Genomic DNA, 57,671 nt, shown 5'->3' with positions numbered 1-57,671 from the left:
TGACGGAGGTTATGGTGTGGACAATTACGTCAACCAGTATGTCGTCGTGGCTATTTTTATTTTGCTGGGCATCTTACTCCCGGCAGTGGCACTGACCGTCGGAAGACTGCTCAGACCGCATAAACCGAATGATCCGAAGCGAACAACCTACGAGAGCGGCAATGAGCCGGTTGGCGAAGGTCAAGTGCGTTTTAACATTCGGTATTACATGTTTGCACTAATGTTTGTCATCTTTGATGTGGAAACCGTTTTCTTATATCCTTGGGCCGTTGCGTATAATAAGCTCGGCCTTTTTGTGCTAGTTGAGATGTTCATTTTTGCGGCAATGCTGTTTATCGGACTCCTATATGCCTGGAAAAAGAAGGTGCTGAAATGGAATTCAGTTTAGAGTCGATATCGTTGGAAGAACGCAAAGAATTAGAACGCAATGTATTTATGGGAACACTGGAGCAATTGAAGGCTTGGGCACGGAGCAATTCCCTTTGGCCGCTGACCTTTGGTCTCGCCTGCTGTGCTATTGAAATGATGGGAACCGGGGCCTCCCATTACGATCTCGACCGGTTTGGAGTCATGTTCCGAACCTCTCCGCGCCAGTCTGATGTTATGATTGTAGCGGGTACGGTCACGAAAAAAATGGGTCCGCTGCTGCGCCGCTTATACGACCAGATGCCGGAGCCCAAATGGGTTATTGCGATGGGTTCCTGCGCGACCGCAGGTGGACCTTACATCAAGTCTTATGCAGTTATGAAAGGCGTCGACCAGATCGTTCCTGTGGATGTGTACATACCAGGCTGTCCGCCTAATCCGGCGGCGCTGATCTACGGCATTAACAAGCTGCAAGAAAAAATCCGTTACGAGGCGAAAACCGGGAAGCGGGTGACGGAGCGATGAGTGAGGAAAAGGACGAAGAGAAACAGGGTGAAGAGGCGAAAGAGGCTTCAAGTTCAAAGGAAACGCCAGTAGAGTCGCCGACTTCAGAAGGGGATACCGTCGTCTCGGCGGGCAGCACAACGCTCGATAGCGAACGATCAATTGTGAGCACGCCGGAAGCAGCGGCAGATCCGGAGCGGGAAGCGAAGCTGAAGGCCGCGGCGGAAGCGCGAGCTGCAAGGGCGGCAGCGAAGGAAGCTGCGAATGTGGAGGGGGCGCCTGAAGCAGCCGCAGATCCGGAGCGGGAAGCGAAGCTGAAGGCCGCAGCGGAAGCGCGAGCGGCAAGAGCGGCAGCGAAGGAAGCCGCTAATGCAGGCGGCGCAGCAGCGGGGGACGCGGCGGTAGATCCTGAAAAGGAAGCGAAGCTGAAAGCCGCGGCGGAAGCGCGAGCGGCTAGAGCGGCGGCGAAGGAAGCCGCTAATGCAGGCGGCGCGCCAGCGGGAGAAGCTGCTGAGCCGCCGCCTCCGCCGCCACCGTCGCCAAAGCAGCCGCAGCTTGATGCGGCAGCACAGCTGATTCGCAGCCTCGTGCATGAAGAAGCACTGGAGGATGCTTACATCAATGAAATGAATGGGCATATGCCAACTTTCATTGTGAAGAATGAGCATTGGTACGCTACGGCTGTACAGCTGAAGCAGCATGAAGAGCTGCATTTTTCTTATCTGCGGAATGTCTCTGGTGTTGATTATGAAACGCATCTGGAGGTTGTTTATCATTTGGTTGATCTGGAAAGCCGGCGAGAGCTGGCTGTGAAAATAAAGGCGGACCGCAGCACTCCTGTTGTCGCTTCCGCGACGCCGGTCTGGGCGACGGCTAATTGGAATGAACGCGAAATTTATGATTTGCTCGGAGTAACTTTCCCGGGCCATCCCGATCTGCGCCGTATTATGATGTCTGACGACTGGGTCGGACACCCGCTGCGCAAAGATTATGAGCCGCTCGATTCGGAGGTGTAGCTGAAGCGTGATTCGTACCGAAGAACTGCTGTTGAATGTCGGTCCTCAACATCCCAGCACGCATGGCGTTTTCCGTATCGTAGTCAAACTGGATGGAGAAGTCATCACGGAAGCAACGCCGGTAATGGGTTATTTGCATCGTGGAACCGAGAAGCTTGCCGAGCAACTGAACTATACGCAGATTATCCCTTATACCGACCGGATGGATTATGTCTCTGCCATGACGAACAATTATGTACTCGTTCATGCAGTAGAGACGATGATGAATCTGGAGATTCCTGAGCGTGCGGAATTTATGCGGCTCATTGTAATGGAGCTGCAGCGAATTGCCAGCCACCTAGTTTGGTGGGGAACCTACCTGCTCGACATTGGAGCGATGAGTCCGTTCCTGTATGCTTTCCGCGATCGTGAAATTATCATTAATCTCTTCAATGAGCTCAGCGGTGCAAGATTAACTTACAACTACATGCGTGTCGGCGGGGTAAAGTGGGATGCACCTCCGGGCTGGCTCGATAAAGTACGGGATTTCATCCCATATATGAAAGGCAAGCTGCGGGAATACGACAAGCTGGTCAGCGGCAACGAGATTTTCCTCGCACGGATCAAAGGAATTGGCCGTTATGATGCGGCAACAGCCATTAATTATGGCCTGTCCGGTGCGAATCTTCGTTGTACCGGTGTAGACTGGGATCTGCGTAAGGCGGAGCCGTACAGCTTATATAACCGTTTCGAATTTGATGTACCGCTTGGAAAGAACGGCGACTGCTATGACCGTTATGTTATTCGGCTGGAAGAGATCAGGCAAAGCCTGCGCATTCTCGAGCAGGCGCTTGAGCAAATGCCTTCAGGCGGAGAAACGATGGGGAAAGTACCACGCGCCATTCGTCCTCCGGCAGGAGAAGTGTATGTTCGGATTGAATCACCACGTGGTGAGATTGGCTGCCATATCGTCTCGAAAGGAAAAGCAGAGCCTTACCGTCTGAAATTCCGCAGGCCGTCATTCGTTAATCTGCAGATTCTGCCTAAGCTCCTGGTTGGTGAGACGATGACAAACCTGATTACGATACTCGGCGGCGTCGACATTGTGGTCGGGGAGGTCGATTGCTGATGGGAGCATGGCTGCATGATTCACTTACCTGGAGCGATGCGATTATTATTTTTCTGTGGGCAGTCGTATTCCTGTTCGTTGTACTTGGCTTCGTGACGTATGCCATTTATTTCGAACGGAAGGTTATCGGCTGGATGCAGCTTAGGATCGGCCCAAACCGGGTTGGTCCTCTGGGCATGCTTCAAACGGTAGCGGATATATTCAAACTGCTAATTAAGGAAGATACGATTCCGCGTAAAGCTGACCGCCTCCTATTCGTCCTAGCCCCTATTCTATGTTATGTTCCTGCATTTACGGTATTGGCGGTTATTCCTTATACAGAAAAGCTGTATTTTGCAGATCTGAATGTCGGCCTGCTGTATTATGCGGCACTATCTGGCATCTCGACGCTTGCCATCGTTCTTGGCGGCTGGGCATCCAACAATAAGTATGCACTTCTTGGGGGCATGCGCTCTGCTGCACAGATGATCAGTTATGAAGTTCCGCTTGTGATCTCGGTAGTTGGCGTTATACTGCTTAGTGGAAGCCTTAATTTAAGGGATATCGTTGATGCGCAGGCTGGAGGCTGGTTCTGGGACTGGAACTTCCTGCCGCAAATTATTGGCTTTGTTGTCTTTCTCATTGCGGCTGTATCTGAGCTAAATCGTACACCGTTTGACCTGCCAGAGGCGGAGTCGGAGCTGGTTGCCGGTTATCATGTCGAGTACAGCGGCTTCCGATTTGCTTTCTTCATGCTGTCGGAGTATGTATACGTGTACGCCATCGCTGCGTTAACGACAGTATTGTTCCTTGGAGGCTGGCATGCGCCGGCGCCGTTTCTTGATTTTGTACCAGGCATTATCTGGTTCTTGCTCAAATTCGCCTTTATCGTCTTTTTCTTATTTTGGATCAGAGCGACCTTCCCGCGTATTCGCGTCGATCAGCTGATGGGGCTGGGGTGGAAGGTACTGCTGCCTGTGTCTTTATTAAACGTGTTTCTTACGGCGGGGTATCTGGAGCTGTTCGTAAAGTAATTCTTTTGTTCCGCAATTCTTTAAGCTTATGCTTACGAAGCAAGAATTGCTTCGCAATTCTTTTTAGGAGGACTCGGCCATGAATGGACTTGTGCAAGGGCTTGGCGTGACGCTTAAATCAATGGTATCGAAAAAAGTGACGACTTCTTATCCCGACGAGCCAATTCTCATGCCGGACCGGTTCCGGGGCATTCAACATTTTATTCCGGACCTCTGTATCGTCTGCAACCAGTGCGCAAGAATCTGTCCAACCGACTGTATTACACTGACGGGCAAACCAAATCCCGATCCGACCAAAAAAGTAAAAGTGATCGACACGTTTGATATTAATTTTGAAATTTGCATCTTATGTGATTTATGCACCGAGGTATGTCCGACGGAAGCTATTGTGATGACCAATCATTTCGAGCTGTCAGCCTTCAGCCGGGATGATCTGTTCAAGGATGTGCAGTGGCTGACCGATAATAACACGCTTGTACGTCAGGACAATAATAACATCGGAGCTCCTGCGAAAGGAGGCGCCAAATAATTTGTTCAATATTGATTTTAATGGCGAGTTTGCAGCCTTTTTTATCTTCTCGGCAATTATGATCATTGGAGCGGTTCTTATGGTGAGCCTGCAAAAGGTGGTGCATATGGTCATCTCCATGGCAGGTGTGTTCCTTGGTCTTGCTGGGATGTTCGTCCTCCTGGACGCGGAGTTCGTCGCTTTTGTCCAAGTGCTCATCTACGCGGGAGCGGTGTCCATTCTGATGATATTCGGCATTATGATGACCAATCATCAGGCTGTGAAGGCGGATCCGGTAAAGCCGCTCCATGAGACGCTTGCAGCGATTGCGGCGCTATGTCTGTTCGGAATCCTGTTTTATGCGATCCGGACGACGACTTTCCCAGATGTGCAGCCGCTTCAAGGGGTAGAAGATAATACGTTTAGTATCGGAGAGCTGTTATATACCGGTTATGTCGTACCATTCGAGCTGTTATCGGTATTGCTGACTGTTGCTTTTATCGGCGCTATAGCACTTGCGAAGAAGGGAGCTGATTAACGATGCTTCCATCCTATCTGACGATGGCAGCGATCCTGTTTTGTATCGGGCTTTATGGAGCGCTCGTCAAACGGAATGCCATTATTGTGTTGTTATCGATTGAGCTTATGCTGAACGCAGTTAATCTGAATTTGGTCGCCTTTTCGAAATATGGCGTTGTTCCTTCGCTGACCGGTCAAGTGTTTGCTTTGTTTACGATTACGGTCGCCGCTGCGGAAGCCGCGGTTGGGGTAGCTGTGCTGATCGCCCTATTCCGCGCAAGGGGAACAGTCAATATGGATGAATTTGACGAGATGAGGAGGTAATGCACCTGTGGATCACTTTACACAAACCGCTTGGCTGATTCCACTCTTCCCTCTCGCGGCATTCCTCTTATTGACGGCTCTTGGCCGAAGTTATCGGAAAGCAGGCGTGCTGATCGGATCGATTGGCTCGCTTGCTGCGCTTGTAATGTCGCTTCTCGTGCTTTTCGAGAGGCTGGGATCGGATGCCGTGGATTACAGCAACAGCTTCAAATGGATTGATTTTGGCGACGTGACGTTCCGAATTGGCTTCGAAGTGACCAATCTGAACGCTCTAATGCTCGTCATTGTGACGGTAGTCAGTTTTCTAGTGAATGTGTATTCGGCAGGCTACATGAAAAAAGATGAGCGGATTACCGTCTTTTATGGTTACGTGGCGCTCTTTACCTTTGCTATGCTAGGTCTGGTGCTGTCCGATAATATGCTGATCTTCTATATTTTCTGGGAGCTTGTTGGTGTATGTTCCTTCTTATTAGTTGGCTTCTGGTATGCCAAACCTGCAGCCCGCGCAGCTGCGAAAAAAGCCTTTATCGTAACCAGAATTGGTGACGCCGGACTGCTGCTTGGCATAATCGTGCTGTTCTGGTATATGCCAGGTCATGCGCTGGATTTCAGCAACATACATAACGTGTTTAATGAAGGGCAGTCTGGTGCGATTACGATGAGCATTACTACCTCGATTGCTCTGCTTCTCTTCATGGGTGTGATCGGCAAATCAGGTCAGTTTCCACTTCATGTGTGGCTGCCGGATGCGATGGAAGGGCCAACGCCCATCAGCGCCTTGATCCATGCCGCAACGATGGTAGCAGCTGGCGTGTTCCTGCTTGCTAGAACGTTTGATATTTTCGAGGCTTCTGCGGCAGCGATGCATACGGTAGCTTACTTCGGTGGATTTACAGCGATATTTGCTGCAACGGTCGCTATCGCGCAGAAGGATATAAAGCGAATTCTAGCCTACTCCACAATCAGCCAATTAGGTTACATGGTTATGGCGATGGGACTTGGTTCGATGACAGGAGGCATCTTCCACCTGTTCACGCACGCTTTCTTCAAGGCGCTTCTATTCCTTGCAGCAGGCAGCGTCATCCATGCGGTTCATACGCAGAACATTCATGAGATGGGCGGCCTTAGCTCCAAGATGCGAGTGACTACATGGACGTTTGCGATAGGTACTTTATCCTTATCAGGTATTCCGCCATTCTCTGGCTTTTGGTCGAAGGATACGATTTTGGCGACTGCTTTGGATGAAAATCCATTCTTGTTCGCCGTTGGATTGGCGGCGGCCTTCTGTACGGCTCTTTATATGTCGAGGTTATTCTTTATCGTATTTACAGGCAAATCCCGCTTACCACATTCGGTTGAGGTGAAGGAATCCTCTAAGGTCATGACGATTCCACTTCTTGTGCTAGCTGTAATATCGATTGGTGCCGGGTTTGTTGAGACGCCGTGGAACGGATGGCTTGGCAGATGGCTGACCGGAGGAGCAGAAGAAGCTCATGCCAGCGGGGCAGCGATTGTAGCTTCTATAGCTGTCGGTGTGCTTGGTATTTATATCGGCTGGCTCATGTACGGGAAGAGCAGTATCGAACGCGGCGTGACTTCGGCACGTATGCCTTGGGTGGCTAATGTGCTGGAGAAGCAGTATTACATGAATGAATTTTATGCTGTCGCGATTGTGAAGCCAGTGCGAGGTCTTGGCAAAGGGTTGAATGCCATTGATGAATACGTCATTGGGGTAGCGGTAAGGTTTATTGGCCTTGCGGCAGGAGCGGGCAGTCGGATGCTGAACAGATTGAATAACGGCCAGACGCAAACCTACGGCTTGACGGCCATGATTGGACTTGTCGTCATTATCGTCGCTATAGTTGGAAGGAGGTTTTGGTAAATGACTGACCTGACCGATCTTCCGATTTTATCGATTATATTAGTTACTCCGCTTATTGGTCTTCTAGTCGTCCTCCTGCTGCCAAAACATCGTAACCGATGGCTGCAGACGGCTGCCATTATCGCAACACTTATACCACTTGTGCTGTCGTTATGGCTTTATGCCGATTATGACAAGCACCAGGGCGGAAGTGCTTACGGGGAGCAGAATGCATGGGTGGAGGTTCCGCTTAACAAGGAGACACAAGCCTCTAACGGAGTCACCAGCTATACGTTAACGTTCCAGTATGATGTTGGCATTGATGGTCTATCTCTTCCGCTTATTATATTGACGACGCTGATCACCGCGATGGCTGCGTTTGCCTCCATTTATGTGAAAAAGCGATGGAAGGCGTTTTACGCCTGGTTCCTGCTTCTTGAGACTGGTGTGCTAGGCGTATTTATGGCACGGGATCTGTTCTTATTCTTTATTTTCTTCGAAATCACGCTTATTGCGATGTACTTCTTGATTGGGATATGGGGCTATTTCAACCGGGAGCGAGCTGCGAATCAGTTCGTCATTTATAACGGTCTTGGCTCCGCTATTATGCTCATTGCTTTTATTCTTCTTGTGAATACGGCAGGCTTCCATATTGATCAAGAAACCTCGTCCTTTGTATACAGCGGCAGTTATGCGGATATCTTCCGTAATCTGACGGACCCGTCGGCGTGGGTGAATCTTGCTCCCGATCAGGTTGGAGGAATGAATCCGTTCCATATGTCGGATACGATGCAGACGGTCATTTTTCTGCTGCTTGTTGTGGCGTTTGGGATCAAGCTTCCGATTCTGCCGTTCCACACCTGGATGCTGAAGGTTCATAATGAAGCGCATCCGGCGATTGTAATGATACACTCCGGCATCCTGCTGAAAATGGGGGCATACGGCTTGATCCGCTTCGGGATCGTCTTGTTCCCTGAACAGGCTAAGGATTGGGCCGTTGTACTGGCTTCACTAGGCTTAGCAAATCTGCTGTACGGGGCACTGGTCGCTTTCCGTCAGACGGAGCTTAAGCTAGTACTCGCATACTCGTCGATCAGCCATATGGGGATTGTGCTGCTGGGGCTTGCTGCTTTTAATGAGATTGGCTTACAGGGCGCCATATTCCAGCTAGTATCTCATGGTTTAATCTCGGCACTGCTCTTCTTAATTGTTGGTAGTCTGTATGAGCGAACGAAAACAACGACGTTATCCGAGCTTGGAGGGCTCGCACGTTCGATGCCTTTTATCTCGGGGATCCTGCTTGCAGGAGGTCTTGCTTCCTTAGGATTACCAGGGATGTCGGGCTTTGTAGGAGAATTTCTCTCTCTGCTTGGGTTGTTTGATACTCAGCCTTGGATTGCTGGATTCTCTGTTCTTGGTGTCATCCTGACAGCCGTTTATATGTTGCGGGCAGTCATGAAGACGACTTTTGGCCCTATTGATGAGCGATATCTGGCGGTAAAAGATGCAAGGCTGATTGAAGCTTTACCGATGATTGTGCTGCTGGCGTTTATCCTGCTTCTTGGCTGTTTCCCATCCGTACTAACGGATACGCTGCAATATAGCGTTGAAGGCATTTTCAAACCGTTATTTTCGAGTAGGATGGGGGGATAAGCGATGAACGAATTTATACCGCTGACGTGGCATGATACGCTGTATCTCGCTCCTGAGCTTGTCCTTGCCGCCGTGTTTCTTGTTCTGATTGTTACGGACTTACTTCTGCCGCAGCGGGTGAACCGATCGATTATTGGCTGGTTGTCGCTGGGAGGCCTGCTGTTATCCTTAGGTTTTGTAATCTGGCGGATGATGGATATGAATCCTTCGGGAGTGTCTGCTGAGGAGGCTGCGCAGGCCGGTCAAGTGATCTCCTTGCTTGGTGCCAGCTACCTTGTGGATGATTACGGCAATCTATTAAAAATTATTTTCCTTATTGGTACGTCCTTGATTGTTCTGATGGCGCTTGGCTCGACTCAGAAGGATGAGGCGGTAACAGATAAAGCCGAGTTTTATTATTTGCTGCTGCCGGCAACGGCAGGTGCGATGATTATGGCTTCCTCCGGCAACTTGGTCACGCTGTATATTGGTCTGGAGCTGCTCAGTATTACAAGCTATGTGCTAGTTGGCTTACGGAAGGGATCAACCTTGTCAGCAGAGGCGGCGTTCAAATATGTCGTGACCGGCGGCATTGCTTCGGCCTTTGTCCTGTTCGGGATGTCTTATCTGTATGGTGTTACCGGATCGGTCAGCCTAGCGGATTTCCCTTCGGCACTTCCGCAGGCTTTTACCGATTACAAGGCACTTGTGTATGTCGGCTTCTTCTTCCTGATTGCAGGCTTTGGGATCAAAATCGCCGCTGCACCGTTTCACGCTTGGGCACCAGATGTGTATCAAGGGGCACCAACGCCAATCTCTGCTTTTCTCGCGGTTATCGCGAAGGGGGCAGCGCTGGCAGCGGTATTCCGCTTCTTGTACAGCAGCGCGTTTTTCCTCTCAGGTGGCTCCAAGGATCAGGTGGGCGATGATGTCTTTTTCGCCTTATTGGTGATTGCGGCCGCAGCTATGCTGATCGGTACGGTCTCGGCCTTGCGGCAAAAGCAGTCGAAACGTCTTCTTGCGTTATCAGGTGTAGCAAACGCAGGTTACTTGCTTGTACCGATTGCGATATCGGTCACGATTGTACATAGCAATAACTTCTCGGAGTTTGCTTTCTACCTGGTTGCCTACCTGCTGATGAATGTAGGGGCCTTTGCGGTTGTTACGGTTATTGCCCGCTCATCGGGACATGAAGAGCTGAAAGGCTTCTCCGGCTTATATTACCGGGCGCCATGGACGGCAGCTGCAATGCTGATCTTCATATTGTCTCTGTCGGGACTACCGATTACAGGAGGGTTCTTCGGTAAGCTGTTCATCTTGCTGGGAGCAGCAAGTGTAAAGGCCTACTGGCTTGTCGCTATTATGGCTGTCAGCACCGTAATCTCCTACTACTTCTACTTCGGAATCATCCGCCAGATGTTCATGCGGTCAAATGGTGACGAAGAAGATGTCGTAACCGTGCCCGCCGTCACGGGAGTGGTTATCTGGATATGTGCTGCAGCAACGGTTGCCCTAGGCATCTTGCCGGGACCACTGATGAAATGGATCGATACGGTCTTCTCGATCCAAGCCGATTTGTTCGTACGATAAGAGTTGAGATAGAGGCTCAGCGGCTGGTGGCCGCTGGGCCTTTTTTGTTTGGCTGGAGGGAGTGGGAACGGGAAGTGAGGGGGGGATTGGGGAGGAGTGCGTTGGATAAGACCCTGGAAGGGGCTTATAGGTGGAAAGTTAGTGAGTATGCGGCGTGATAGAGGACTGGTGGGGTCTTAACTGGTGTGAGAAGCGTGGAATGAGGTGGATTCTGGGTAGTATTGCAGAGCATAAGACCCTGGGAGGGTCTTATGAAGGGAAAGTTACTGGTAGTTTGGCGGAATAGAGGACTGGTGGGGTCTTATTGGTGTGAACGTACGTAGAATGTGGGGGATTAGGGAGAGATTCATTTGATTTAAGGTCCCTAAGGGAGCTTAAAAGATAGAGAGTAGCTAGTTTGCGAGTAGTTAAGATCCCTGAGGGATCTTAACTGGAGTGGATGAGGCAGGAAAGAGGCAGGAATGGAGGAGTTTGGTGAAGTTAAGGTCCCTAAGGGAGCTTAAAGGATAGAGAGTAGCTAGTTTGAGAGAAGTTAAGGTCCCTGAGGGAGCTAAGTCGAGTGGATGAGGCAGGAAAGGGGACAGGAACGAGGGGAGTTTGGTGAATTTAAGGTCCCTAAGGGAGCTTAAAGGATAGAGAGTAGCTAGTTTGAGAGAAGTTAAGATCCCTGAGGGAGCTTAAGTCGAGTGGATGAGGCGGGAGTTGGCTTGATGGGGAAGTGGATGCGGTTGGAAAGAGGCTGGAGCGGGGAGTTTGGGAGAGTTTAGTTGGGAGAAAGAGGCTGGTAGGCGGGCAGCAGCAATAATAGGTTTTGGGCAGTCGATAGTCTGAGAGTAGCGTAGTGTGCGAATGAGAGATGACTAGTTTACAAGGCAATTATCTTTTTCTAGAGACAGGAGAAACAGGGCTGGAAATCGAATGGTATAAGTAGATAAAGAGAGGCTAGTAAACGGTCCAATAGAAACGTATGGCAAGAGCATACGTATAATTTGAGGCGGAGACAAATATATCGATAAAGGCAGAAACAGATGAGAAAAGTTCCGCTCAGCAGCAATTTGTTCCCCGCGCTGTTCCTCGCGGGGATTCTCGCCTGCGGGGCGATTGTACCCGCCGCCCCTGCAGGCGCTGCCCCGATGGGGGCTGAAGCGGCGAGCACAGCTGCCGCCACCGCCCCCGCCGGGGCAAACGAGGAGCCGCAAAGCTGGCTCCTCAAATGGCGCGAGCCCGCGCAGGCACATGCCCTGCGTGGAACGCGTGTACTCCGCCGCCAGAGCGAGGCGGCGGAGATCTGGCTCGTCCAGCCCGCTGACCGCGGGGCGGACGTTGCCGCTTGGGCAGCCCGGCTGCAAAGCGAGCCGGGCGTCGAATATGTGCACCCGAATGAGCGGGTGCACATCCTATCATCCGCCGAGCCTTATGCGGCGGATGATCCGGAGCTCCCGAAGCAGCGCTACTTGAAGCAGATTGGCGCGTTGGAAGCATGGAAGACCGTGCGGCAGCAGACCGATCTGACGATTGCCATCGTTGATACTGGCATTGATCTCGACCACCCTGACCTGAAGCGTAATCTCGTTCCCGGAACGAATCTCGTCCAGCCTAACCAGCCGCCTGACGATGATAACGGCCATGGAACAAGTGTGGCTGGTGTTATCGCGGCTTCCGGCAATAATGGGATAGGCGTAAGCGGCATCGTCTGGGAAGCCAAGCTGATGCCAATCAAAGCACTTGATAGCCAAGGTGATGGGACAGAGCGTGATTTGGGCGAGGCGATACTGTATGCCGTCCGTAATGGTGCCCGGATCGTAGTTCTATCGGTGGGACTTAACCGTTATTCCCCTTATATGCTGGACATTGTGGATTACGCCGAAAGCAAAGGTGTTCTGCTAATTGCCGCTGCGGGTAATGATGGACTCACACAAGGGGATAAAGCGGCGGTTAAATATCCGGCGGCTTATCCAACTGTACTTGGAGTTGGCGGTGTGAAGGAAGATAATACACCGGATTCCAGGTCCAATCCTGGTCCGGAGGTTGATCTTGCAGCACCGTGGCATGTGTATACAACCGGTATCGGAGGACGTTACAAGCAGGAAGATGGAACGTCAATGGCAGCGCCACAGGTAGCGGCAGCGGCTGCTTTAATATGGGCGCGCTATCCAGCGCTAGCCCCTTACCAGGTTCGAGAGCTGCTGCGGCAAAGTGCCAAAGACATCGGCCCTGCCGGCTTTGACACACAATCCGGCTATGGCCTTCTGCAGATCAATAAAGCGGTCACCATGACGGCCAAATCAGACCGGTTCGAACCAAACGGCTCCCGCACAAGCGCCAAACCGCTCCCAGCCGGCAAGCAGATTTCAGCCATGCTGGCCGGAGGTAATGATGATGACTGGTACACGTTTGATGCTCCCTACGATGGGACGATAACGATTGATTTTGAGGAGCTATTGCCGGAAGGGGCGTCTGTTCCTCCTATCCGTATATCGCATTATAGCGGCGACAAGCTGCAGGCATCAACGGAGATGAGACTTGGCAGCCGGATGGTTGATTTTACAGTGAAAAAGGGTAGGCAAACCATCCTCGTTCAATATATGAATAAGGAAAATGATCTAAAGCTCCCGTATTTGATGACGACCATGTTCCGAATGAAGCCAGACAGCTACGAGTCGAATGACAAATCTTATGAAGCCTATACCCTTCAGCCTCGCAGCCAGACGATAACAGGCTCTTTTCATCAGTTGGGTGACCGGGACTGGTATGCGGTAACTTTCACACAAGGCGGCACGCTTAGTCTCCGTGTGTCGACCAATACGGTGCGGATTGATCCAGAGCTTGCTATTCAACAGGCAGGTCAGACGTTAATGTCCTATGACGAGGAGCCGGAAGGGGCGTCTGAACAGTCGCCAGTTCTTACGGTATCACCGGGTAAGTATTATATTCGTATCCATAATGCAATATCATCAGAGGCTAGTCCTACCATTGGAACCTACGCGCTTAAGATGGACTACATCCCGAAATACGTAGATCCGAATGAGCCGAATGATAAATATTACGAGGCACTATCGACAAGCTCAGGCACAGAATATGTAGGGGTAATCGGCAGTGCGAATGATGTGGATTGGTTCCAACTGCGACTGAACGCAGCAAGTATCGTGGACATGAATTTGTTTGATGTGCCAACAGGCAAAATGATGAAGCTGGAAGCATACGATAAGAAGCAGAAGTTGCTCTTTACTCAGTCGACCGGAAAGACCGGGGCGCTGCTAGTGAAGAACAAAGTTTTGCAGCCCGGTGTATATTACATAAAGCTGTCGGCTAACAGTGCTTTTGATAAACAGTATTATCGGCTCAAAATCCAAGCTGATCCGCTTATTGCCGGCTTCCGAGATATTAGCAGCCATTGGTCGAAGGATGCCATTGTAGAGATGAGCAGACTCGGAATTGTAAACGGAACAGGGGATTACAAGTTCGAACCGAATCGTCCGATTACCCGTGCGGAAGCGGTGGCTATGGTGATTAAAGCCTACAAGCCGATTGTTTTTGGCATGCCTGTCGACATCCGATTTAAGGATCTGGATTACGATCACTGGGCGTATGGAGCAGTTGCCAAGGCGGTGCAGAAGGGGTGGATCAAAGGATTCCCGGATGGCAAGTTCCGTCCGGAACAGCCAGTGACAAGAGCTGAGATGGCGCTGATCGTTGGCAATGCAGACGGCGTGCAGCCGGTTCGTCCGGTAGTTAGTCCATTTGCAGATGTCGGGCGCACCCATTGGGCGGCTCCGATGCTGATTGCTCTTAAGCAGAAGGGATTAATCAGCGGTACGGGGGACAATGACTTTGAACCAAGCAAAAAAGCGAGCCGTGCTGAGTTTACAACGATTTTATATCGGGTATATAGACAATAGTTACGGTGCGGCCATATTTATGTAGAAGGGAAAGTAAAAGAAAGATGGGTATCGATCAGATGGTGAGTGACGCTCAGAATGCTACCGGCACGTTAGCGTTATTCTCAATTGTAGTCAATTTATTCAGTATTGTGTTCGTCTGGTTTATCCTGCAGGAGATTAAGCTGGATATGTTCTTCAAATTCCCGCGTAGTCCGAAGGCACGGATGTTTCAGGTTGTGCTTGCCGTTGTTATAGGACATGGCTTTGCCGGCTTTATTTTGGATTATTGGAACTGGACGAAGCTCTTGCGGTATTTTGTCGAATAACATAATCCAAAAAAGTCAACAATGGATACTACAGGACGGTATGAAAATGACACGAGACTACGAATAACTATATACAAAGCCCCGAATTTCGGATTGGGAACATTGCCAGATGTATACCTTTTGACAGTGTTCCGGCTCGGGTTTAGAGGTAAAAGTAGTGCTTTATGACGATCTTTCTGGTAATAATTTACCGCTTGTCGATTTGTGTAAATAAATGATAAGATGAAGGTTGGATAAAGCATGGAATTTGTCATTTTCTTATACAAAAATTGGAATTAAAGCTCGGAGAAAATCAGTTCGCGGAGGGAACTATAAGATGACCAAAATTATCGTCCGCGGAGGCCAGCGTCTATCGGGAACGGTCCGTGTCAGCGGTGCAAAAAATGCAGTACTTCCCATTTTGGCAGCCTCGTTATTAGCGGCGGAAGGAGACAGCGTCATCTGTGACGTTCCCCTCCTCGACGATGTAATGACCATTCAGAAAGTATTGGCTTCGTTAGGCGCAAAATTGACTTACAACAATGAAACGATGCAGATTTCTGCGGGGATGATTTCCTCCTTTGAGGCTCCTTATGAATTTGTCCGTAAAATGCGTGCATCTTTCCTAGTGATGGGACCACTTCTTGCAAGACTTGGCAAGGTCCGTATTTCACTGCCAGGCGGGTGTGCAATTGGTACAAGACCAATTGATCAGCATTTGAAGGGCTTTGAGGCGATGGGAGCGGAAATTACGCTTGGACATGGCTTCATTGAGGCAAGTACAAAGACGCGTCTTAAAGGTGCGAAGATATATCTGGATGTTGCAAGCGTCGGGGCAACGGAAAATATTATGATGGCCGCCGCTTTGGCGGAAGGTACAACAACGATCGAGAACGCTGCGAAAGAGCCGGAGATTGTTGATTTGGCCAACTACTTGAACGCTATGGGTGCAAAGGTGCGCGGTGCAGGTACGGGCGAGATCCGTATTGAAGGCGTAGACCGTATGCATGGCGTAACGCATAACGTTATTCCTGACCGTGTGGAAGCAGGCACGTTTATGATTGCTGCGGCGATCACGGGCGGAGACGTATTCGTGGAAAATGCGATTGGGGATCATTTGACACCTGTTATTTCGAAGCTGCAAGAGATGGGCGTAGAAGTAACGGAGTCGGACAACGGCATTCGTGTTCGTGCCCCTAAAGGGCTCAAATCGGTGGATGTGAAAACATTGCCGCATCCAGGCTTCCCAACTGATATGCAATCCCAGATGATGGCACTCTTGCTTGTATCGGAAGGAACCTCGGTTGTGACGGAGACGGTATTTGAGAACCGTTTCATGCATGTTGAAGAATTCCAGAAGATGAACGCTCAGATTAAAGTCGAAGGCCGTTCGGCATTCGTAACAGGCAGCGTACCGCTAGTTGGTGCAAAAGTATGTGCCACTGATCTTCGTGCTGGTGCTGCTCTGATCTGTGCAGCTCTTCGTGCGGATGGCGAGACAGAAGTGTCTGGCATTTACCACGTTGATCGTGGTTATGTAGATATCACGGGCAAGCTTTCTTCTCTTGGTGCGGATATTAGACGTGTTGAGCCTGAAGCTCCGGTTGCAGCTGTAGTGGCTGCGGCGGCGCCTGCTGCAGAGCTTGAACCAGTTGGAAGCTTCAAACGTGAAGCTGCTGTATTGAAAGTTCAACCTACTTGGGCGTAACTTAAATGATTTGATAAAAAGCTGTTTCCTTCATTAGAGGAAACAGCTTTTTTGTGCATGTGTTCACTTTCACTAATGAGGGTGAACTGTATCCTTCCTCTCTCCTAAGCCTTTAGGCTTGTTCATGCTGTGTTCATTTTTGCGTGATATATTCCTCGGTAGATATGACCGATGGAGGGTGGAGTACAGTCTTATGAAGAAGTGGACATTATGGCTTGGAATAATCATTATTCTTGCTGCCGCCGGTGCGGGCGCGTATTATTACTACTTCATGCGCGATGAAAAAGCGACGGTGGAGTCGCCTGTTGCCGTTACGGCCAGAGCGATCAAAGGCGATATTAAGACATCGATAAGCGGTACAGGCTCAGTTGAAGCGAATTCAAGGGAAACTGTAACAGCAGGTAAAAGTGGTACAATTGCAACCTTATCCTTCAAGGAAGGCGATAAGGTGAAGAAGGGGCAGGTACTGGCTACCTTCGAGGATAACGATAATTATGATGATCAGATCGAGTCGATCAACAAAAACATCGAAAAAGTAAAAGAGCAAATTACGGACAAGCAAGAGGAATACAAAGAAGCGATTGGCACGGAAAATGAAGTAGACTCGACCGATAAGATCAAAGATGAAATTGATGATCTGCAATCGAGTATCGATGACTACAATGATCAGCTTCAAGACATCTATGAAGACCAAGCTAAAGAAGTAAAACAAGTGGTTGCTTCTATTGATGGCGAAGTGACGACAAGTGATGTGGCTGTAGGCGACGAGGTACAATCGAATACAACGATTGCAGAGATTGTAGACTACACGCATCTTGAATTTGTTACGAGTATCGACGAGCTCGATATTCCAAATGTGAAGCTGAAGCAAACCGCACAAATTACACTTAGTGCGATTACGGATCGAACCATTGAAGCAACGGTATCCGATATTGCGAAGGAAGGTACTTCTTCCAATGGCTCGGCATCATACAGCGTAAGCTTGCTGCTTAATGATATTGACGGCGTAATGGTCGGAATGTCTGGTCAAGCGGACATTACAACGGAATCCAGTACAGGTGCAGTGCTTGTACCTGTTAATGCGGTAGTTGAGTTTGGCGGTAAATCGTATGTTCGCGTGCCGGGAACAGGCAGCACGACTGGCGCAGCAAGCGGGACAACGGGTCAGCGCAATCAAGGCCAAGGAACTCAAGGAACTAAAGGAACACAAGGGGAAACAGGCAATGAAACGGCTGCAGCTGGCGGCTGGCAAGGCGGAGGAGGAGGTCGTTTCCAAGGCAGTGCTGGTGGAGGAACAACCACTGCTGCAGGCGGTCAAGGCGGCGGACGCAATGTAGCAGCTGCAGACAGTACTAATCAAGGCGGCACAACTCCAGATGGGAAAGCCTCTGGCACCGGAACTACACCAGGAAGCGGAACAACACCAGGCACCGGAACTACACCAGGTGCCGGAGCTGCACCAGGTAGTGGAACAACGCCAGGTGGAACCGGCCAAAATGGTGCTGCTCAAGGGAATAATGGAGCATCCGGCGCTCAAGGCGGCAGAGGTGGAGCAGGTGCTCAAATGAGAGAGAGCATCACGCTTGGCGGCCAGCTTAAGGAAGTTACGGTCGGTATCAGCAATGAGACTTATGTAGAGATCAAATCTGGTCTTGCAGAAGGAGATTCGGTCCTTATTCCAGTAGCTACAGGTGCACAAGGTATGGGCAGTTCTGCAACTGAGCAGCAGCAAACGCAGCAATTCGGCGGCTTTGGCGGCGGTGGCTTCGGAGGTCAATTCCCAGCTGGCGGCGGCTTCGGTGGCGGTGGCGGTAACGTAAGAACAGGAACAACTACACGTGCAACCGGCGGCGGTGGTACACGATGACCGGGCAATCCGCGCTGATTGAAATGAAGGATATCGTTAAGTTTTATAAGATGGCCGGGGAGAAAATGACCGTCTTGCATAATGTTTCGCTGACGGTCAACCATGGTGATTTTCTGGCTATCGTTGGCCCGTCCGGGTCTGGTAAATCAACGCTTATGAATATTATCGGCTGTCTCGACGTGCCGAACGAAGGCAGCTATCTGCTGGACGGCAAGGAGATTCGCGGGCAAAGCGATAATAGATTAACGGAGATGCGCAATAAGAAAATAGGATTTATTTTTCAAGGGTATCATCTGCTTCCGAGGCTGACTGCACTTGAGAATTGTGAGCTTCCGCTCATCTATCGCGGCCTGTCGGCAAAAGAGCGGCGCGCACGTGCGATGGATGCGTTAGAACGTGTTGGACTAGGTGAGAGAGTTAGTCATCGCCAGAATGAGCTGTCTGGCGGTCAGCAGCAGCGTGTAGCGATTGCGCGGGCGCTGGCGACCAACCCGCCGCTGCTGCTTGCTGATGAACCAACAGGTGCGCTTGATTCCAAGACCGGAATGGAAGTGCTCAATATGATGGAGGAGCTGAATCGTGCGGGGCAGACGATTGTCCTGATTACGCATGATATGGAAGTTGCCCAGCGTGCGAGACGTACGGTTATTATTCGAGATGGGGTGTTAACGGAGCAGCAAAGGAGGGACAGCCATGAAGATTACGCAGGGCCTCATAATGGCGGTCAAGAGCGTCTTATCGAACAAGCTTAGAACCATCCTTTCGATGCTCGGCATTCTGATTGGAGTTGCGACCGTTATTGCGCTGGTCTCAATGGGCAAAGCGTCATCGAATGAAGTAGCCAGCCAAGTATCGACGCTTGGCAGTCCGGACTCGTTGTCCGTTACGATAACAGGGCGGGGGACGGTAACCTCTTTGTCAGTTGATGAGGCGCTGAAGCTTGGCGAGCTCAATAATGTGAGCGGAGTTGCTCCGATTACGAGTACAAGCGGCTATGCCAAATATGGCCGTACACAAGTTTCTGTAACCGTTGAGGGGATTACCCCGGAGTATGAAGAAGTTAAGGACTTCAGCGTACAGGATGGACGATATATAGCAGCGCCGGACATTAATAACAAGACCAAGGTGGCGCTCATCGGAACGCAGACCGCACAGGATTTGTTTGAGGATGAGAATGTAGATCCTTCGGATGCTGTAGGCCGCAAAATTACGATAAACGGCTATATTTTCACCATAGTAGGTTTGCTGGAATCCAAAGGCGACTCGTTGACAGGGTCAAATGATGAGAAGATTCTGATCCCAATCTCAACTGCGCAGAAAGTGTTCCAAGTGAGCGGAGTCACGACTATTAATATGAAGGTGACGGATACGAAGCAGATGAGTTCGGTCGTTACCGATGTAGAAGCGAACCTCTATGAGAAGTTCCGCGGTAACGAGAATGCCTATCGGGTATTGAATCAGGAAGAAGCGATGAAGACGCTCAATTCCGTGAATGAAACGATGAACAGGCAATTAATCTATGTAGCGGCTATCTCACTTGTTGTCGGCGGCATAGGGATTATGAACATTATGCTAGTCTCAGTAACGGAGCGTACCCGTGAGATTGGTATACGTAAATCACTAGGAGCGAAGAAGAGAGATATTCTGTTCCAGTTCCTCGTAGAAGCAGTTGTAATCAGTGGTCTCGGCGGTATGCTTGGCATCATAATCGGCAACATAGCCTCCTATATCATAGGTGAGGTAATGAAAACACCGACAGAGGTGCCTATGAATACGATGTTGTTGTCCTTTGGTTTCTCTGCATTCGTAGGTGTCGTATTTGGCTATCTGCCTGCTAATAAAGCGGCAAGCCTGCGGCCAGTTGATGCTCTGCGTCATGACTAAAACAATAGAATACAAGCCGTGCTTTAACTGGGAGACTACGGTTCTATCCTATTAAACGGCCTCATAGAATAATTCCATCAAGGCGAGCTTTAAGAGAGTTCACTCTCTTCTAGCAGCTTATAGATGGAAAGGAGAACTATGAGGTACTTAATAGGCAGACCGAATCGAACAGCCGGAAGGCTAAGGGGTGGATGGTTAGCCATCACTTGCTGGACAGCCTTCGGAATTGGAATCGTAATGAGTATTTCCGTGATGCTGGTCACTTCGACGTATCGGAATGTCGGAAGCCAGGGGAACGAACCCTATCCATTCCAAGAGGAGAGCAGCGGCGTTACGTCTTCTAAAGGGGCGTCTGCCGACGGATTCGGGCAGGCGCCTTTGCCGTCTCCAGCTGAGAAACCGGCAGCAACGGGCAGTAAAGAGTCTAATAGTCCGTATATCAACGTTTATTTAACGAAGGAACAACGTACGGAGCGGGTGAAGCTAGAAACTTATGTCAGGGGCGTAATCGCAGGAGAGATGCCGGCTGATTTCGAGCTTGAGGCGTTAAAAGCGCAAGCGATTGCTGCACGGACTTATATAATAAGGAGACTCGAGCTGGACGACCATAGCGGCATGCCGGCAACGGCAGCAGCGGCTCAGGCTGACGTCACCGATACGATAGATCATCAAATCTACATTCCAATAGATAAACTTAAAGAGCTCTGGCCAAAGGATGAGCGTCAGGAGAAGCTGGCTAAGCTTAATAAAGCAGTAAGCGAGACAAGTGGTGAGATCATCACTTATAGCGGTGAGCCGATTCAGGCGGTATTTTTCTCAACCAGTAACGGTTATACCGAGAACTCAGAGCAATATTTTCAGGAGGAGCTTCCCTATCTGCGCAGCGTAGCAAGTCCATGGGACAAGTTGATCTCCCCACGCTATCAGGAGACGGTGAAGCTGAAACTCTCTGAGTTTTATGCAAAGCTGGGTCTGAGCAGTAAAAAGAAGCCGGTCATCCGAATACTAGACAAGACTGATGGCAATCGGATCGCCGACATTCTGATAGACGGCAAGACGTATACCGGACGCGAAGTAAGAGAGAAGTTAGGGCTGGCCTCCTCTCAATTCTCATGGAAGCTGGATGGTGATTCCATCTCTATTACAACCTTTGGTTATGGGCATGGGGTTGGCATGAGCCAGTGGGGAGCCAACGGGATGGCCGAGGAAGGCAAGAGCGCAGAGCAGATTGTAACCTACTATTATTCAGGAACGAAAGTGGAACAAGCTTCAAAGATTGCATTGAAATAGGTAGCGATAGAGTTTTTCTCAAAAAATAGTAATCCCTCACGTATAAAGCTAGAGGTTCTGGCAACAATGGCTAGTGAGGTGATGTCAAATGAATGAAAATCAAAACAAACCTAAGCAGGATTCTCCTAAAAACGTACTAGGAGAAGTATCTGCCGCCAAGTCTAGCAACGGCTTTAAAAGACTGTTGTCGCGGAAATGGGTAACCCCAGCACTGTTTATGACAGCGGCAGCAATCATCGTAGCCTTAATGTGGATCTATCAGGGTTCGGACGACACCAAAGAAACGACAGCTACGACAACCGAGCAAACAGATTCCGCTGTAGGCAATGAAGCTGTTAAGCCGGATGACCAAGCACTTGAAGAAGTAAGAAAAGGCGAGAAGCTGGAATGGCCTGTAGCTAACAAAGATCTTCTTGATGAAGTGCTTCCTTTCTATGATGCGAATGCAACAAGCGAGCAAAAAGCTCAAGCGGTCATTCAAATCGGCGAGAACACACTTGCACCACATCTTGGTGTAGACTTTGCAGACCCAAGCGATCAGCCATTTGATGTAATGGCTGCCCTTTCCGGTCAAGTAACACGTGTTGAGAAGCATCCAACTAACGGTAACGTTGTTGAGATCAGCCATGGCAACGGTCTTGTGACTGTATACCAAAGCCTTAGCGAGATCCAAGTAGCTGTAGGCGACGAAGTGAAGCAAGGAACCAAAATCGCAGTAGCGGGTCGTAACGACCTCGAGCGTGATCTTGGCGTCCACCTCCACTTTAGTGTAAAAGAAGATGGAACGTCGGTTAACCCGGCTTCAATCGTAGGTCAATCGCTTACTGAAGAAAAATAGGACGAAAGTCGCACAGGCAGGGGGTAAAACCCCTGCCTGTTTCAGTTTTTTATGAAATTTTTAGGCCAAACACGTAAGTGAGGCTTGACCATAAAGAATATATACCCAGCCCCCTCATATACTGTACCAAACTATCTCGAGTAGGGAGGCGGGAACGTGCATGATTACATCAAAGAACGAACCATTAAAATAGGTCGCTGCATCGTGGAGACAAAGCATACGGTGCGTACGATCGCTAAAGAGTTCGGCGTTTCCAAGAGTACGGTTCACAAGGATTTGACCGAACGATTGCCGGAAATTAACCCCGACCTGGCGGACCAGGTGAAGCACATTCTCGAGTACCACAAATCGATCAGACACCTGAGGGGAGGAGAAGCAACCAAGATCAAATATAAGAAGACGAGTACGAAGAAGCGCGAGGTACTCGCAGCAGGCAAATCATAAACATTTTTCGAGGGTTTCTGCACATAATCAAGAGGAATTTTGTGGTTTTTGGCGAATAATGTACATCAGTATGTCCTATGTCATGGGAACTATTTGTGGACGGGATGATTATATTATTCGTTGGAGGACTAAAGCCGTATGTTAAGCAAGGATATCGGTATCGATCTGGGTACAGCCAATGTATCCATTCATGTAAAAGGCAAGGGCGTTGTTCTTGACGAGCCTTCAGTAGTAGCAATTGAAAGCGATTCGAAACGAGTACTCGCTGTAGGCGAAGAAGCGCATCGTATGGTCGGGCGTACGCCTGGCAATATCATAGCTATCCGTCCGCTTCGCGATGGTGTTATTGCTGATTTCGAGATTACGGAAATTATGCTTAAAGCTTTTATTGACCGTGTTGAGGGCCGCAAATGGTTCAGTCGTCCACGCATTCTGATCTGTGCTCCTACTAATATTACGTCGGTAGAGCAGAAGGCGATTCGTGAGGCGGCTGAACGGAGCGGTGCGAAGGAAGTGTTTCTGGAAGATGAACCGAAGGCTGCCGCTATTGGGGCTGGAATGGATATATTCCAGCCTAGCGGTAACATGGTTGTGGATATCGGCGGGGGTACGACAGACGTTGCAGTGCTGTCCATGGGCGATGTCGTGACCTCTTCTTCGATTAAAGTCGCGGGGGACAAGTTCGACGCGGCTATTATGAAATATATCAAAGATAAGTACCGCCTCTTGATTGGCGAGCGGACAAGCGAAGAGATTAAGATCAAGATCGGTACCGTGTATGCGGAAGGACGGCATGAAGAGATTGATATTCGCGGCCGTGATATGGTGTCGGGCCTGCCGCTTACGCTTACAATCCGTTCCGAAGAAGTGCGAGAAGCGCTTTGGGATCAGGTGATGTCCATTGTTGCAGCTGCTAAGATGGTGCTCGAGCGCACACCGCCTGAATTATCATCTGATATTATCGACCGGGGCGTTATTCTGACTGGCGGAGGCGCATTGCTTGATGGACTGGATGCTCTTCTTGCGGACGAGCTGAAAGTACCTGTTCTTATTGCAGAAGATCCGATGCATTGCGTTGTTAAGGGAACAGGCATTTTGCTTGATAACTTGGACAAGCTCGGCAAAAAAAGCCGAGGTTAGCGATAAACCTACCTCTAACCGAGGCCCTTCATCTTCGAAAGGCTTCGATAGGGGTTTTCATGCGGGTAGGGCGCTGTGGGGAGCGCGCCGAGGCATAAATTGGGTCGAAGGTCGCAGGAGGTATCTATAACGGTGGTTGCTGACGTTGCCGATATTATAATAAGAAGAAATTAATGAAACGGCTTCGTAAGCGTACCAGCCGAGGAGGCGCCACATGTTAAGAGGTCTTTATACGGCTGCAGCAGGCATAACAGCACAGCAGCGCAGACATGATACGATAACGAATAATATTACCAATATTAATACACCGGGTTATAAACAGACTTATGCGGTCACTCGTTCATTTCCGGAAATGCTGTTGTCCCTGACTGGCGTAGATGAGAAGCAGCAGAAAGAGATCGGGAAGATCAGTACCGGCGTATTCGCCGAAGAAAGCCTTGCGATCCATCTGCAGGGCGATTTGATGCAGACAGGCAAATCATCGGACTTTGCTCTTGTATCGAATATTGAAGTGCCGGGGATGGCCTTTGATGCCTCCGGCAAATCCGTATCGCCAGATGGTGAAGTGACCTTCCAGCCGCAGGCGTTCTTCACTTTGCAGGATGCAGACGGTGAAGTCCGTTATACACGTGGTGGTTCATTCACATTGACCTCAGACGGTTTCCTGGTATCGGGAGATGGGTCAAATGTGCTTGGTACAGACGGCAATCCGATTCAATTCCCAGCAGGCGTGAGCCTAGATGGCTTAACGCTAACGGCCGATCAACGTTTTGTGGATGCAAACACGGGAGCAGATACAGGCAAACAGCTGATGCTTACTCGAATCGATAATCCAAATGAACTTGCCCGCGAAGGGGACGGCAAATTCCGCCTGATTGGCGACGAAGCTGATGCCCAGCAAGTTGCAGCAGGTGATCGTGTAGAGGTGCGTCAAGGTTATGTCGAGCGTTCGAATGTTGACGCCGCACAATCATCGGTAGATTTGATGGCCGCACTTCGCGCTTATGAAGCGAATCAGAAGGTTATTCAGTTCTACGATGAAAGCTTGGACAAAGCCGTTAACCAAGTAGGCCGTGTATAAAAGCAGGAGGCGCACACTATGAACAGCTCGATGATTAATGCCAGTGTATCGATGAACGCTCTTCAGCAAAAATTGGACATGCTGGCTGATAATATTGCGAATGTGAATACGGTAGGCTATAAACGTAAAGAAGCTACCTTCGAGGATTTGCTCAATAACACGAGAAGGCAGCCGGAAGAGTTTAATCAGCCGGGAAGACTGACATCACTTAACTTTAATCAGGGCTGGGGATCAAGACTGTCGATGATTCAGCCGAATTTGCAGCAAGGTACGATTAAGACAACGGATAAGGATACGGATCTTGCAATTGAAGGAGATGCCCTGTTCGAAGTCATGGTTAACGGTGACGGCGACCGTGCCTATACGCGCAGTGGTTCGCTGCAGTTGACGGTGGATGCAAACGGTGATACGATTTTGGCAACAGCTGAAGGCTATCCTGTTATGGCGAGCACCGCAGCGGGTGAAGGTCCGCTTGTATTGCCGAATGGTTACCAGCTTCGGGTTAATCCTGACGGTACCGCTCAAGGCGTAGCGAAAGACGGCAGCACCATTGAACTTGGCTCGATTAAGCTGGTTCAAGCAACCCGTCCTTCAGCGCTAACGCTTGTAGCGGATAACTTATATGAGATTGCCGATGGTATTAATGTAGCAGATGTTCTGCAGAACGTTACGCCAAGCGGCGACAATGGTATTGCGCTTCGTCAAGGCGCCTTGGAGCAGTCAAATGTAAACCTAGGCGATGAGATGACGGAGCTGATTAATGTGCAGCGTGCTTACCAGCTGGCAGCTAGAGCTTTAACGTCCAGTGATACAATGATGGGGTTAGCCAACAGCCTGCGCAAATAGATAGGGTGAGAGTATGTCGGATGAACGGGCGGTTCTATCGCGGAGCGCGCCGAAAAATCAGGAAAAACCGCTTGCGGAGGAAAAAGTTAAGACCAGCAGCAGCGACAATTCCGAAAAGCAGCAGCGTTCCAAGGGTGCGCGGATCACATTGTGGATCCTGCGCAAGAGTATTGTACCGGTCATTATGGTCATCATGCTCATCACCGGTTTATATGTCGGGTATGTTGTCGTAGGCAAGCAGCCGGGCAGTGAAGTGTTCCAGTGGTCGACCTGGCAGCACATGTACGATCTTGTATTTTCTGATACGTAGAATAAATAATGAAGGGCTGCCCTCCGAAGTCATCACGGTATAGTGACTATTGGGGCAGCCCTTTTGGCACGTAATGGGTGCTGTTTTCATTTTCATATGGTAGTTGTATAATGATTGGGAACCTTGTGTAGAAGAAATGGATAAAGGTAGAGGGGCGTGCGCGTTTGAATCTGCCGAATTTTTTAACCTCGCTGCGTTTTGCGATGATACCTGTCTACGTCGCGATTTTTGCGCAGGGACACATGATTTATGCTTTTCTGGTAGTCGTGGCAGCAGGCCTCACAGATATACTCGACGGGTATATTGCCCGGCGCACCGGGCAAGTGACGACGGTTGGGCAGATGCTTGATCCGCTTGCGGATAAGCTGATGTTCATTACCGTTATATTATCGCTTCTTCTGGCGGGCCATATCTCATGGGTCGCAGCGGCAGCGATCTTTTTGCGCGATTTGGGAATGATAGCCGGAGGCATGATTTTTCACTTTAAAGGAAAAAAGACCGTGCCGGCGAATTGGATGGGCAAGCTGACAACTGTGCTGTTTTACGTAGGTATCATGTTTGTGTTTCTTGAAGCACCGTTTGCTGCGAATTATTTGTGGGCTGTAATTGCCTTTTCGTTCCTGACAGCAATTGTGTACATCATTCTGTTCCAGGCGCTGAACAAGTCGGGCCCAGGGCAGAACAAGACGATCGGACCGGAATAGTAGGCACACAAAGAGGCTTGGCCTGCGGATTTATCGTAATCCGCAGTCAAGCCCCCTTATCTTAACCTTCACAACCTGCAGTTTGCTGAAGGATATTATCAGTTTCAGTAAAATTAAGCTTTTTTATACCTGTTAACATCGAAAGGAGAAAATAAACATGCTAGATATTAATCAAATTCAAGAAATTATCCCACATCGCCCGCCATTTCTGCTCGTTGACCGCATTACGGAGGTTGAGCCAGGTGTCCGCGCAGTGGGCATCAAAAACGTAACGATGAACGAACCCTATTTTGTAGGACATTTTCCAGGGTATCCGGTAATGCCGGGTGTGCTTATTGTTGAGGCGCTCGCGCAAGTAGGCTCCGTTGCTATGCTGATGGTTGAAGCTAACCGCGGCAAGCTTGGATTTTTTGCAGGGATTGATGGATTCCGTTTCCGCGGTCAAGTGAAGCCTGGCGACACGCTCACGCTTGAAGTGGAAATTACACGTCTGAAAGGGCCAATCGGCAAAGGGAAAGCGACAGCTACAGTGGATGGCCAAGTGGTTGCAGAAGGCGAGCTTATGTTTGCGTTGTCCGAGAGATCTTAATACAGCCTTAATTATCTAATGTAAGAATAGAGAAACAAATAAAAGGAGTGAAGCTACTTGAACCAAAATGAAAAGGCAATTGAACGTTACCAAGCATGGCTTAATGATCAACTGATTGATGAGGCTACGAAGGAAGAACTTCGCGGCATTGATGGACAAGAGAAAGAAATTACGGACCGCTTCTATCGCGATCTTGAATTTGGGACTGGCGGTCTCCGCGGTGTTATGGGCGCAGGTACAAACCGTCTTAACGCGTATACAGTTGGTAAAGCAACACAAGGGCTCGCGAACTGGCTGCTCACTCGTACAGAAGGCCAGCCATCGGCTGTTATTGCTCATGACTCGCGTAATAATTCCCCTGAGTTTGCTCTTGATTCCGCACTTGTCCTTGCGGCTAATGGCGTGAAGACTTACTTGTTCTCGTCGCTTAGACCAACACCACAGCTGTCCTATGCGGTACGTTCGCTTGGCTGCGCTACAGGTATCGTTATTACAGCAAGTCATAACCCGCCAGAGTACAACGGCTATAAGGCTTATGGCTCGGATGGCTGTCAGCTGATTCCCGAGGATGCTGAGCAGGTAATTGCTTCGATTGGCGAAGTGACTGGTTTTGATCAAATTAAGAGAATGAGCCGTGAAGATGCAGAAGCGAAAGGCCTTCTTGTATGGCTTGAGGCCGAAGCAGACGAGAAGTACACAGATACGGTAGTTGCACAAAGCTTGAATAAAGAACTGCTGCAAGGTGGTCTTGGAGAAAAGTTTAAAGTTGTTTTTACACCGCTGCATGGCTCCGGTAATTTGCCGGTTCGTGAAGTGCTGCGCAAAGCAGGCTTCAGCAATGTTCATATTGTTGCCGAGCAGGAGGCGCCTGACGGCTATTTCAGCACGGTCAAATCGCCGAACCCGGAAGAACGTGAAGCTTTCACTCTGGCCATTAAGCTTGCGCAAGAGATTGATGCTGACATTATTATGGGTACAGACCCTGATGCAGACCGAATGGGTGCGGTTGTGAAAAACAACAATGGCGAATATGTCGTACTGACAGGCAACCAATCGGGTGCCCTGATGATCGAATATGTGCTTAGTCAATTGAAAGAGCGCGGCCAGCTGCCGGCTAACGGAATCGTGATCAAGACGATCGTTACCAGCGAGATGGGTGCCGATATCGCTCGTTCTTACGGTGTAGCCGTTGAGAATACATTGACGGGCTTCAAATATATTGGTGAGAAAATGACGTCTTACGAGCAAACAGGCGAGCATACCTTCCTGTTTGGCTATGAAGAGAGCTACGGTTACTTGACTGGTGATTACGCACGTGACAAAGATGCGGTAGTCGCATCGTTATTGATTTGTGAAGCAGCGGCATACTATAGCAGTCAAGGAAAAACGTTGTATGATGTACTGCTTGAACTGTATGCGAAGCATGGCTTCTATTTGGAAGGGCTTGAGTCCCGGACGCTGAAAGGCCTTGACGGCGTACAGCAGATTGCTGGCATTATGAACGACTGGCGCGATAACCCGCCTGTACAAATCAACGGCGTGAAGGTAGAGCGTGTTCTTGACTACCTTGGCGGCCTTGATGGTCTTCGTCCTGAAAATGTACTGAAATATATGCTCGCTGATGGATCGTGGTTCTGTCTTCGCCCATCAGGCACAGAACCTAAGATAAAAGTGTATTTTGCCGTTCGTGGACAATCAACAGAAGATGCCGCTGATGCCCTGAACAAACTGCGTGGAGCAGTGATGGAGCGGGTTGATAGCAAGGCATAATTAGAGAGTAAACTCGCAAAAGAGTTGAACGGAGGATTATTGTGCTTCAACGTTGGCAGCAATGGAACCGTAAAGCGAAGCTCTTAGTGTGGATTATTGCCATTATTGGCGTAATTGCCGCACTGCCGCTTGGTATGAATCGAATGGATATGGAAGCATCGTCCAAGTCGGTAGAGTATATTTTTGACTATCGCGATTTGGTTGATATTTCGGAATATCAAGCCCGTCCGGCGCAGTTTATTGACGAGCAACTGGACAAAATGAAAGACGTTGGCATTACGACGATGTCGCTGTATGAGAGCTCGCTCAAAGAGCTCTCCGCGTCGGGTCGTCTGAAATATTACAATTCGAAGGATGTAGCTCTGCTTCAAAGCAAGCTGGAGCCTGTGGGTCAGAACTTTACCTACATTCTCTTCAGCGGTACGCAAGAGGAAGAGCAGATCGGACCAATTGTACGTCAGGCATTGGATCATGCAGGGGTGGTATACCGCCCATGGACATTCGATGGCCGCAATGGCCTGGTAGTTGAAATGCCTCTGCAGGAAGTACTGCTGCAGCCGATGGATTTTGATCCGATGACGCTGCAAGCCTTGCATGACAAAGGATTTCATATTTTAGCGCGCTTCTCTGACCGTGTACTGCCTTATGATGAGGCTGCGGTAGATGCGCAGCTTGCCCGCCTGAAGGAGGTTGGCGTGACCCGCGTATTGTTCGATGGTGGACAAGTGAAGGGGTACAAGGATCAATTTGAGCTCAGAAGCTTAAATTCATTCGCAGAGCTCCTGAACAAATACGGTATGGGCATGGCAACCATTGAGAATTTGAAAAAACCTCAGCTTGGCATAAATAAATTAGCATTTATTACAAACTATAATATCGTACGTCTCTATTCTTTGTCGGCTGATGATGCGATTGCAAAATCGCCTGAGGTGCTGACTGACCGCTTCCTGCTTGCAGCGAAGGACCGCAATATCCGGATGTTCTTCCTGAATGCGAGCGTGCAGACAAGCCAGGAGAAATCGGCTGTTGTCAGCGGACTCGATAACTTGTACCTGACGATGAAGGGGAAAGACGGCGCTGTGCAAAGACTGACCGATGCCGGCTTTGCGCCAAATTTGGCACAGCCATTTGATGTGAAGCATCCTTCTTACGCGAAGCCGCTGAAGATGGTTGTAGCTGCAGGAGCGGTTTCTTTGATCGCTTTGCTTATCAATGTATTTATTCCAGGTACGCTGATCCTGCTGTTTATCCTTGGACTGATCGGCGGCGCGGGGCTGTTCCAGCTGAATGGTGCTCTTGCCGAGCAGGCGCTTGCGCTTGGGGCTGCAATTAGTGCTCCTACACTTGCCCTTGTTTGGGTGATGAACCGCGTGTACTCTCGAACGGATGGCAACCGCCGGACGGTTGGCGGATCCGACTGGAATGGACGAGCTGCAACTCCAGATGAAGGCAAATGGGTATTCGAAGGCATGACTGTTGGACGCCGCTTTGGACTTGCAATCACGTGGTTTATTGTTACAGCGCTTATCTCGCTGATGGCCGTACCTTTTGTATTTGGTCTGCTTAACAATATTACGTACAGCATGGTGCTGCAGCAATTCCGTGGTGTCAGCATGCTGCATTTGGCGCCAATTGGCCTGACCGCTATTTATGTCTTACTGTACACAGGCAGTTCGCCGATTCGCCGTCTGCGTAAAGTGGCTGGTATGCCGATTACGGTGTTTATGGTTGTGGCGTTTGTGGTTATCGCGGTTGTAGGCATGTATTATCTGTCGCGTACTGGCAATGAAGGATCCGCTTCTTCCTTGGAGCTGACGTTCCGTAATTGGCTGGAGCAAACGTTTGGCGTTCGTCCGCGGAGCAAGGAATTTATGCTTTCGCATCCACTGTTATTACTTGGATTATTTCTCGCGCTTCGATATCGTGCAGCGTGGGTACTCATTATAGTTGGGTCAATTGGGCAGCTGTCGATGGTCGATACATTCGCCCACATTCATACGCCGCTCTACATCTCGATTATCCGCGTATTCCTTGGTCTTGGCCTTGGCGCGATTATCGGCATCATCTTGATTGGTGTGTGGCTGGTATTGGAAGGGGTATGGCGTAAATGGTCACCGGGACTGATAAAAAAACTCGCCGAATAGTGATCTCCGGTTATTACGGATTTCGCAACAGCGGCGATGAAGCGGTGCTTCGTTCGATCTTGCTGGCATTAGCCGAGCAAGGCGAGGCTGCTGGTGTTACTATTCAGCCGGTTGTATTGTCGGCTGACCCGGCTTGGACAAGCCAGATGTACGGCGTAGAAGCAGTCCGGAGGATGCACCCGAAGGATCTGTGGAACGCGCTCCGTACAAGCGATGGACTGATCAGCGGCGGCGGGAGCCTGCTGCAGGATGCAACAAGCGCGAAGACGATCCCGTATTACACGGGAGTCATCAAGCTTGCTCAGCTGCTTGGCAAGCCGACGTTTATTTATTCGCAAGGGATCGGGCCGGTAACCCGGCGCTGGATGGATCCGCTCATCCGCGGTGTAATGCGGAAGAGCGCGTATGTGTCGGTGCGGGACGCCGAATCCGCTGAGCTTCTTAAGCGGATTGGGGTACCGCACAGCCGGATCGAGGTAGTACCCGATCCGGTGATGGGGCTGCCGCTGCCGGCTGGCTCGGCAGCAGTGGAGCGGGCGGAAGCCGCCGTCGCTGCGGCGGCAGTGCCCGTGGTAGGCGTGTCCTTGCGGCATTGGCGCAAGGACGGGGCCGATCTTGGCCGCGCGGCAGACGCGCTGGCCGAGCTTGCCAGCCGCCGCCCCGTGCGGCTGCGGTTCCTTCCGTTCCATATGCCAGACGATGCGGAAACATCGAAGCTGGTGATGGAACGGCTCGCAGGCAGGCTGTCCGGCGGAAGCACGGCCGAGCTGGCTGCCCCAGGCGATGACCCCCAGCAAATGCTGCTGGAGGTAAGCCGCTGTGATGCGCTGTTCGGCATGCGCCTGCACGCGCTGATCTATGCGGCGAACCAAATGGTCCCAATGCTTGGCTTATCGTACGATCCGAAGATCGATCAATTTCTTCACCGGCTTGGGCTCGATGCAATTGGCACAACCGAGGAGCTTGATCCGGTTGCATTCGCGGACAGCGCGGAAGTATTGCTTGATAATCCAGAGGCTTGGAAAGAGAAGCATCGTGAAGCGATCGAACGATTAAGACAACAATCGCAGCAGCCAGCGCAACAAATTGCGCAGTTATTGCGTCAAATCATATCGAGGTGATTTTCACTTGTCGAAACAAGTTCCAACGGTGCCGATTTACGGAATTCCATTCTCCAAGATGAGCATGGACGAAACGGTCAGCTACCTAACAGAAGCAATTGAGCATAAGCGCCAGACGCATGTCATTACGGCTAATCCAATTATGATAATGTCGGCGGTAGAGAGCCAAGATTATTACAAGATGATGAGAAAAGCCGAGCTTATCGTACCGGACGGTGCGGGAGTCGTATGGGCGGCCAATTTCGTTGGTACGCCAGTGACAGAACGCGTAACGGGCTTTGACCTGTTGCATCGTCTTATGCAAGAGGGCGAAAAACGGAAATGGACAGCTTATTTGCTGGGTACGTCGCAGGAAGTGATTGAAGCGGCGGCAGAGAAATTACAGCTGCAATATCCGCAGGTTCGCATCGTAGGCTACCGCGATGGATATTTTGGCGCTGATCAAGACGCTGAAGTAATCGAAGAAATTCGGCAAGCAGCACCTGATTTACTGTTCGTGGCAAGAGGCGCGGAAACACAGGAGCCTTGGATTGCCAAATATAAGAAGCAGCTCGGCGTACCCTTTATTATGGGAGTTGGAGGAAGCTTCGATATTGTGGCAGGCAAGCTCAAGAGAGCGCCAATGTTGTTCCAGAAGCTGCGTTTGGAGTGGTTTTACCGGTTATTACAGGAGCCGAAACGGCTGCCAAGAATGTTGGTTTTGCCGAAATTCGTCGTGAAAGTGGTTCGTGATAAAGAAAACGTCAAGAAACCACGCTCTACTACGTAATAACCTCCCAAAACCGTTGAAAATACGTGAAAACGGGATTTGGAGTTTCTTCTACTGTCGGAGTATAATTCACTTCGGTAGATAGAAAAAGGGGAGCTGCACAATATGCCAGCAGGCTTACTTTACACATTAGGATTTATCATATCTCTAATAATAGCTTTAGTTATGACACCGCTTGTTAAAAAATTCGCTTTCAAGGTCGGAGCGATTGATAAACCGAACCATCGCAAAGTGCATACACGGATTATGCCGCGGATGGGCGGTCTCGGAATTTATCTTGCTTTTGCAATTGGATTCCTGATCCTCATGCCATTCATTCCGGATGGATTGCTGAACCATGAGGGAACCAACCTGATCCGTGCTGTACTGGTTGGCGGTACGATTATTATTCTGATCGGCGCTTTCGATGACCGCTTTGAGCTGTCGGCAAAAGTGAAGCTGGTTGCTCAGATCGCAGCAGCTTGCGTTGTCGTATTCGGCTTTGGCGTGAAGATCGATCTTCTGAACGTACCGTTCGGAGCAACGATGCAGCCGATTGAAGCTTGGGTATCCATACCGCTTACGATTTTCTGGATCGTGGGCGTTACGAATGCGATTAACCTGATCGATGGACTAGACGGACTGGCGGGCGGTGTATCCGCTATCGCGATTGGTACCATTCTTGTGATGGCGATCATCATGGGCAATGTACCGATTATCCTGCTCAGCGTTCTGCTGCTTGGTGGTATTGTTGGATTCTTGTACTTCAACTTCCATCCAGCCAAAATCTTTATGGGTGATTCAGGCTCCTTGTTCCTAGGCTTCTGCCTAGCGATGCTCTCGATGACGAGCTTTAAGCAGATTACGATCGTATCGTTCGTAACACCGCTACTTATCATTGGTGTACCACTGTCCGATACATTCTTCGCAATTATCCGCCGTTTGGTGAACAAGCGTCCGATCTTTGCACCGGACAAAGGACATCTGCATCATTGCTTGCAAGAGCTTGGCTTCAGCCACCGTCGTACGGTTCTGATTATCTGGGGAGTGGCAGCAGTGTTCGGCGGCTTTGCAATCCTGCAATCCACGGTCGTTCAATCAACCGCTGCAAACTGGATTACGTTCATCGTCATCTGCCTGGTGATCTTCAGCCTGCAGATCGGTGCGGAACTCATCGGTATCGTAGACAAGTCGCGCCGCCCGGTTATTAACTTATTAAACCGTGTGCTTCGCTCGAAAGTCGACGCGAGAAGCTCGAAATAATAAATCTTATAATAGCTCATATAAAAAGGTTGTTCCGAAAGGCAGAAAGTTTGCTTTTGGGACAACCTTTTTTTTGTTTGATTTCTTAGTAATCGTCCCAATGGATTGTCCTCGGGCTAGATTGGATTTCATCGAGCAATATCGTCGTCTTCGGCATTACTGACCTACCTACGTTGGATTCGATCCAATAAAATGAGCGCTAAAGCTCCTAGTAATCATATTTCAGTAAAATAACGCTGGATGAAATCCAGCCTAGACAATTCGAAGTTGCTGTAAATGACGAATTAGTGGAGTAAATCCAATGTAAGGAGGGAGCTCAATAGCTCCTATCATTAAAATTTCTTTATAATTCCAATATGCCGAATAACCTAACATTTTAGGCTTTTCGAACCGATAACTACACTACAGAACTATTCTCATGTCAGGCTATGAATATCCATCATATCCTTGGATCCGAGAACAGCAAGGGAGGAAGCAATAGCGACTCATATTAATCGACCTCTAATTGCAATGTCACCCAGTTGGACTAGTCGATTGTTACTCACTTCATTCATGCAAATTGCCATAACATAAAGGAGGATCATCGTTTTGAAAAAGCTTATATCACTCGTGCTATCACTGGCGCTTCTAATTACGCTGCTGCCACCGTTTAGTACACCTCACAAGGCTTCTGCAGCAGGTAATTACTTCTTGTTTAATAATGAGAAGTACGAACTAAAAAATGCTCGTATTACAACCGACCAGCGTGTAACACTCAATGGTACAATTAATAATGTTGTAGGGAACTCAATCAGTTATAGTGTCTATAATGTGAATAGCAATGGAACCGAGCTCCCGGGAAATAAGATTGAGAATCAAACAGCGAATATTTCACTAAGTGGGAATAACATTTCAGTGAACAATGTAGAGCTTTATCCAGGCATTAATAAAATCACTTTTAAAGGCATCTATGGATCTTCGACGGTATCAGAATCAATCTATATTGAATACCGCAATAGTCCAATGCTTTATGATTTGGTAGCATCTATCCGAGGAACTAGTTACAGTATTTTAGAAGATCAGACTACGGTTTTACAATCCAATTTGTCTGACGGCAAAACCAATGAAGACATCTCCATTAGTGGTAAAGCACCTAATGCAACGAAAGTAACTGTTGTTTTGAATGGTAAAAGCTTTGAGTATAGGGTTTCTGATGCAGGCGATTATAGTTTCGTTGCATCGCCGCTCAATATCAAGGCTGGTAAAAATATTGTAACTATTCAAGTAGCGAACAACACTCAAGTGGTTGAGACAACTAGAGAGATCGCTTTTTATAATGGTTCTGTTACATTCTATGACTTGAGCTTAAGTGATCAGGTATCATCAGTTGATTTGGAAAAAGGCTCCGACCTATCAGCTAAACAAGGTAATAAGCTATCGCTTTCGGGTAAAGCCATTATTCCAATTAAAAGCACAAGTACAGCAGGAGTTTATACGCCAGACGTGACTAGTAAAAATGACTTGGCATCACGTTTTAAACTACTTCCGCAATGGAAAGCAGAAGTTCCGTTTACTCAAGATAATATTACAGTACTCCCAGATATCAATACAGTTACTCCATCTACTAAGTTTGTTACAGTAGGGTTTGAGGTTGATTTAGGAGTAGTTGCACCAATCACCACAACGGATCTTCAGTATGAGACGAGATATAGCTTTAAGCTGCAAGGGTATAACGTTGTAGATGAACAGTCCCAGCAATCCAGTACTGTATCTTTTACGCTTCATGATAATACGTTGCCATTTATCTATGATGTGAATTATCTGAATGGTTACACTGCAGCAATGAGTAATTCCTCATCGCAGCTAGAAGTTTTGGATGGAACGGATATTGAGAATGCAGATATTTATTCTTTGCCATTAGGTGTCGAAGTGTTGATTGGCAACTATACATCGATTGTTGGTGGTTATAAGAATATTATGAAGCTGGCGAATAGTTCTGGTAAGACGCTAAATGATAGCACTGATTCTAATGCTGTATCTGCACCTGATATTTCTTATAAGCAACTCGATCCTACTCAAATCGTTTATCGTACTGTTAATGGTGTTTCTCAGCCATTCTTGCGAGTATTTATGGAGATATCCAAGCTGCCTACAGCAGGAACGCAAAAGTTGTATTTTAAGCTGCAAAGCAACACAACTGGGATGAAAGAAGCAAGTATTCGTCTCTTATATGGACCAAATGTGAAGTATGATGGTTTGTTTGACGGGATGTCAATCAAGTATGATACAACGATGCAACCGGATGCGGGGAGGGAGTTCTTGTTTGGCGCATTGTCCGAAATAAAGGGACAGTTCGTTAATGTTGCTAATGAGGATGAACTTGTATATCAGAAAGATGGGAATAAGAGAACGCAGACGGTATTCTTCTACTTGAATAATGTAGAAATTCCTTTACAGCCTGATCCTGATCCGCAGTATGATACAGCGACTCGATTCATTATCGATCAGACTAAGAGTAATTCTAGTTCTACTTCACCTACAGCGAGAGATATTGCGTATGGCGTATTGAATAAGACGGGTGAAAATACAATTAAAATTGTATTTAAAACGGCTAAGAATAATTATGAGAACACAATAAAGTTCAATATTATTCCGGAGAACTTGCCTACAATTCCAGCGCCAGATACAGACGGAGTATATCCATATACTGCAAACCTGGATTCGCCAAGGGCTAATGATCCGAATTTCACGAATGTATCCAGCATCTATTCAACCAAAGAAGTCCTAATGGATGTATACGGAACGTTTGATTTTATAGATCTTGGCCAGGATCCTGCTACTTTGGAGGATAGGCTTGATGACATCAATGGCAACGGCACGGAAAACATGCTCAAAAATTATATATTGCAGATTGATTCACCAAACTTTAAAGAATCAATCAAGTGGGATTTAACAAAAGAATTCACGCCAACTCGTAATGGCCAACGTTACGCTGCCATAAACCCAGGGCAATCAGTTGATGGGAATTTCAAAGTATATTACGATCTGGAAAAACAATATTTTTATTTCATTATGGATAACCAAGCTATTCCGGAAGATGGAAGTTCTCAGGTATATGTGATGACGGTATTTAACAGCGGTGAGGCCGGTCCTCGCGCTACTTTCCGTCTTGAGGTTAATCCAATCGCGATTCCTTACACAGTACTTGCTCCAGTAACAGAAGAACGAAATTTGAATCAGAATTATGTGGATGTCATTATTACTTCCCCAGGCGCTGATTCAATGACAATCAATAAGATTCTAGCTAAGAAGGTAACTTATCTGGATTATAGCCTGAATCCCGTTACTCCAGTTCCTATGGAAGCTTACAAAGTGCGAGTGACAGGCTTGAAGGCAAACAAGGTAACTGATATCCCTATTGTAATTACAAGAGGCAAAGATAAATTAACTGATGAGTTGAGTGTCAACTACGAACCGGCTAACATTCCGGGAGCGCAATATACTGAGACGATGGCAAGCTCACACAAGGTGTTTGATGGTACGCTATCACTTACTTTCCCGAAAAGTACGAAGCTGGTACGTCCGACTTATAACTCGACTACAAATAATGCAAGTCAGATTTATAGCGGTAACCAGCTGTTGTTTGGTATCGCAAATCCAGTAGATGGTGTGCTGAATCGTTATGAGTTTAGAACGCAACCTGCAAATTACTGGACAGAAAATAGAACAGGGAAGTTGTATTTAGATGACTTCTTTACCAATCGTTTTATTAAAGTAAGTTCGCTCTTCTGGATTGATGGCGGTCAGGCCGATGATGATGTCACGAAGGCATATGATCCAATAACAACAGGCCTTGATCCGTACCAATATGCTATTGTTCAAGGTGATTCAAATCAGCAATTCTTCAAACGTTACAATAATGGCAGGGAGGTTATTCCTTCACAAGCCGGGGCGTTAACATTATCTTATGATCCAAGTATCTCGCAAGGAGCCGGTACTGTAGTAACAGTGTTCCGCTACGATCCTTACTCGAATATCTGGGAGAACATGGGCGGTACGGTTGATGAAAAGAAACATACGATTAAAGTTCCGTTTGTGAAGTTTGGTTACTATGTAGTTGGCAAGTTGACATATGGTTATAACGATATTAATGATCACTCTTATGCCCGTGAAGCAATGGAGGCTATTTTTGCTAAAGGCGTCATGAATGCAGTAGATCCTACAGGTATTTTTGGTGCTGACCAATATGTAAATCGTGGCGAATTCGCTCGAATGATTGTTAAGGCTCTGAATATTCCTCTTAATTATGAAGGAGAGCTTCATTTCGCGGATGTTAATAGAGAAACCATTATTAATACTAATGCACTTTATGACTACCGATACATCGAGACAGCTGCAAGGGCAGGCATTGTCCGAGGTACTCAGCCAAGGAGCTTCCAACCTAATTCAAGTTTGACACGTCAGGACGCTACAGTTATTCTGGCTAAGGCACTCAATTTAAAACTAGAGACGAGTTCTACCAAGGCAAAAGCAGCTCTAGATAAAGCTTTCAAAGACTCAGGAAACGCAGACTTCTATGCAATTCCATCTATTCTGGCGATTCAGAAAAAGGGCTTTATCCAAGGCTCCATGATCAATCCTAACGATAAGAAAGCTGGATATGTGTTTGAGCCTAGAGCGAGACTGCTAAGAAGCGATGCAGCGATCATTATGGCTAAAGTAATGGCAAGCAACAAGACATTACCGGCAATATACGCGAATTAAGGGGTAGAGCAGCTCGGCTCTTGGCCGAACTGCTCTATTTTTCTTTCTATTAATATCCAAAGTAAGTTTATCCATGGAAAATCTTTAGCATCGACGAGATTAATAGGCCAAGCTATACTGATAACATACTCCTAGAGAAGGGTAGTAATACATAAACAACCGAATCGAAAAAAAAAATTAGATCTTTTTCTGGTCTGAGCGCAACTTTTTGAACTGCTGTGCGTTTAATTACATGACATTGCAAACAGCGAGGCATGTAGTACCTTGGGACTACTATTCTTTCCCGAAGTGGAATGAATTCTCAACTTCCTCTTTACGCTAGGGATAGCCCATTGTATAATGTTAAAGTGGTAGGTCTTCTCTAGTAATATATTTATATGGTTTTTTCGTAGGTTTACGAGTTTCTGCGACATGTTCTTACATAGGGTTGAAGCATGGAAGCAGACATCATTTATATTAAATTATTATTTTAATGCTCTTAACTCGGGGAAGGGGGTGAATCGGCTATGAGAAAAACGAGCAATTCATTATCTACACAAAACTCTCAACAACCGAAGGTATTTAGAGGAGGAGAAAAAAAGGTTATGAAAAAAAGTTTACTTTCGCTAGCACTTGCTGGCTCGATGCTTTCCGCTTTGGCAGTTCCTGCGTTTGCAGCTACACCATCTGATGTAGTGGGCAAACCTGTACAATCCGCAGTTGAGCAACTCACTGCACTGGGTATCGTTAATGGTTATGCAGATGGTACTTATAAACCGGACAACACGATTACTCGTGCTGAACTGGCAAAAATCGTTATCGTTGCTACTGGCAACGAAAGCTCTGCAAACTTGATGGCTAACACAGCTCCTGCATTCAAAGACGTTAAAAAAGGCGCTTGGTACACAGGTTACATCAATGCAGCTGCTGCTAAAGGCTTCATCCAAGGTTACAACGGTAAATTCCGTCCTAATGACACTATCAAGTTTGAAGAAGTTGTAGCGATCCTGGTTCGTGCTCTTGGTTACCAAGACAAATACCTGTCCGGCTCGTGGCCTTACAACGTGTTGCTTCAAGCTGACGAAGTTGGTCTCTTCGACGGTGTTGATGCAGCTAACGGTACCAACGCTACTCGTGGTGTAGTTGCTGAACTGACATCTAACACATTGGATAAACAACTGGTATCTTACAATGCTGACGGCGACCTGGGTTACCTGTTGGTTGACACTGATGGCGACGGCAAAGGCGACGCTGCTAAACTGTTCATCAGCAAACTCGGCGCGTTTGAACCAGCTAATGTATTGACTGCTGGCGCACTGAACTCCAGTGGCCAAATTAACCTTGGTGGTAAAAGCGTTGCAACTGCTAAAGATTTCTTCGTTACTGGCGGCAAAAAACTGTCTGAGCTGTTGGGCCATACAGTTAGCGTCCTGAAAAACAAAAATGGCGAAGTAATCGCAGTAACTGACGTTCAAGATGCTGGGAAAATCGTTAGTGCTTCTACTGATGTAGACACAATTTCGCTTGGAAATGCTTCTGCAACTCCTGCGATTCCTGCTGATCTTACATTTAAAGTGAACAACGGAGCTACTTCTTACACAGCTACTGCTGGTGTGAAAATCTTTGTAAACTCTGTTGAGCAAGCTTTGCCTTATACATTTACTAATGACCAAGATGCTCAGCTGCTGTTGAATAGCAAAGGCGATGTTCAAGCTATTCTCGTAAGCAACTGGAAATCTGACAATGTATTCAAAGAGGTAGTATCTTACTCCACATACAGCAGAATCATCGGTAAAGATGGCTACTCTGTTAAAGTTGATGCTAACACTGCAATCACTTTGGACGGCAAAGCAGCTAAACTGGCTGATCTGAAAGAAAACGACGTCGTTAACTATGTTGTTAACGGTGACACGGCTCTGCAAGTAGTTGCGACTCGTAACGTTGTAACTGGCAAATTGCAAGGTGTAGGTAATGACGGTAAAGGTAACGCAACTTACACAGTTAACGGCACAACTTACGCACAAGCTGGTACTCAAGTTTCAGCTCTGACTGCATCCAACATTGGTACTGAGTATGCGTTCAACCTGAACAAAGATGGCAAAGTAGTATTCTATTCCACTACTGCAGCTGTTGCAGCTTCTAACTTTGCTGTAATCCTTGATGTAGACAACACAACTAAGTACTCCATCATCGACAACGGCATGGTTTCCGATAAAGTCTACAACAAAGTAGTTTACTACTCGTTGAAAGACAACACTAAAGTAACTGCATTCACTAAAGATGGTGACTATGCTAAAAATACTTTGGTACCGCTGAAAACTGACAGCAACGGTCGTCTGACTCTCGTTAGCGCAGCTGACAAAGTGGTTGACCCTACTTTGACAGTTGACACTGTTACTGGCCTGACTGGTGCAGCTGTAACTGCAGTTGATGCTTCTAAAGTAACTGCTGGCACAACTTACCGTCTGGATAGCAGCACTGTATACCTGAAACTGGGAGTTAACACTACTACTCCAGCTGACTCGACAGTAACTGCAGGTACTGCTGCTGACGTAACTAAAGGTGCTTCGATTGCTGTTCGCTCTAGCGACACTGGCGTTGCTCAATACGTAATCGTTCTGGGTAGTGGCTCTGTAGACCAATTGGCTCAAGCTCAAGGTCTGTTCATCAGCAAGTCCATGACTGCTACAACTACTAACGCTGCTGATAATGTATACACTATTAAACTGAATGTTAATGGTGAAACAAAATCGTTCAACGTAGATTCTACTACTTATGGTGCAACTTACGCTGACAACGATCTGGTTACTTTGACTGACGCTGCTACAGGCGCAGGCGCTGGCGACGGTAAATACGATGCTAAAGCAATCGTGAATGCTAAAGCTACTGGCGTAACTGTAACTGATATTAGCGGTAAGAAATTCACAGTTGCTGGCGTTACAAATCCGTTTGTAGCTACAGCTGCTACTCAAATCTTCATTAAGAAGACTGACGGAACTGTTGAAGTTTCGAACTTCACAGACGTACTGGTTGCTGCTGATAACTATGGCACAGCTTCCGGTAAATACGAAGTTACTGTAGTAGGTAGCGGTACTTCTTACAACGGAAACGACGAAGCTGGCGTGATCCTGATCACTGCTCACTAATCGTTTCTACTGAACAAACTAGAAAGCTGAGAGCTTGCTCTCAGCTTTCTTTTTATTTTCTATGAAATCGTTCATACATAGTTCATATAAACACGTTATAGTTACCTATATAGGCGGATTCTGGGTGAAGAGGGCGAAACATTTTTGAAAAGTGCCGAAACTTATAGGATTCCATTCTCGTCTATTTAATTAAATCTAATTATACGGAGTGAATGTGACAATGCGGAAAAGCTTTAAACGATCGACAATGCTCGTATCTCTCTTCGTTGCTTTTGTGATGCTTCTTAGTGCCATTCCGGTATCCTTCGCAGCAGCGACGACGGCATCATCGGTTAATAAGAAGGTGTACATATCGGGTAATTCCTATGTACAGCTGACGGATGCCAGCTTAATCCCAAGTGTTGACGGTGCTACGGCTAGCTTTACTTTTGAATTTTATAACGGCAGCAGCTCTCCTATTAATCTTGTGGATTACTGGGCACGTTTAAAGACAAAGAGCGGCACCAAGTACACGCTGACACTGCTAGACAAGGCTAACAAAAAGAATGTTAGTCCAAAGTCTAGTACAACTCTTACTTTCTACAGTGCAGTAGGCTCTAAAGTAACGATGGATCAACTTATTTTAAACTTTGTAAAATTTGATTTCTCTGTTTCTGGATATGAGAAAACAATCGGCCAATTCACATTCCCTGCTGGTTACACCAATGATGTGAAGGCTGGCGGCTATCGTGCTGTTAAAATTGGCGGTTCCAGCGTGAACATGCGTGTTAATAAGACAACAGTGGGTAAGACTGTGGATAATTATTCAGTTAACCTGACTTATGTTGCTCGGAATACAAGTCAGTTTGGTGTTAATCTCCCAGAGTATAATTACTATATCAAGACTGCAGTAGGCTTATATAAACTATCTTTGAAAGATACAGCAGATCAAAATCTGCTTCTGGCACCATCGGTACTTAATACGATTGAATTGACGGGTTCTATTCCAAATACCGTATCGACATCGGGGTGGAAATTCATTGTTACCCAAAAGGTAACAGCAGCGGAAAATACACAAGTAGAATTACCGGTAGTTTCATTCGTAACACCAGTATCCGTTGGTAATACAAGCACTGGCACAGCAAAACAAAGCTTTACGGACGCCAATGGTACTTATAATGTTGAACTTCAATCCGTACAACGCATGCCTTGGAATAATGAAGATAATGTTGTAGCAAAGCTTGCTGTGAAGAACAGCAGTTCGACATATCTGCCATTACCTGATCTTACAGGAACAATGGTTCTTGATGACTCTATAACATTGACCAGCCAGACAGTTAAAAATGCCGGTGATATCAGTATCGCACCAGGTGCTACTACGACAATAACTTTCATCGGCAAGCTGCAAACTAGTTATAATTGGAAAAAGTTTGAGCTACAACTAAATGAAAAATCCGATAAAGATACGGTAGAAGTAGCAGAAGTAACAAAATCTGATGTTACATCTATTTATTCGGTAGCAGCAGGTAATGTATACACACAAAAATCGATTGGTTCGGAAATGGGCGTTAAAATTACGGATGTTCGTACGTACAGTGGAGATACAAATGATCTGTATGCCGTTTATCTCGATGTTACGAACAACCAATCCAGAAGCAAAACTATGCCGCAATGGACGGGATATTTCAAATCGGCAAACGGCAATTATTATGATGCTAGCTTTGTAAAAACAGCTACGACAATCACTCCAGGTAATAAAGAACAAGTTATCGTGTACACCAAGCTTCCATCAAATGTAAGTCGCGATGGACTGCAGTTGTTGATGGGTGAAGCCATTGATGATAGTGGTTTGCTGAAAGGAACAACGGGAACGCCTACTGGTTACATCCGTGGCGTATTGTTTGGACTACCAGCTGAAACCACTACTAATAGCAACAAAGATATAAAGGTTGGTCCATACACGGTAGATCTCACTCAATTTAGCGTGTTTGTTCAAAATGAATTGAATGTTGTGATCAACATGGCCAGCACGGTGAACCGTGATTACAACTATGACGGATTTACACCATCCAAGCTGCAATTTGAAATGGTATACGAGCCAACTGGCGACGTATTATGGACCCAAAATGTAAGTCTCGAAAGTCAAGCAGATAATAGCCTACAATGGAAAGTCGGCAATAACATGAATGAAATTACTCAAAAACAAACTGAAAACAAATACTGGAGCAGCTATACATTAAATGTTTATGAAGTGTTTAATGGCAACAAGAAGAAGCTGTTCTCCAAAGATGTGAAATTTGCCCCTTCTTATAACTGGTTAGATGAACCGAACAACTAATCTGGTTTATGAGTAAATTTTAAAGTAAGAAATAACTGGTTAATCCCATCCAAATCTAGTATCTTATTAAGAGATACTAGATTTGTTTGCGTAATTGCGTAAGAAAGGAGTTTGTCGAAATTGAAGAAGTATGCACTACGGATTGTGTTGGCAGTTGTTCTAGTAGGAGCAGGCCTTATTGCTGGGGTTAACTGGCCGACAACCCTTGAGGCGGAATCAAATGCAACGGTACCCGGCTCTGTAGACGACCCGGTGGTAACGAAGAGCTATGTAGATGAACAAATTGCGAAAGCCGGTTCTGGAACAGGTGGAGGAACAACGCAGCCTGAGACAGGTGGTACAAGCGCCAAGCTGGAAGTTGTAGCAGTACCAGCAGGTAAAGTCCTCATCGCCAATGAAGGCACAGAGGTCGTTGTACGCGCAGGCAAAGCCGTTGTCTATAGTACGGATGCGAATGGCATTGCCGATCTGACTGATGGTAAAGACTTAACGAATGGCAAAGCGATCATTGCCAACCATCATATGTTATTCCCGCGTGCGGGGCGTGGAGTTACAACAGCACCAGGCTATACGAAGTCCTTAACCCTGCTTGTTCGAGGCAGCTACGTTATTCAATAAACGAAGGCAATGGGTGTTATAGAACATTTTGCCCGGACTGACAATAGGTTATACGCTTCAAACTGCTCGGAAGGACACACAATAAAGCCACGTTCCTAAATTCATATGGAGGTGTTCTTATTATGAGTCGTTCCAACAAAGTGGTTGTTCCAGATTGTAAAGCTGCGCTGAACCAAATGAAGTATGAGATTGCTGCTGAGCTTGGCTTGTTTGCATCACACGGAGTGAGTACTGGTGCAGATACGGAATTTGGCGATGAACTAGGCGGGGTAAGCGGTGGAACTCATATTCAATGGAGAGAAGTAACGAGCCGTGATGTTGGTTCGATCGGCGGCAGCATAACACAACGTCTTGTTGCTCAAGCGGAAAAAGTACTAAACGGATATACTTAAGCTTAATGCTTAAGCCTTTATTAGAAGGCTAAGCTTACGTTTTGAGGATGAAATTTAGGTTGAGTAAAGAGAAAAAATATACTCCCTAAAATTTTATCAAATATTGGTAATCGTTGACACCAAGCGACATTTTCGGTATTATACTGTTTTAGAGAGTTGTCTAACAACCTTTTCCTTCGGGGAAAGGTTCATTTTTTGTGTAGAATGTCTGCACTTATTTCATACTAGCTGTAGGAGGTTGATACGGATGTCTGTTAAAGGTCGTCACTTGTTTACATCGGAATCAGTAACAGAAGGCCACCCGGATAAGATTTGTGACCAAATCTCGGATGCTGTTCTGGATGCGTTTCTGGAAGCGGACCCTTACGCTCGCGTAGCTTGCGAAGTTTCGGTTGCAACTGGTCTTGTACTTGTTATTGGAGAAATCAGCTCCCGTGCTGATTATGTCGATATTTCCGCAATTGCTCGCCGTACAATTAAAGAAATTGGTTATACGCGTGCAAAATACGGTTTTGACTCCAGCACTTGTGCTGTGCTTACATCGCTTAACGAACAATCCGCGGATATCGCGCAAGGGGTTAACGCTGCGCTTGAGAGCCGCGATGGGAAAGACGTTCAAAAAGAAAACGAAGACATCGGTGCTGGTGACCAAGGTCTGATGTTTGGTTTTGCAACGAACGAAACTCCTGAGCTGATGCCTTTGCCAATCGCATTGTCGCATCGTATTGCTCGCCGCCTTTCCGAAGTTCGTAAGAACGACACGCTGGGCTACCTGCGTCCGGACGGTAAAACGCAAGTTACAATCGAGTACGTGGATGGCAAACCAGTTCGCGTAGACACGATTGTCGTATCGACTCAACACGCAGAAGAAATTTCCCTGGAGCAAATCCAAGCGGACATTCTTGAGCATGTTATCAAACCGGTTGTTCCTGTTGAGTGGCTGGATGAGCAAACGAAATACTTCATCAACCCTACAGGTCGTTTCGTAATTGGCGGTCCTCAAGGTGATGCTGGTCTGACTGGCCGCAAAATCATCGTTGATACTTACGGAGGTTATGCTCGTCATGGCGGCGGTGCATTCTCCGGTAAGGATCCAACGAAGGTTGACCGTTCCGCAGCTTATGCAGCTCGCTATGTAGCGAAAAACATCGTTGCTGCAGGTCTGGCTGAAAAATGTGAAATCCAATTGGCTTACGCGATTGGTGTAGCACAGCCGGTATCGATCAACGTTGACACTTACGGCACTGGCAAAGTATCGGAAGAAGTTCTAGTTGAAGTCGTTAAAAACAACTTTGATCTTCGTCCTGCTGGCATTATCAAAATGCTGGACCTTCGCCGTCCAATCTACGCTCAAACAGCTGCTTATGGTCACTTCGGCCGTACAGATGTGGATCTTCCTTGGGAGCGCGTAGACAAAGCTGAGAAGCTTAAAGCAGACGCACTTGCTTAATTTATAAATAAATATAGAAAGCCCTGAATTTTTGGATTCGGGGCTTTTTTGTCGTTTTCTGATGCAACCTTTTCTCTTCGAACTTCGACTAATACCTAGTTAGCCTAAATTTTTCAAGTCGATTTGCCGACAAATAGGGTACAAGTGTATTTAGCTGGGGAGTGATTGTGGGGAATGAAAGTACATAGCCGAATTAGTTTCTTGATAGCTGTATTATTGATGCTTCAAATAAGCCTATCTGGATGGGCGGGGGATACGACTACCGTTCATGCTGCCTCAAGTGGACCTGTAGTTGTGGGCATGAGCCCAGCGGATAACGCAACGGGGATCACGCCTACGAGTGATTTGACACTAACGTTTGATGAAGCTGTAACAAGGGGGTCCGATTCGGCCACCATTACGATTTATAACTATAACACCAGTAATATTGTCGAAAGTATCCCAATGAACTCCGGCAAAATCAGACTCGATGCGACAAGCAGAGTAGTTACTATTAATCCTGATGCCGATCTGAATGTGAATACGGATTATTATGTACTGATTGATTACGGTGCTTTCGCCAATGTGTCTAACGGTGCTTATTATGCGGGAATATCCAGTGCTGCCGCCTGGAATTTCAGGACTGCGGCGGTTGTGGATACGACAGCTCCTTCGATTACGAATAAGTCACCAGATTCAGGTGAGACTCAAGTGTCCGTAGATAGTAAGGTCATTCTTCAATTCAGCGAACCGGTCTACGCGACTAGTGGCAGTGTGACTTTAAGCAGTCCTGCGGATACTAAAAATATTCCCGTAACCTCAAGTATGGTGCAAGGCAGCGGTACGAATAAGATTACGATTACGCCAGCTGCTTCTTTGGACTCTAATGCGGATTACACGGTTATGATTCCTCGAACAGCTTTTCAGGATGGTGCTGGCAATGCGCTAGAGACGGGAGGAGCATCCTACATAAGCTGGAGCTTCCATACGGATGTAGCCCCGCTTAATATCGTCTCCATTACACCGGCTGATAACGCCACTTCTGTATCTGTGTTGACGGATAAGCTGACCATGGCCTTCGACCATAATGTGATGGCGGGTACGGAGAAATATATTGAGATTAAAGAGTTCAAGACCAATACGACTTTTGCCAAAATCAAAACAAGCTCTTCTCAAGTCGTGTTTACAGGGGCAACGGCAACGATTACGCTGCCATCCAGCCCGAGATTTAGCGCCAATACCTCTTATTATGTATTAGTAGACGCGGGAGCGTTCATTGAGACCGACTCCGGCAACAATTATCTGTTCCCAGGTATTTCGAATGCTTCGGCATGGAGTTTTACAACTGGGTATGGCAATGATACGACAAAACCTACACTTCAGACTCTATCGCCATTAGCTGGCGGAATTCTGACGGCAACAACGGGCAAGCTTGTCTTAACGTTCACAGAACCTGTATTCCAAGACAGCGGAACGATTGAGATTCGCACGGTTACAAGCGGCACCTTGTTCCGCTCCATCCCGGTTACATCAGGCCGGGTGTCCGGCGGCGGCACAGATACGATTACGATTGATGCGACAAGCAGCTATGGCAGCGAATCCGCTAAAGCTTTTGTTAATAATACAGCTTATTATGTGACATTTGGCAGCCATGCTTTTAAAGACGGGGTAGGATTGTATTTTGACGGATTAACAAGCTCATCAAGCTGGAGATTCACGGTTACGCAAGATAATGTGAAGCCGACCTTGGCGGCGACTTCTCCTGCTAATAATGCCATTTCAGTTGATACGAAAGCGACGTTATCGGCTACGTTCAGCGAAGCTGTTCAACCTGGCAGCGGGCAGATTACCCTTCAATGTGTGAGCAGCACAAGTGGTATTTGCAATCCTCAGCAGATCGGAACATCGGTAAGTGTTGATCCGCAAAATAACAAGAAGCTGATCATTTCGCCGAATCAAGAGCTGCAGGCAAATGTCGTATATTATGCGGTTATCGATCCGAACGCCGTGACAGATCTCGCGGGAAATGCTTTTAACGGGATTCAGAATGAGTATCAATGGACATTCAAGACTCTTGGCGGCGATACAGCGGCTCCGACTGTCTCGAAGCTCGAAGCCAATGGGTCAACCATTGTGATGACCTATAATGAGGGCCTTATGGAGAATTCGATTCCAACGGCAGGCAGCTTCTATATTACAGTGGATGGGGCTTACCGCTCCGTTAATGGGATTTCGGTATCTGGATCCACAGTTACGTTATCCGTGTCTAGTACCATTGTAGATGGACAGCAGGTGAAGCTTTCCTACACGAAGCCATCCACAGCAACTTTGGGTATTCGTGACCTCTCAGGTAATCAAGCTTTGAGTCTATCTTCGCAGACGGTTACAACGGCAGTGGATGTCACTAAGCCTTATTTGACCGGTGGTACGGCTGCAGGCGGTATCGTGACCTTGATCTTCTCGGAAAATCTGGCTGCGCTCAGCAGTTACGCCTATTCGCAGTTCAGTGTCTACGTTGGGGGCAGTTACTACACGCCAACTTCTGTATACAGTTCAGGCAACAAAGTGATTATCGCTATTAATGCCTCGATTGATTCCGGTTCCTATGTGAGTGTATCGTATACAGCTGGTTCTTATCCGGTGCAGGATCCGTCAGGTAATAAAGTAAACAACTTCAGCGGCTATTCTCTTACAAATTCGGTTGATACATCGGTACCAGCTTATCAATCGATTGAAGCTTATGGATCATCTATTATCATTACTTACAATAAAACGCTGGATTCCTCCAGAAGGCCATCAACTGGACAATACAGTGTTGTTGTTAATAATTCAGTTCGTAACGTAACGCAAGTATCGGTTTCGGGTGCTCAGGTATTCCTGACGGTAAGCCCTGAAATTTCATCAGGTTCGACAGTTAGAGTTTCCTACTCGAAGTTATATACGTCTTTAGTCGATTTAGCAGGTAATGAGGCGGCTGCGTTCAGCAATGTATTGGCATCAGTAGCGAATGCGCCAATTACGGATAATGGATTATATGGAGCAGTTGCAAAAGGAACCAAGCTGACTTTGTCCTTCTGGAAAACACTCAACACGTCTTATGTTCCTTCATCCGCTTATTTCGCTGTTAAAGTAGATAATTCGTCCGACCCGGCGACCAATGTAACGATTAGCGGCAATACGGTTGTATTGACCCTATCAAGAGCGCCTAGTGTGGGCGATGCAGTTACCATTACTTATTATGCAACATCATCAAATAGCTTACGTACCACAGACGGCAGTATCATTGATAGCTTCACGAATGTTACTGTAGCGAACCAAACGACTCTTATCGATTCTTTGCCAGGCAATTATGAGGAAGCAGATGGGGGCGGCATCGGACTTACGGCTTCTATGGCCACAACGACCTCGGATATCTCTCCAGGGGGATACAGCACCTCACGGTATACCGTATCGGCAGATAAGCTGACGACAGCCTATACAGCAGGTAAGGGAGCCGGAATCAGCAATCTGCGTGTCGTGTTTGAAGTTCCAAGCTCAGAGAGGGCAGGCATTGTTGCTGTTCCACTCACAGCTTTAGAAAGTGCGTATCGCTTAAGTTCAAGCGCATCATTTGCCGTGCAGTACGGGACGCTTGTCTATGAGATTCCATTAAATGCATTAGTGTTCAAAAATTTAGCTTCCTTAGTTGGTTCAAGCTACACAACAGGGAACTTGCTGGTTGAGATGGAAAGAGGCAATACTTCAATGACCAGCTCTTTAACCTCGGCGATCAGCAAGGCAGGGGCATCATTGTTGTCGACACCTGTTGTGTTCGAAGCATCCGTTGTGAATGGAAATAATCAGGTAACAATTCCTGAATTCGGCGGTTACGTAAAACGCAGCTTCGAATCGACTACTTCTATTAATGCAACGAACAGCGCAGTTGTCTGGCTGGATCCGCAAACCGGCAAGCTGTCATATGTGCCAACGACCTTCTCGACCAGCAACGGTTCGACGGTTGTATCGTTCAAGCGGAAAGGTAACAGTGCCTATGCTCTAGTCAGCGGCTCTTCGAAGTTTACGGATATCAGCTCGCATTGGGCGGGGTCCACGATCAAAATGCTGGCAAACAAGTTCATTATAGAAGGTCGGTCAGGATCAACAACGAAGTTTGATCCGCAAAGCTCGATTACCCGGGCAGAGTTCGCTTCTTATATCGTACGTGGACTAGGACTGTCCGGCAGCCGGAGCGACGCGGCGAAGTATAAGGACGTAACAGCAGGGACGGTGACGGCTTCTTACATCGGAGCAGCGTCCAAAGCGGGAATCGTAACAGGTAATACCGACGGTACCTTTAAGCCAAACAGCCCGATTACACGTCAAGAGATGGCGGTCATGATGTCCCGTGCGGCAAAAGCAGCGGCGGTGACCATTTCTCTGCCGTCATCCGAATCATCGTATTTGTCGAAATTCAGTGACCGCACCAAAGTGGCATCCTGGGCAAAGACCGATCTGGCCAAAGCCGTATACATCGGCGTCATCACCGGCCAGACCGCAACCACCTTCGGCCCGACCAAAAACGCGACTCGCGCCGAGGCAATCGTAATGATCAAACGTCTGCTAGAGTATGTAAATCTGTTAGAGTAACTCCCTTACTAGAAAGCCCCTGCTCAGCGACATGGTCGCTGAGCAGGGGCTTTTGTTTAGTTTCTGCAGGTCATCAGTGGGCGGTAGTAGGACTACCGAATACAAGATGATCCAGGCTGGTTAAGGTCCCGAAGGGACCTTAACCAGCCAACTAGCCATGCTCTTCTCGCAGTTAGGATCCCAGAGGGACCTTAACTCCCACGCACTAGTCCAAATCGACGCTCATATTTACTCACTCAGTTACTTTAAGGTCCCCGAGGGACCTTAACCATCGAACTAGCGAAGCTCTTCTCGCACTTAAGGTCCCTTTGGGACCTTAACACCAACGCACTAGTCCAAATCGACGCTCGAATTTACTCATTCAGTTACTTTAAGGTCCCCGAGGGACCTTAACCGCTCAACGAGCTATGCTTATCTAGCACTTAAGGTCCCTAAGGGACCTTAACACCCATGCACGAGTCCAAATCGACGCTCATATTTACTCACTCAGTTACGTTAAGGTTCCTCAGGGACCTTAACCGTCGAACTAGCTATGCATTTCTCGCAGTTAAGGTCCCTAAAGGCCCTTAACAAGGTAGTTCGGTCATCAGTGGGCATGAGCCCACGCGATGACCTACTTCTTTTTGTGCACCCCCCAGGTGCTGGCGGATGGGAGGCGGGGGCAAGAAGGGGCGGAGAGGGAAGGTCATTCTGGAGAAGCAGCATATGCTTCCGATGTAGCTTTCTTTCAGAAAGCTTTTAAGCGTTCGCCTTTGCAGCTGAATTCTAACGATAACATCGTTAAAAAATTCAAAGAATTCAGCTGCAACAGCGATCGGAAGAATGACCTTTCCTCGCAGCCCTGCCTTTCCCCCTCTACCATTCATCCGCCCAGCACTACACACCCCAATTATTAAGAATTTTTTATAGACGGAACTTTTCCGACTCTCGAGTAGTCTATAATGAGTAGATTAATAGATTAGGAGAGTTGCTATACAATGAGTAAGGTACGTAACAACAATGTCCGTCAGACGGGAAGCTTGGGTAAAAAAATTGCAGTTGTAGTTATCGGTGGTACACTGCTCTCACAACCAGTCTCGTCAGCACTTTCTTTTGAATGGAACCCATTGCAGATCGGAACTGTGGCAGCTGCTACTGCAGAACCATCCCTTAAGCTTCTTCAACAGTCGTATATTACGGCAGGCGCACAACGTATGGACTATTTGTGGAAAACGACACGCAGCGGCAAAGCAGCACAAGCGAATGTCCATGTCATCGAAGTAGATCTATCTAATCCGTATGTGAATGTGAACGTCATGAGCGGCAAAAATAATACCGTAGGTAAACTGAATACGGTTATGAATATGACCAAAGAAAACGGCGCTGTCGCAGGTATTAACGCCGATGTTTTCGTAACAACGACCGAAGGCTCGCCAATGGGCGCGCAGGTAACCAGCGGAACGCTGATGACAAGCCCGATGCAAATCAAGGGCATGTACGCTTTTGCGGTGACCAAAGATCGTAAGCCAGTCATCGACAGCTACACTTTTGACGGGAAGGTTACGTCTGCAGACGGCTCAAGCTTTGTCTTGGCTGGTCTCAATCAGTCAGCCTATATGCCTGAAGGCGGTACATCGAACTACAGTCACGCTAATACTCTCTATATCTACAATAGCGCTTGGGGCGGTGCAGAGCGTCCTAAGAACTCTTCTGCGACGCCAACGGAAGCATTGGTCGTTAACGGAGTCGTTCAGCAAATTTCGGACGGTAAGCCGCTAACAGGAACTATTCCGGCAGACGGATATATCCTTCGTGGCCACGGTACTGCTGCGAAATACATCATGGAGCATCTACAAGTCGGCCAAGCCGTAACGTCAGATTACTCACTCGTGTCTCAGACATCTGGTCAAAAGGTTGATCCTACAAGCTTTGAAATGCTGGTAGGCGGACATACGATACTCGTCAATAACGGCGCGGCTGCGACATTCTCCCGTGATATTACAGGCGTAAGCGGCTCTTCCTACGTATCCCGTTCGGCAGTAGGCTACTCGAAGGACGGTACGAAGGTCTACCTGATTACAAGCGAAGACTACGGCGATAGCACAGGCCTGAACCTAAAAGAACTGCAGCAGGTCATGGTGAAGCTTGGTGTTTATAAAGGGATCAACCTTGATGGCGGCGGTTCAACAACAATGATTGAGCGTCCGCTCGGGGAAACATCACTTCGCCTAGCGCATTCGACACAATATGATACGACGCAGCGCAGCATTTCCAATTCGATTGGGGTGTTCACAACTGCACCGCAAGGCAATCTGAAGGGGATTACGGTCAGCGGCTCTAACGTGCTCTTTATTGGACAAAGCACCAGCTTCTCTATAAAAGGCTATGACAGCTACTACAACCCTTATACAGTAGACGGGGCGAACGCTACTTGGAGCAGCTCTACGGCTGGCATAGGCGCGTTTAACGGCAATACGTTTACCGCTACTAAGGCAGGTTCAACGAAGATTACTGTTAAATCCGGGGCAGTTACTGCCAGTTACCCGGTTGAAGTAATTGGTCAGGATCAAATTGCCGAGCTGAAGCTCGACACGGCAGCTGGTCTATTGTCAAAAGGGGCAACAGTATCAATCCCTGTCAAAATAACGCTGAAAAACGGCAAAACCTATAAATTGTCCGGAGATTCGCTGAAATGGGAATTCATCGGCTTTACAGCAGCGACTAGCGGAGATACCCTGACAGTTGGTTCTGTAACCTCTGGTACGAAGACGGGTTATGCGATTGGACGCTACGATGGTTTTCCAACGATGATTCCGTTCACACAAGGCGGCTCTGAGAAGACGCTTGAGACTTTCGAAAGTGTCGGTTACGCCATTAACCCACAAGTGACCCCTGCTGCTACAACAACGGGAAGTGTGAAGCTTGTGACGGATCTGCCAGGTCAAACGTCCGGGAAAGCATTGAGCATTTCCTATGACTTTAGTGCCGGAACCGGTACCAAAGCGGTATATGCCCAGTTCAATGGCAGCTCTGGCAAATCGATCGATGGTTCACCGATTTCCATGACAGTGGATGTATATGGGGATAAAAGCTTGAACTGGCTGCGTGCCGAGTTCATCGATGCGAATGGCGCCGTCCATTTGGTTGATCTTGCAAAACAGCTGGATTGGTCCGGCTTGAAATCGGTCAAAGCTGACTTGTCGGCTAAAGGCATGGCTTATCCTGTTAAGCTGAAGCGCATTTATGTGGTAACCACACCGGATGGGCAGGACGAGCGTGCAGCAACGGGAACAGTAGGCATTGATAACATTAAGCTTCAGTATGCTGCGTCAGCAACGACTCCAACAGCTCGTCATATTGAAATGACGATCGGTAAGAAAGCCGCTTTGTCTAACGGCAAGTCCATCGCTATGGAAGTTGCGCCTTTCGAGACAAGTGGTACGACTTATGTACCTATTCGTTTTGTAACCGATGCGATGGGGGCTACCTTAAAATGGGACAATAAGCTCAATCGCGTAACGGTAATTAATGGATCAAAAATGCTTGAAATGGTAATCGGGAAAAAGGAAATGAATATCAATGGCGCGCTTTTCGAGACCGAAGTGGCCCCAATAATCAAGAATGGGCGTACGCTTATTCCGATCCGGTTATTCTCTGAAAAGCTGGGTCTAAAGGTCACCTATGACAGCAAGACGAAAAAGATTGCCATCGATTAAGTGTGGACGAGCGGCTGTAAATGTGTGTTATGATAAGGGGGAATAGCCTTCTACAAGGTGAAACTGCTTGTCGTACTTTGGTAGCGGGAGCATTTCATCCGGAGAATTCTAAGCGCTATTTATAAGATGAAACTTATATATTCTTAGAATTTGAGAAAGGTTGCCGATTGTTTTGGACCAGCACATTGTCGATATTAATAAAGTAATTACTAATGCGATCTCCGTTATGGAGGACAGTAAACTTCAAATTTACGAAATATGCGAATCAGCGCGCCAGGAGCTTGAATCACTTGGCCAGGAGCTTGAGATCGTGTTAGCGGAAACGATAACGACGATTGAGAGAGTTGACCAGCTTGAACAGGACTATCGGCGTGCCCGTATCCGGCTGACTGAAGTCAGCCGGGATTTTGTTCGATATAAAGAAGAGGACATCAAAACCGCCTATGAAAAAGCAACACAGATCCAGCTCGACCTGATGGTTTATCGCGAGAAGGAAGCGTATTTGAAAACGCGGCGCGATGATCTGCAGAAGCGGGTCCGGAATGTGGAGAAGTCTATTGAGCGGGCGGAGACGATTGCCTCTCAGATTAATGTTGTCCTTCAATACTTGTCTGGTGATCTGAACCAGGTAACACGTATTTTGGAGACAGCGAAGAACAGACAGATGATGGGACTCAAGATCATCGTCGCGCAAGAGGAAGAACGGAAACGGATTTCGCGAGAAATTCATGATGGGCCGGCTCAATCCCTTGCCAATATTGTTCTTCGAACGGAAATTGCAGAAAGAATGCTGCTGAAGAAGGAATTTCAGTTGGTGCAGGACGAATTAGTAGATTTGAAGGGGCAGGTTCGTTCCGGATTGGAAGAGATTCGTAAAATTATTTTCAATCTGCGTCCGATGGCCCTGGATGATCTGGGTCTTGTACCTGCACTTCGTAAGTTCGCTCATGATTTCGAGGATAAGACGAAGATCCGTACGATCTTCGAGCTTAACGGCAAAGAAGTCAGAATGCCGTCAGCCATGGAAGCTGCGGTGTACCGGCTCGTTCAGGAAGCGTTTACCAATGCGCACAAGCATGCTAGAGCATCCTTTGTCACGCTGGAGGTTGCTTTTTCGACAGAGACGGTCACGGTTATTATCGTGGATAACGGTATTGGATTCCAGAGCGAACAAACGGAAAACCATGCGCAGGATAACTCCCATTTTGGCTTGATAGGCATGCGTGAGCGTGTAGATCTTCTTGAAGGGAGGATGGAAATCGACTCAAAAATAGGACACGGGACGAAGATTATAGTTCATATCCCAATTTCAGTAGAGAGTAGAAAGGAGTAAGATGACGTATGAACCAGGCAGCGCCGGGAACAAAGCAAAAAATTAAAGTATTGTTAGCCGACGATCACCAACTTTTCCGCGAGGGGCTTAAACGGATCTTAAACATGGAAGACGATCTAGAGGTAATTGGGGAATGTGGGGACGGCATTCAAGTACTCGAATTCTGCAATCACACTATTCCAGAGATCGTACTCATGGATATCAACATGCCTATCGAGAACGGTGTAGTTACGACAGAGCGTTTGAAGACGATTTTTCCTGATGTGAAGGTTATTATCTTATCCATCCATGATGATGAAAGCTATGTATTCGAGACACTCCGCAAAGGGGCTACCGGATACTTGCTGAAGGATATGGAAGCAGAGTCACTTATCAACGCGATTCGTTCCGTAGTGAACGGTCATGCATATATCCATCCCAAGGTGACAGGCAAGCTGATTAATCAACTTCGCCGTATGACGTACTTGGACGACATGGGCGTTATTTCCGGAGCTGCAGCAGGCATGGAACCAGGTGTGAAATTTGTAGCAGGTGAAGACAATCCACTGACTCGCCGGGAGGCAGAAGTACTGCGTCTCATGGCTGAGGGCAAAAGTAACAAAATGATTGGTGAGTATTTGTTCATTAGTGAAAAAACAGTTAAAAACCATGTAAGCAGCATTTTGCAAAAGATGGAGGTTGACGACCGTACACAAGCGGTTATTCAATCCATCAAGTTTGGCTGGGTAACGCTGTAGCCGGGCATTAGGTGCGCGGCTCTAGCGCGCAGGAGGCGAGGGGCTCGATCGAGGGCAGACCAAAGCTGCATGCGAGAGGCAGAAACTGGGTGAAGAGCGGCCCGCCATCAGGCGGCCCAAAGTCATAGCAGGTCTGGTTACAGGTACATAATAGAGTCCCGTGTCGTAGACGCGGGATTTTTTTGTGTTTTGGGGGATAAGACCCTGTCAGGGTCTTATTGATGGGCAAAAGGTGGTTAGATGCGGAGAAATGGTGAGTGCGGGGTGAGATAAGACCCTCGT

Annotated in this window: 41 protein-coding genes; all 41 read left to right on the top strand. The window is 47.7% G+C overall.

Features of this window, described 5'->3' with window-relative positions:
• The first annotated feature begins 16 nt into the window (after positions 1-16).
• Positions 17-388 carry an NADH-quinone oxidoreductase subunit A gene (locus FHS17_RS23935; protein ID WP_167280987.1) on the top strand — a complete coding sequence of 124 codons (372 nt, stop codon included), beginning with the start codon at positions 17-19 and terminating at the stop codon, positions 386-388.
• Positions 373-891 carry a NuoB/complex I 20 kDa subunit family protein gene (locus tag FHS17_RS23930; RefSeq protein WP_091189934.1) on the top strand — a complete coding sequence of 173 codons (519 nt, stop codon included), beginning with the start codon at positions 373-375 and terminating at the stop codon, positions 889-891. Before FHS17_RS23935 ends, FHS17_RS23930 begins: the two co-directional genes overlap by 16 nt.
• Positions 888-1,886: an NADH-quinone oxidoreductase subunit C gene (locus FHS17_RS30960; protein ID WP_167280986.1), complete on the top strand. Its 999-nt coding sequence runs from the start codon at positions 888-890 to the stop codon at positions 1,884-1,886. Before FHS17_RS23930 ends, FHS17_RS30960 begins: the two co-directional genes overlap by 4 nt.
• A gap of 7 nt (positions 1,887-1,893) precedes the next feature.
• Entirely contained in the window at positions 1,894-2,994 is a 1,101-nt protein-coding gene (locus tag FHS17_RS23920; protein ID WP_167280985.1) for an NADH-quinone oxidoreductase subunit D, read from the top strand.
• Positions 2,994-4,007, top strand: a complete 1,014-nt coding sequence (gene nuoH / locus FHS17_RS23915) for an NADH-quinone oxidoreductase subunit NuoH (RefSeq protein ID WP_167280984.1) — start codon at positions 2,994-2,996, stop codon at positions 4,005-4,007. The genes FHS17_RS23920 and nuoH overlap by 1 nt, the downstream gene beginning before the upstream one ends.
• 79 nt (positions 4,008-4,086) lie before the next feature.
• Positions 4,087-4,536 (top strand): NADH-quinone oxidoreductase subunit NuoI, encoded by a 450-nt coding sequence (gene nuoI, locus FHS17_RS23910; protein ID WP_167280983.1) that lies wholly within the window; start codon positions 4,087-4,089, stop codon positions 4,534-4,536.
• A gap of 1 nt (position 4,537) precedes the next feature.
• On the top strand, positions 4,538-5,053 hold the full coding sequence (locus FHS17_RS23905) for an NADH-quinone oxidoreductase subunit J (protein ID WP_167280982.1): 516 nt from the start codon (positions 4,538-4,540) through the stop codon (positions 5,051-5,053).
• Between the two features lie 2 nt (positions 5,054-5,055).
• Positions 5,056-5,358: an NADH-quinone oxidoreductase subunit NuoK gene (gene nuoK, locus FHS17_RS23900; protein WP_167280981.1), complete on the top strand. Its 303-nt coding sequence runs from the start codon at positions 5,056-5,058 to the stop codon at positions 5,356-5,358.
• Between the two features lie 7 nt (positions 5,359-5,365).
• Positions 5,366-7,240 (top strand): NADH-quinone oxidoreductase subunit L, encoded by a 1,875-nt coding sequence (gene nuoL, locus FHS17_RS23895; protein ID WP_167280980.1) that lies wholly within the window; start codon positions 5,366-5,368, stop codon positions 7,238-7,240.
• Entirely contained in the window at positions 7,241-8,872 is a 1,632-nt protein-coding gene (locus FHS17_RS23890) for a complex I subunit 4 family protein (RefSeq protein WP_167280979.1), read from the top strand.
• Positions 8,873-8,875: 3 nt separating this feature from the next.
• Entirely contained in the window at positions 8,876-10,441 is a 1,566-nt protein-coding gene (locus FHS17_RS23885) for an NADH-quinone oxidoreductase subunit N (RefSeq protein ID WP_167280978.1), read from the top strand.
• Between the two features lie 1,028 nt (positions 10,442-11,469).
• Positions 11,470-14,340 carry a S8 family serine peptidase gene (locus FHS17_RS23880; protein WP_167280977.1) on the top strand — a complete coding sequence of 957 codons (2,871 nt, stop codon included), beginning with the start codon at positions 11,470-11,472 and terminating at the stop codon, positions 14,338-14,340.
• Positions 14,341-14,384: 44 nt separating this feature from the next.
• Complete coding sequence (locus FHS17_RS23875; RefSeq protein ID WP_167280976.1) at positions 14,385-14,648, top strand: DUF1146 domain-containing protein; 264 nt, start codon at positions 14,385-14,387, stop codon at positions 14,646-14,648.
• Positions 14,649-14,964: 316 nt separating this feature from the next.
• Complete coding sequence (gene murA, locus FHS17_RS23870; protein WP_167280975.1) at positions 14,965-16,335, top strand: UDP-N-acetylglucosamine 1-carboxyvinyltransferase; 1,371 nt, start codon at positions 14,965-14,967, stop codon at positions 16,333-16,335.
• 193 nt (positions 16,336-16,528) lie between these two features.
• On the top strand, positions 16,529-18,202 hold the full coding sequence (locus FHS17_RS23865; protein WP_167280974.1) for an efflux RND transporter periplasmic adaptor subunit: 1,674 nt from the start codon (positions 16,529-16,531) through the stop codon (positions 18,200-18,202).
• Complete coding sequence (locus FHS17_RS23860) at positions 18,199-18,954, top strand: ABC transporter ATP-binding protein (RefSeq protein WP_167280973.1); 756 nt, start codon at positions 18,199-18,201, stop codon at positions 18,952-18,954. The genes FHS17_RS23865 and FHS17_RS23860 overlap by 4 nt, the downstream gene beginning before the upstream one ends.
• Entirely contained in the window at positions 18,896-20,086 is a 1,191-nt protein-coding gene (locus FHS17_RS23855) for an ABC transporter permease (protein ID WP_167280972.1), read from the top strand. The genes FHS17_RS23860 and FHS17_RS23855 overlap by 59 nt, the downstream gene beginning before the upstream one ends.
• 237 nt (positions 20,087-20,323) lie before the next feature.
• Positions 20,324-21,376, top strand: coding sequence for a stage II sporulation protein D (gene spoIID / locus FHS17_RS23850; RefSeq protein ID WP_243865519.1), 1,053 nt, complete (start codon positions 20,324-20,326; stop codon positions 21,374-21,376).
• 88 nt (positions 21,377-21,464) lie between these two features.
• A complete protein-coding gene (locus FHS17_RS23845; RefSeq protein ID WP_167280970.1) occupies positions 21,465-22,214 on the top strand; it encodes a M23 family metallopeptidase in 750 nt (249 codons plus the stop codon).
• Between the two features lie 156 nt (positions 22,215-22,370).
• Positions 22,371-22,658 (top strand): sporulation transcriptional regulator SpoIIID, encoded by a 288-nt coding sequence (gene spoIIID / locus FHS17_RS23840; protein ID WP_042170162.1) that lies wholly within the window; start codon positions 22,371-22,373, stop codon positions 22,656-22,658.
• A gap of 138 nt (positions 22,659-22,796) precedes the next feature.
• On the top strand, positions 22,797-23,798 hold the full coding sequence (mreB, locus tag FHS17_RS23835) for a rod shape-determining protein MreB (protein ID WP_167280969.1): 1,002 nt from the start codon (positions 22,797-22,799) through the stop codon (positions 23,796-23,798).
• Between the two features lie 214 nt (positions 23,799-24,012).
• Positions 24,013-24,879 (top strand): flagellar hook-basal body protein, encoded by an 867-nt coding sequence (locus tag FHS17_RS23830; RefSeq protein ID WP_167280968.1) that lies wholly within the window; start codon positions 24,013-24,015, stop codon positions 24,877-24,879.
• Positions 24,880-24,897: 18 nt separating this feature from the next.
• A complete protein-coding gene (locus FHS17_RS23825) occupies positions 24,898-25,725 on the top strand; it encodes a flagellar hook-basal body protein (RefSeq protein WP_167280967.1) in 828 nt (275 codons plus the stop codon).
• Positions 25,726-25,738: 13 nt separating this feature from the next.
• On the top strand, positions 25,739-26,035 hold the full coding sequence (locus tag FHS17_RS23820; RefSeq protein WP_167280966.1) for a DNA-directed RNA polymerase subunit beta: 297 nt from the start codon (positions 25,739-25,741) through the stop codon (positions 26,033-26,035).
• A gap of 164 nt (positions 26,036-26,199) precedes the next feature.
• A complete protein-coding gene (locus FHS17_RS23815) occupies positions 26,200-26,739 on the top strand; it encodes a CDP-alcohol phosphatidyltransferase family protein (protein WP_167280965.1) in 540 nt (179 codons plus the stop codon).
• 157 nt (positions 26,740-26,896) lie between these two features.
• Positions 26,897-27,328, top strand: a complete 432-nt coding sequence (gene fabZ / locus FHS17_RS23810; RefSeq protein WP_167280964.1) for a 3-hydroxyacyl-ACP dehydratase FabZ — start codon at positions 26,897-26,899, stop codon at positions 27,326-27,328.
• Positions 27,329-27,385: 57 nt separating this feature from the next.
• Entirely contained in the window at positions 27,386-29,098 is a 1,713-nt protein-coding gene (locus FHS17_RS23805) for a phospho-sugar mutase (RefSeq protein WP_167280963.1), read from the top strand.
• Positions 29,099-29,139: 41 nt separating this feature from the next.
• Positions 29,140-31,242 (top strand): DUF5693 family protein, encoded by a 2,103-nt coding sequence (locus FHS17_RS23800; protein WP_167280962.1) that lies wholly within the window; start codon positions 29,140-29,142, stop codon positions 31,240-31,242.
• Positions 31,206-32,363, top strand: a complete 1,158-nt coding sequence (gene csaB, locus FHS17_RS23795) for a polysaccharide pyruvyl transferase CsaB (RefSeq protein WP_167280961.1) — start codon at positions 31,206-31,208, stop codon at positions 32,361-32,363. The genes FHS17_RS23800 and csaB overlap by 37 nt, the downstream gene beginning before the upstream one ends.
• Before the next feature lie 58 nt (positions 32,364-32,421).
• Positions 32,422-33,132 carry a WecB/TagA/CpsF family glycosyltransferase gene (locus tag FHS17_RS23790; protein ID WP_167281186.1) on the top strand — a complete coding sequence of 237 codons (711 nt, stop codon included), beginning with the start codon at positions 32,422-32,424 and terminating at the stop codon, positions 33,130-33,132.
• 105 nt (positions 33,133-33,237) lie between these two features.
• Complete coding sequence (locus FHS17_RS23785) at positions 33,238-34,374, top strand: glycosyltransferase family 4 protein (protein WP_167280960.1); 1,137 nt, start codon at positions 33,238-33,240, stop codon at positions 34,372-34,374.
• 588 nt (positions 34,375-34,962) lie between these two features.
• On the top strand, positions 34,963-39,117 hold the full coding sequence (locus tag FHS17_RS23780) for an S-layer homology domain-containing protein (RefSeq protein WP_167280959.1): 4,155 nt from the start codon (positions 34,963-34,965) through the stop codon (positions 39,115-39,117).
• 584 nt (positions 39,118-39,701) lie between these two features.
• Positions 39,702-42,242, top strand: a complete 2,541-nt coding sequence (locus FHS17_RS23775) for an S-layer homology domain-containing protein (protein WP_167280958.1) — start codon at positions 39,702-39,704, stop codon at positions 42,240-42,242.
• 220 nt (positions 42,243-42,462) lie between these two features.
• Positions 42,463-44,559 (top strand): hypothetical protein, encoded by a 2,097-nt coding sequence (locus FHS17_RS23770; RefSeq protein WP_167280957.1) that lies wholly within the window; start codon positions 42,463-42,465, stop codon positions 44,557-44,559.
• Between the two features lie 120 nt (positions 44,560-44,679).
• Complete coding sequence (locus FHS17_RS23765; protein ID WP_167280956.1) at positions 44,680-45,177, top strand: hypothetical protein; 498 nt, start codon at positions 44,680-44,682, stop codon at positions 45,175-45,177.
• Positions 45,178-45,299: 122 nt separating this feature from the next.
• Positions 45,300-45,569 carry an alpha/beta-type small acid-soluble spore protein gene (locus tag FHS17_RS23760; protein ID WP_167280955.1) on the top strand — a complete coding sequence of 90 codons (270 nt, stop codon included), beginning with the start codon at positions 45,300-45,302 and terminating at the stop codon, positions 45,567-45,569.
• Between the two features lie 247 nt (positions 45,570-45,816).
• Positions 45,817-47,019, top strand: coding sequence for a methionine adenosyltransferase (metK, locus tag FHS17_RS23755; protein ID WP_167280954.1), 1,203 nt, complete (start codon positions 45,817-45,819; stop codon positions 47,017-47,019).
• A gap of 174 nt (positions 47,020-47,193) precedes the next feature.
• On the top strand, positions 47,194-51,624 hold the full coding sequence (locus FHS17_RS23750; RefSeq protein ID WP_167280953.1) for an Ig-like domain-containing protein: 4,431 nt from the start codon (positions 47,194-47,196) through the stop codon (positions 51,622-51,624).
• Between the two features lie 977 nt (positions 51,625-52,601).
• Positions 52,602-55,319 carry a stalk domain-containing protein gene (locus FHS17_RS23745; protein WP_167280952.1) on the top strand — a complete coding sequence of 906 codons (2,718 nt, stop codon included), beginning with the start codon at positions 52,602-52,604 and terminating at the stop codon, positions 55,317-55,319.
• Between the two features lie 172 nt (positions 55,320-55,491).
• Positions 55,492-56,652 carry a sensor histidine kinase gene (locus FHS17_RS23740; RefSeq protein ID WP_167280951.1) on the top strand — a complete coding sequence of 387 codons (1,161 nt, stop codon included), beginning with the start codon at positions 55,492-55,494 and terminating at the stop codon, positions 56,650-56,652.
• An 8-nt stretch (positions 56,653-56,660) separates the two neighbouring features.
• Entirely contained in the window at positions 56,661-57,389 is a 729-nt protein-coding gene (locus tag FHS17_RS23735; protein WP_167280950.1) for a response regulator, read from the top strand.
• The last annotated feature ends 282 nt before the right edge of the window (positions 57,390-57,671 follow it).

The sequence above is a fragment of the Paenibacillus lupini genome (assembly GCF_011761355.1).
Taxonomy (GTDB): domain Bacteria; phylum Bacillota; class Bacilli; order Paenibacillales; family Paenibacillaceae; genus Pristimantibacillus; species Pristimantibacillus lupini.
The sequence above is the reverse complement of the archived record's forward strand: the minus strand, read 5'-3'. Positions and strand labels throughout refer to the sequence as shown.

Excerpts from the sequence above, each read along its gene's own strand:
- FHS17_RS23930 (WP_091189934.1), top strand. The coding sequence starts at position 373 with ATGGAATTCAGTTTAGAGTCGATATCGTTGGAAGAACGCAAAGAATTA.
- FHS17_RS30960 (WP_167280986.1), top strand. The coding sequence starts at position 888 with ATGAGTGAGGAAAAGGACGAAGAGAAACAGGGTGAAGAGGCGAAAGAG.
- nuoH (WP_167280984.1), top strand. The coding sequence starts at position 2,994 with ATGGGAGCATGGCTGCATGATTCACTTACCTGGAGCGATGCGATTATT.
- nuoI (WP_167280983.1), top strand. The coding sequence starts at position 4,087 with ATGAATGGACTTGTGCAAGGGCTTGGCGTGACGCTTAAATCAATGGTA.
- nuoK (WP_167280981.1), top strand. The coding sequence starts at position 5,056 with ATGCTTCCATCCTATCTGACGATGGCAGCGATCCTGTTTTGTATCGGG.
- FHS17_RS23890 (WP_167280979.1), top strand. The coding sequence starts at position 7,241 with ATGACTGACCTGACCGATCTTCCGATTTTATCGATTATATTAGTTACT.
- FHS17_RS23885 (WP_167280978.1), top strand. The coding sequence starts at position 8,876 with ATGAACGAATTTATACCGCTGACGTGGCATGATACGCTGTATCTCGCT.
- FHS17_RS23880 (WP_167280977.1), top strand. The coding sequence starts at position 11,470 with ATGAGAAAAGTTCCGCTCAGCAGCAATTTGTTCCCCGCGCTGTTCCTC.
- FHS17_RS23875 (WP_167280976.1), top strand. The coding sequence starts at position 14,385 with ATGGGTATCGATCAGATGGTGAGTGACGCTCAGAATGCTACCGGCACG.
- murA (WP_167280975.1), top strand. The coding sequence starts at position 14,965 with ATGACCAAAATTATCGTCCGCGGAGGCCAGCGTCTATCGGGAACGGTC.
- FHS17_RS23865 (WP_167280974.1), top strand. The coding sequence starts at position 16,529 with ATGAAGAAGTGGACATTATGGCTTGGAATAATCATTATTCTTGCTGCC.
- FHS17_RS23860 (WP_167280973.1), top strand. The coding sequence starts at position 18,199 with ATGACCGGGCAATCCGCGCTGATTGAAATGAAGGATATCGTTAAGTTT.
- FHS17_RS23855 (WP_167280972.1), top strand. The coding sequence starts at position 18,896 with ATGAAGATTACGCAGGGCCTCATAATGGCGGTCAAGAGCGTCTTATCG.
- spoIID (WP_243865519.1), top strand. The coding sequence starts at position 20,324 with ATGAGTATTTCCGTGATGCTGGTCACTTCGACGTATCGGAATGTCGGA.
- FHS17_RS23845 (WP_167280970.1), top strand. The coding sequence starts at position 21,465 with ATGAATGAAAATCAAAACAAACCTAAGCAGGATTCTCCTAAAAACGTA.
- mreB (WP_167280969.1), top strand. The coding sequence starts at position 22,797 with ATGTTAAGCAAGGATATCGGTATCGATCTGGGTACAGCCAATGTATCC.
- FHS17_RS23830 (WP_167280968.1), top strand. The coding sequence starts at position 24,013 with ATGTTAAGAGGTCTTTATACGGCTGCAGCAGGCATAACAGCACAGCAG.
- FHS17_RS23825 (WP_167280967.1), top strand. The coding sequence starts at position 24,898 with ATGAACAGCTCGATGATTAATGCCAGTGTATCGATGAACGCTCTTCAG.
- FHS17_RS23820 (WP_167280966.1), top strand. The coding sequence starts at position 25,739 with ATGTCGGATGAACGGGCGGTTCTATCGCGGAGCGCGCCGAAAAATCAG.
- fabZ (WP_167280964.1), top strand. The coding sequence starts at position 26,897 with ATGCTAGATATTAATCAAATTCAAGAAATTATCCCACATCGCCCGCCA.
- csaB (WP_167280961.1), top strand. The coding sequence starts at position 31,206 with ATGGTCACCGGGACTGATAAAAAAACTCGCCGAATAGTGATCTCCGGT.
- FHS17_RS23790 (WP_167281186.1), top strand. The coding sequence starts at position 32,422 with ATGAGCATGGACGAAACGGTCAGCTACCTAACAGAAGCAATTGAGCAT.
- FHS17_RS23785 (WP_167280960.1), top strand. The coding sequence starts at position 33,238 with ATGCCAGCAGGCTTACTTTACACATTAGGATTTATCATATCTCTAATA.
- FHS17_RS23775 (WP_167280958.1), top strand. The coding sequence starts at position 39,702 with ATGAAAAAAAGTTTACTTTCGCTAGCACTTGCTGGCTCGATGCTTTCC.
- FHS17_RS23770 (WP_167280957.1), top strand. The coding sequence starts at position 42,463 with ATGCGGAAAAGCTTTAAACGATCGACAATGCTCGTATCTCTCTTCGTT.
- FHS17_RS23760 (WP_167280955.1), top strand. The coding sequence starts at position 45,300 with ATGAGTCGTTCCAACAAAGTGGTTGTTCCAGATTGTAAAGCTGCGCTG.
- metK (WP_167280954.1), top strand. The coding sequence starts at position 45,817 with ATGTCTGTTAAAGGTCGTCACTTGTTTACATCGGAATCAGTAACAGAA.
- FHS17_RS23750 (WP_167280953.1), top strand. The coding sequence starts at position 47,194 with ATGAAAGTACATAGCCGAATTAGTTTCTTGATAGCTGTATTATTGATG.
- FHS17_RS23745 (WP_167280952.1), top strand. The coding sequence starts at position 52,602 with ATGAGTAAGGTACGTAACAACAATGTCCGTCAGACGGGAAGCTTGGGT.
- FHS17_RS23735 (WP_167280950.1), top strand. The coding sequence starts at position 56,661 with ATGAACCAGGCAGCGCCGGGAACAAAGCAAAAAATTAAAGTATTGTTA.